Source organism: Proteus mirabilis ATCC 29906, from assembly GCF_000160755.1.
Taxonomy (GTDB): domain Bacteria; phylum Pseudomonadota; class Gammaproteobacteria; order Enterobacterales; family Enterobacteriaceae; genus Proteus; species Proteus mirabilis.
Genome location: NZ_GG668576.1, coordinates 1,247,322 through 1,304,992 on the forward strand (window position 1 = coordinate 1,247,322; position 57,671 = coordinate 1,304,992).

The window sequence follows — 57,671 nt, forward strand, 5'->3', positions numbered from 1 at the left end:
CAGCACGGATACCACGGATCTGAGCAAGCCATAATCCGGTATGATAGGAAATACGATTTTCCGTTAACACGCCACGGGAAATCGGTAAATTAACTAGGGTAGAAGATGGCGCTTGAGTCAGTAACGCATAAAGCGTATCAAGCATGACCTCAGCAACATTCGCAACAGGTGATGGCTCATCTTTTGCTTTTACCATCAATTCAGGTGAATGAATGGTAAAAGCAAAAGAGAGCTGCTTAATCACATTTTTAACGGCATGCTGTTGCCAGTAATTAAAGGTGAAGGATGAAGCAGGATTCTGTACACTCTGGCGTAAGAATAAATTATCAAAAGCGATTAATGCTTGGCTTTGACGATTTTGTGAGGAAGGTGTATCCGTTTGTGATGGATTTTCAGCATGGGCAGACACCAGCGAAGGCATACCAATACCTGCTGCTACCATCCCTAATAGCAGATGCGACCAAAAATATCGTCTGCCAAATTGTCGCCAAAAATTTATAATGCTCATTAACCTTCGTTATTTAATTTTATAATTTGTGGAGTCAAAATCTATGCGGGATAGCTACCCACAATCATTGGAAAACATCCTAAAAGAGCTTGAAGGTTCCAATAAAAGCACATTACAGCTTATACAACAGCGTGCAACAATTTTACTCAAATTAAATCGTACCGTCATGGCACTTTTACCAGCACCGTTACAAGGTAAATGCCGTGTCGCCAATTATCGCAATGCTATTTTAATTATTGAAGTCACAAACGCAAGTTGGATGACCCGATTACGTTATGAAATTCCATCATTACTTTCTGCATTAAGAAAGGAAATTTTACCATCGTTATCCTCAATAGACATCAAAATAAATCCTTCTTTAAGCATAAAAGCGGGAAAAAAGAGTGTCACTTCATCATTAAAAGATCCAACACCCGTAAAAAAACGCCATTTAAGTGTAGAGAGTGCACAATCATTGAAATATTTGGCAGAGAAAAGCCCGAAGAAATTAAGAGAAAGATTAGAACGGTTGGCTGCACTTGCCGGAGAGAGTACAAGTACAGCCAAAGATGACGCTAATTAGAGATAATTAACGTGCTTTCCAATTGAGCGATTAAGCAAAAACTGTCGATGGCGCTTTAAATGCCACTGGCATTTTCGCTTCGTCTTCAAAGGTGACGAATTCCCAAGCAGACTCTTTTGCTAAAACAGCTTGAAGCAATTTATTATTTAGTGCATGACCTGATTTAAACGCGGTAAATTCACCGATAATGTTATAGCCACACATAAATAAATCACCGATTGCATCTAACATTTTATGACGAACAAATTCGTCTTCAAAACGTAAACCATCATCGTTGAGGACACGATAGTCATCAACCACGATAGCGCAATCAAAGCTACCGCCTAAACACAATCCTTTCGATTGTAAATATTCAATATCACGCATAAATCCAAATGTACGAGCACGACTTATTTGACTCATAAAGGATTCTGCAGAGAAATCTAATTTATAACGTTGAGTACTTGCATCGATAGCAGGATGGTTAAAATCGATAGTAAAATCTAATTTAAAACCATTATAAGGACGCATTTCCGCCCATTTATCGCCATCTTCAACACGTACTGTTTCCTTGATACGGATGAATTTTTTCGCAGTGCGAAGCTCTTCAATACCTGCATCAAGCAATAAGAAAACAAAAGGTGCTGCACTGCCATCCATAATAGGAATTTCAGGTGCATCCACTTCAATTACGATATTATCAATGCCTAAACCAGCCAGTGCTGCATTTAAATGCTCAACGGTTGATATACGCACATCATCTTCATTCACTAAGCAAGTACATAACATAGTGTCACGAACTGATTTTGCGTCTGCTGGAAAATCCACCGGTGGATTTAAGTCAGTACGACGGTAGATGACCCCAGTATTAGCTGGCGCCGGACGCATTGTAAGCGTAACTTTTTTACCCGTGTGGAGCCCCACACCAGTTGCTTGTACAATTCGTTTTAATGTCCGTTGTTTGATCATCATTTTATCTCGCAATATTATCCGTCCTACCAATTATTATACTTATAATTGGCAGGACAGTTTAGCACAAAAAGCGGAGATGCCAATCTTTTTGACGATTAATCAGCCTGTTTTCTTAAGAAAGCAGGGATATCTAAATAATCTGGCTCTTTGTTAGCTTGAGTAGATTGTTCATTAACCGCTTTAGCTGCAGGCTTGCTCTCTTCTACTGTAGAGAAAGAGGACATGCTATTTTGCATTTGCTGATAACGATTTTCCATAGCGTTTTGTTGATTTTGCTTATTAGTTACCAGCGTAATTTCTGGACGTTTATCCATGCCGATACCTGTAGCAACCACAGTAACACGCAGTTCATCGTTCATTTCAGGGTCAAGAGAAGTACCAATCACCACTGTGGCGTTATCTGATGCAAATGCACGAATGGTGTTACCGACGGTTTCAAACTCATCAAGACGTAAATCAAAGCCTGCTGTAATATTAACTAACACACCACGTGCGCCAGACAGGTCGATATCTTCCAGTAATGGACTTGAAATCGCCATTTCAGCGGCTTCTTCAGCACGATCTTCGCCTTTAGCTGCACCAGATCCCATCATGGCATAACCCATCTCTGACATCACCGTTCTCACGTCAGCAAAGTCGACGTTCATCAAACCTGGGCGAGTGATCAGTTCTGCGATACCTTGAACAGCACCTTTTAATACATCATTTGCCGCACCAAATGCGTCAAGTAACGAAATACCACGGCCGAGTACTTTTAGCAACTTGTCATTTGGAATAGTGATTAATGAGTCAACATGCTTAGATAACTCAGTAATTCCCTGCTCAGCAAATGCCATACGCTTTTTGCCTTCAAAATTAAAAGGCTTAGTCACAACAGCAACCGTTAAAATACCTAACTCTTTCGCAACTTCAGCAACGACTGGCGCAGCACCTGTACCTGTACCACCGCCCATACCCGCAGCGATAAATACCATATCCGCACCTTCTAGTGCAGCGCGTAACGCTTCACGATCTTCTTCGGCAGCATTACGGCCTACCTCAGGGTTTGCACCTGCACCTAAGCCTTTCGTAATGGCATTACCGATTTGGATAGTTTGTCCAACTGCTGTTTTACGTAATGCTTGAGCATCAGTATTGACCGCGAAGAAATCAACGCCTTCAATACGTTCACGAACCATGTGCTCAACCGCATTACCGCCGCCGCCACCAACGCCGATGACTTTGATCACCGCATCGTTGGTTAATTCCATAGGTTCAAACATAATTTCTCTCCGTTTTGTGCCTTTTAGGGTCGCTTGCTCAAACGACCTCTTTTTAAATTTGTCTGATGATTAAAACTCTCTTTTTAACCAGCCAGTGAGTTTTTTTAGCCAACCACTAACTGCAGAGCGTTTTTCGGTTTCAGTTTCCTCACCAAAGTGAGATTCTTTACCGTAATGCAAAAGCCCGACTGCCGTAGAATAGAAGGGATCCTGCGCATAATCTGTTAGCCCGGTAATATTTAACGGTTTACCGATCCGTACTTGCGTGTGGAAAACACGTTGAGCACATTCAACAAGTCCATCTATCTGTGCAGCACCACCTGTTAAAACAATACCTGCCGCTAAATGGTGCTTTATTCCTTGCTGACGTAATTGTTCCTGAACACTCAAAATCTCTTCATTAACAAGATTTAGAAGCTCGGTATAACGCGGTTCAATCACCTCAGCAAGTGTTTGCCGTTGTAGACTTCTTGGTGGTCTACCTCCGACACTTGGAACTTCGACATTTTCATCTTTGCCAACTAAAGAGCCTAATGCACAGCCATGACGCACTTTTATTGCTTCGGCATCATTTGGTGGTGTACCAAAAGCGTAAGCAATATCGCTAGTCACAACGTTGCCTGCATAAGGAATGACACGAGTATGTCTTAATGCACCACCGGTATATATGGCGATATCCATGGTTCCGCCACCCATATCAACGACACAAACACCTAATTCGCGCTCATCTTCTGTTAGCACAGCAAAACTTGAAGCCAGTCCTGCAAAAATCAGTTGATCCACTTTTAAACCACAGCGCTCAACTGCTTTTACTATATTCTTCGCCATATCGTTATGGCAGGTAATCAGATGCACTTTAGCCTGCATACGTACACCAGATAACCCAACAGGGTTTTTGATCCCTTCTTGGTAATCAATGGCGTACTCTTGCGGTATTACGTGTAAAACACGGTGTTCATCTTTTACTTTGACGGATTTCGCAGTATGCACCACGCTATCAACATCATCTTGTGTTACTTCTTCTTCTGAAATTGGCACCATACCAATTTCATTTTGACAGCTAATATGTTTGCCTGATAACGCCAAATATACTGACGATATTTGGCAATCTGCCATCAATTCAGCCTGATCTACAGCCCGTTGTACACATTTTACGACGGATTCGAGATCGTTCACGCCACCTTTGTCCATACCCCGAGATGGGCAACTTCCCACCCCGATAATATTCACTACGCCATCAGGCAGGATCTCACCGACAAGGGTGGCTACTTTGGCCGTACCAATCTCAAGACCAACTACTAATTTTCTGTCCGTCGCTTTGATCATTATTGTTCTGCCTTCGCCTTCATCGTGTCATCTGCCACGTCTTGTTTATTCATTCACATCAAGTAATAAAGGAGCCCATCCAACTGCACCACCACTGTCATAACGTAAATCGACATAATCAACCCGTTTGTCAGTCTGTTGTTGCAAGATAGGATACAGCTCAATAAAGCGAGCAATCCGTTTTTCGGTATCCTTACGCCCTAACTCCAATCGGACATCATTGTCTAAGACTAATTGCCATCCTTGACGAGCTGACATTGATGCTGCTTTTAATTTCAGATTACTGGCAAGAAGCTGATCTCTCATTGCTAAATAACCTGCTAATACCATTTTCTCACTTCCTTGCGGCCCATATAATAGTGGGTAATTTCCTTGTGTTTCCAATCGCGTTGGCAGACTGAAAATTCGGCCTTCTCTATCAAGAAAATGTGTGTCATTCCAACGGGTAAATGGCACATACTCCACCAGATGGATTTTTAATTCGTCTGGCCATTGTTTACGTACGGTCACTTGCCTGATCCATGGCATACGTTCAATTTGTTGCTGAATGATATTGACATCCTGTGTCATAAAAGTGCCTGGTTGGCCTAAAGATAAAATGGCCTGACGCACATCATCATTCGTTGTGTAATGCCGCTCACCAGTAAGTACAAGCTTTGATATCGGTAGACGATTAGCATCTTTCATCCAATTCACAACTTGTATTCCGCCCCAAATAATGGTGGCAATCACACATAAGAAGAAGATTAATCCTGATAAATAGCTACCATTACTCGGTCTATCAGAATGACGTTTCTCTTTTATCTCTTTATTATTTAGCGCTGCTTGTGACATAGTAAATTCATTCACCCCTGCGCAACATTCAAATAAGAGAATCGGCTATTCTTTTGTACGATATTCCTACGATTAATACTTCCACTAGATATATATACTCTATAAATACCTTTAGCTTTGATAATTAAATCACTAAATTGTTCAATCTGTTGAGAATTATTTACCTTAAAAGTCAAAATAGCGAGTTTTTCTTTAAATTTCGCTACTTTTAACTGATAAATTTTTCCCACATCTCTTTGAGCAAGCAAATTACCGATCGTATTTTTCGCAAATAAGATCTCTTTTTGACTAAAATCTCCCACCATTACAGTCATTTTCTTAACCATTTCACCATAAATGATGTTCACTTGCTCAAACATCCGTCTTAATCCTCGCTTAAAGATGGTTGTAATTTTGTTTCTGCTAAGCGACGCGCTATTTTACCAATATTTCCAGCACCTTGAACTAAAACAAGATCATTATCTGTTAATACACCCGCTAATATTGAGGAGATGTTCTCAACATCAGAAACCCAAATCGGATCTAGTTTGCCACGTTGACGAATAGTACGACACAGTGAACGACTATCTGCACCGGGAATAGGCGCCTCTCCTGCTGCATAAACATCGGTTAATAATAAAATATCAACTTGATTAAGCACCGTTGCAAAATCTTCATATAAATCACGAGTACGTGTATAACGATGTGGTTGAAATAACATCACTAAACGTTTATCAGGCCAACCTGCTCGTGCCGCTTTTATCGTTGCATCAACTTCTGTTGGGTGATGTCCATAGTCATCCACCAGCATGACTTCCCCTTCTTGGCCATTCACATGCTCAAGACTGAAATTTCCCAAGAAATCGAAACGACGCCCAGTGCCTTGGAAATTAAGTAGTGCGGCTAAAATATGCTCATCCGCAATCCCTTCTTCTGTAGCAACAGCCACAGCTGCGGTTGCATTTAAGGCGTTATGACGTCCCGGCGCATTTAATACCACATCTAAATCAGGCATATCTTCACGAGAAATAGTGAAAAATCCTTGCGCACCTTTTTGTTCGTAATGAGTAATGCGTACATCAGCATCTTCACTAAAACCATAGGTAGTAATATAACGCCCTACTTTAGGAATAATTGACCGAATAACATCGTCATCAATACACATCACTGCGCGACCATAAAACGGTAAGTTGTGTAAAAAAGTAATAAAAGTCTCTTTTAAATTATCAAAATTACCGTGATAAGTGTCCATATGGTCAGCTTCAATATTCGTTACCACCGCAACCATAGGTTGAAGATGTAAGAAAGAAGCATCACTCTCATCCGCTTCTGCAATTAAATAGCGGCTACAACCTAAACGAGCATGGGTACCGGCTGATTTCACTAAACCGCCATTAACAAAGGTTGGATCTAATCCTGCTTGTGCATAAATGTTCGAAATCATCGCCGTTGTTGTTGTTTTACCGTGGGTTCCTGCAATCGCAACCCCGTGACGATAACGCATTAACTCCGCTAACATTTCTGCACGACGTATCACAGGAATACGCGCTTCTCTTGCTGCAATAATTTCTGGATTATCTGCACTAATTGCGGTAGAAACCACCACAACACTAGCATCACGAATATTTTCAGGGCGATGATTAAAATAGATTGTCGCCCCTAATGCAACGAGTTGTTGTGTGACTACGTTAGGTGCTAAATCAGAACCACTGATTGCATAGCCTTCATTAGCCAACACTTCAGCGATCCCGCCCATGCCAGCACCACCAATGCCAACAAAGTGGATATGCCTAACTTTTCTCATCTCAGGCACAAAAGATCTTAATTTCGCCAGCTGTTGTGTATTCACTATTTACTTCTTCACTCTAAGTTAATGGTTACAAGTTACGTTTATTTTTTAGCCACTTCGATAATTACATTAGCGACTCGCTCAGTAGCATCCGTAATCGCAACACTTTGTGCTTTTTCTGCCATTAGCATTAGCTGATGTCTATCCCAATTTTCTAGGGTGTCAGCTATCGCTTCTGGCGTTAAATCATTCTGTTCAATAATACGCGCCGCACCGGCATTTTCTAATGGCAATGCATTCCAATATTGCTGTCTATCTTTATGTTGAAAAGGAACAAAAATAGCGGGTAACCCCGCAGCGGCAATCTCGCTAACTGTTAATGCACCTGAACGACATACAACAACATCAGCCCATTGATAAGCTTGCGCTATATCATCAATAAATTCAGTAACTTTATACTCAGATTTAACTGAATTTTTAGAAAGTTCATTTTGATAGCGTAATTTGGTATCACTTTCGCTCCCTTTGCCGGCCTGATGCCAAATTGTAACTCGCTCTCCTAATAATCCAGCCACCACTGGCATTGTATGATTTAAGATACGCGCACCTTGGCTACCACCAATAACCAGCACTCGGACAGCACCTTCTCTGCCTTTTAATCTCTCTGCTGGGGCTTCAAGTGCTAAGACATCGTCACGAACCGGATTACCAACAACAGGCGCATTAGCAAACGCACCGGGGAATGCTTGTAACACACGTTTGGCTATTTTTGACAACCAACGGTTAGTTAAGCCTGCAATACCATTTTGTTCATGTAAAACAACGGGAATACCACAGCTCCATGCTGCAACACCGCCTGGTCCAGAAACATAGCCTCCCATGCCTAATACGGCATCAGGCTGATAGCGCTTCATAATCCGACGGGCTTGAAAAATCGCTTTTATAATACGAATAGGTGCCGCAATTAACGCTTTTACCCCTTTACCTCGCAGACCCGAAATACGGATATACTCGATTTCAATGCCATGCTTAGGCACTAATTGTGCTTCCATTCTATCCGCGGTTCCTAACCAACGAATATCCCAGCCTTGGGATTGCAGATAATGAGCAACTGCTAATCCAGGAAAGACGTGCCCTCCTGTTCCGCCGGCCATCACCATTAATCGGCGTTTACGTTCGCTCATTTAGGACTCCTTACAAACGCCTGAGCCTGTGCTAGGCGTGATTCATAATCAATTCGTAACAACATCACGATAGCCGTTGACATAATAATCAAACTCGAACCACCGTAACTAATAAGAGGTAACGTTAACCCTTTTGTTGGCAACATACCGGCTGCCGCACCAACGTTGACTAACGTCTGGAAGGTAAACCAGATCCCAATCGAACAGGCTAAAAAACCTGAAAAACGTTGATCGAGCAGCAAAGCACGGCGTCCAATTTGCATCGCACGAAAAGCGATGAAGAATACCATTAAAAGCACTAAAACCACACCGATATAACCAAGTTCTTCTGCTAAAATGGAGAAAATAAAGTCAGTATGAGCTTCAGGTAGATACTCCAACTTTTGTACTGAATTTCCTAACCCTTGCCCCAGTAGATCACCGCGTCCAAAAGCCATCAAGGATTGTGTTAACTGATAACCACTACCAAAAGGATCTTCCCAAGGTTCTAAGAACGAAGTGATACGTCGTACACGGTAAGGCTCAACAATAATTAACATCACAACAGCGGCAATACCTGTACCAATAATGGCGAGGAATTGCCAAATTTTTGCACCGGCTAAAAAAAGCAACGCTAATGTGGTCACAAACAACACGACCACCGTACCTAAGTCGGGTTGTAATAGCAGTAACACGGCTAATATTAACATCACCCCCATAGGTTTACAGAATCCCCAAAAATTGTTTCTCACTTCTTCTACTTTTCTCACCAAATAACTGGAGAGATAACAAAACAGTGCCAATTTAGAAAGTTCTGCCGGCTGAATACGTAAAGGCCCAAATGCAATCCAACGTGATGCGCCATTTACTGAACTGCCCACTGCCAATACCACGAGTAATAGCAAGATAGAACCAAACAGCATTAAGCTACTGTAGCGTTGCCATACCGCCATTGGCACTCGCATTGTCACTAATGCAAGGCAAAGGGCAACAATCATATAAATGCCGTCACGTTTAGCAAATAGAAAAGGATCTTCTGCTAAACGTTGTCCAACAGGCATTGACGCCGAAGTTACCATCACAAACCCGACAACCGCTAATCCGAATGTAAACCAGAGCAAAGTGCGATCATAAGGCACGAACGCGCTGTTATCTGTTTGATAACTTCCCACCAGCCACTGTTTTAATCTTCGCATTGCGTATACACTCATCAGCCAAGCTCCTGCGCTAAACGGGCAAACTCATCACCACGTTGTTCGAAACTTTTAAACTGATCTAGACTTGCACAAGCGGGTGAAAGTAGCACCATATCGCCAGTTTGCACTGTTGGTGCAAGTAATCGCATCGCCTCTTCCATAGTCGCGGTTAATTGTGAGACTTGTGGTCGTAAATTTGCCAATGCTTGACCATCTTGTCCGAAGCAATATAAGCGAATATTATCGCCACTGAGATAAGGTAATAGCGCGCTAAAATCAGCAGACTTACCGTCCCCACCTAACAACAGGTGCAAAGTCCCTTCTACTTCAAGCCCTCTTAAAGCTGCTTCTGTGCTACCTACATTAGTCGCTTTAGAATCATTGATCCAACGTACCCCATTATGGGAGTAAACTAATTGGAAACGATGAGCAAGGCCATGATAGGTGTTTAAAACAGCCAGTGATGCTTTACGAGAAATTCCCACCGCATCAGCTAACGCTAATGCGGCTAATGCATTGGTGTAATTGTGTTGACCAGAAAGGAACATCTGTGAAGTGGCAAGAATATTTTCACCATTTACGTTCAAGTAACGATTGGTATTATCAAGTTGATAATCCCCTTGTCCGATACCAAAACTCACACAACGTGCATCTTTGCCAGCTAAAGGCAATGTCAGAACATCATCTGCGTTATAGACACAGGTTTTAGCATTATCATAAATACGTAATTTAGCTTCACGGTATTGTTCTAATCCTAACGGATAGCGATTCATATGATCTTCGCTAATATTTAATACCGTGGCAGCCGCCGCTGTTAAGCTATAGGTTGTCTCTAATTGAAAGCTCGATAGCTCTAAGACATATAAGTCATAAGGCTGTGTTAATAACGTTAAAGCAGGTACACCAATATTGCCACCGACACCGACAGGGATCCCGTCAGCTTTAGCCATTTCCCCCACCAACGTCGTTACGGTACTTTTGCCATTAGAGCCTGTTATCGCAACAATAGGTGCTTTTGCCTCACGGCAAAATAGCTCAATATCACCGACAATTTCCACTCCATGATCTCGCGCTTCAACTAACTCAGGCGTTGATAACGCAATACCCGGACTTGAGACAATTAAATCAGCATCATTAAGCCATACTTGATGAAAACTCCCCGTATGATACTCAACATCAGCAGGTAGCTTATCTAAACCCGCGGGATGCTGGCGAGTATCTATCACTTTAGGTGTTACACCTTGGCGGATAAAAAAGTCAACGCAGGATAGACCAGTAATGCCTAGTCCCACGATAACAACTTTTTTCCCCTGATAATTTGCCATGTTAACGTACCTTTAATGTCGCTAAACCAATAAGGACTAACATAAGAGAGATGATCCAAAAGCGGACAATCACACGAGGCTCTGGCCAACCTTTTAATTCATAGTGATGATGGATTGGCGCCATACGGAAAATACGTTGGCCGCGCAGTTTAAATGAACCTACTTGTAAAATAACCGAGAGCGTTTCAACAACGAACACGCCCCCCATAATCACTAATAAAAATTCTTGGCGTAATAAGACGGCGATAGTACCTAATGCGCCACCTAATGCTAAAGAGCCAACATCACCCATAAAGACTTGGGCAGGATAAGTATTAAACCAAAGGAAGCCTAATCCCGCGCCGACAATGGCGGTACAAACAATCACCAATTCGCCTGCATGCATTAAATAAGGAATTTTTAGGTAGCTGGCAAAATTGACATTACCTGTAGCCCATGCAACTAATGCAAATCCAGCCGCTACAAACACCGTAGGCATAATGGCTAAGCCATCTAAACCATCGGTTAAATTTACCGCGTTACTGGTGCCAACAATGACAAAATAAGCCAGTAAGATATACAACATGCCAAGTTGTGGCATGACATCTTTAAAGAAAGGCACGACAAGTTGCGTTGCTGGGGTATCTTTACCAATCGCGTACATACTAAATGCAGCCGCTAAAGCTAATACCGATTGCCAGAAATATTTCCAACGCGCTATTAAGCCTCGAGTATCTTTACGCACTACTTTGCGATAATCATCGATAAAACCGATGATTCCATAACCAATTAGCACCAAGAGTACACACCATACATAAGGATTATCTAATCGCGCCCACAATAAGGTTGATACAGCGATAGAAAATAGGATCATGATCCCACCCATGGTCGGCGTACCACGTTTGCTAAAGTGTGACTCAGGGCCTTCGTTACGCACCACTTGCCCGATTTGCATTTTTTGTAACCATGCAATTAAATGGGGTCCCATCCATAACGCAATAATTAATGCCGTCAATAAACCAACAATCGCTCTGAATGTCAGATAAGAAAACACATTAAAAAATGTATGATATTTAACCAAATATTCGGCTAGCCAAACTAACATTCAAAGCACTCCTTTAATGCGTTCACGATATCCTCCATTGCTGAGCTTCGTGAACCTTTTACTAAAACTGAAACAACATCATGCTGCTGTAATAATGGAATTAATTGGGTAAGCAAATCAGCTTTAAATGAAAAATGCTCACCGCCTTCATTTTCTTGACTAATAAACTGGCTGTAATGACCCACGGTTAATACCCGATCGATACCGACTTGATGAGCAAAACGTCCCACATCACGGTGACATTTTTCTGAATCCTCGCCTAGTTCAGCCATATCTCCAGCAACAAAGATTTTATATCCTGGTAATTGAGATAAAACTTGCAGCCCTGCCATCATCGACCCATCATTAGCATTATAGGTATCATCTAACACTATTTTTCCTGTTGTTAACTCAACAGGATAGAGTCTGCCAGGTACGGCTTTCAGTACCGCTAAACCTTGCTGAATATCCGTTAATGTCGCCCCTACCGACAAGGCTAACGCACTTGCGGCTAACGCATTGGCAATATTATGGCGACCAGGTAAAGGTAGGGTGATTGCTACACACCCTTCTGGCGTATGCAATGTAAAATCGGTGGTGAGTTGATTAACAACGATATCCGTTGGGTAGAAATCGGCCTGAGTGTCTGCAGATAAAGAGAAAGACCACTGAGTTTGACGTGAGTTAAAATGCTGTTGCCATAGCGCAACATCATTACTTTGCTGATTAATAATGGCTGTGCCTTGCTCTTTTAAGCCAGTGAATATTTCACCTTTAGCTTGAGCAATCCCTTGTAAGGAACCAAAACCTTCAATATGTGCAGAAAAAAGATTATTGACCAATGCACTATCTGGTTTAACCATATCCACGGTATAGGCTATTTCACCAATATGGTTAGCACCAAGTTCAATCACGGCAAAACGATGTTCAGGGGTTAGACGAAAGAGTGTCAGGGGAACACCAATATCATTATTTAAATTGCCATGTGTATATAAGGTTTCACCACAGTGACGCAGTATCGAAGCCGTCATCTCTTTAACGGACGTTTTACCCGAAGAGCCCGTTAACGCCACAATTTTAGCATTGCTAAGCGAACGGATATAAGCGGCAATATGCCCCATTGCTAAACGGGTATCTTTTACGATGATTTGTGGACATTCAACATCGATTTTCCGATTAACTAAAACCGCAACGGCACCCTTTTGTTTGACATCAGCAATAAAGTCATGAGCATCAAAACGATCACCTGCTAAAGCAATAAACAGACATGCATCATCAATTTTACGGCTATCGGTAGAAATTGATTTGATCATTAATTGATTGGCTTGGCTTTGAGTAATAGTACTCAACGTGCCTTGAGTGACTTGTGCAATAGTTTCGAGAGAAAGCGCTATCATGCGATCACCCCCAATAACCGTGCAACAGTTAATCGGTCAGAATAATCAAGACGGCGAGTGCCAACGATTTGATAATCTTCGTGCCCTTTTCCTGCCACTAAGATCATATCAGCGGGAGAGGCTTGCATTACTACATTCGTCACGGCTTCTGCTCGACCTTCAATCGCTAATGCACGACCAGGATCCATTAACCCAGAAAGGATATCTTGAATAATGGCTTGAGGCTCTTCACTACGTGGATTGTCATCGGTGATAACCACTTTATCGGCAAACTGCTCTGCTACAGCTCCCATTAGTGGGCGCTTACCTTTATCTCTATCACCACCACAACCAAAGATACACCACAGTTTGCCAGTACAGTGTAAGCGTGCCGCTTGTAACGCTTTTTCTAAGGCATCTGGCGTGTGGGCATAATCAACGATCACCGTAGGACGATTATCCGCACTAAATACTTCCATACGACCACAAACGGGCGTTAATGCACTGGAAGCTTTAATCACTGCATCAAGAGGGTATTCAAGTGCCAAAAGTGTAGCTAAAGCACAGAGTAAGTTACTGACATTAAAAGCCCCCATTAATGGGCTTTCAATTTCACCTTCTCCCCAACTTGAATTAAAATGGATAGTGGCACCCGCATCATGGTAATTGATTTGTGTCGCTTGCACATAGCGTCCTTGCCAATTTGCCGGCAATTTATCCGCCATAGTCACCGCCACTGCATCGGGTAGATGCGTCAACCATTTATGCCCTACCGCATCATCAGCATTAATGATTTTTTCGCCACTATGGTGGGTCGAAAATAACAACCATTTAGCCTGTTCGTAATTGGCCATATCACCATGATAATCAAGGTGATCGCGACTTAAGTTGGTAAATACGCTGGCGACAAAAGGTAGCGCACTAACGCGCCCTTGAACTAAACCGTGTGACGAAACCTCCATTGCGGTAAAGGTAGCGCCTTGATTAACTAATTGCTGTAATTCTAATTGGATATCAACCGCTGAACCGGTTGTATTCATTGCCGGAACAATATGATCTAATAACCCATTGCCTACCGTTCCCATAACGGCACTGACTTCACCTAAACCTTGCGCCCACTGTGCTAACAATTGTGTTGTTGTCGTTTTTCCGTTAGTACCAGTGACACCAATCAGCTTTAATTTATTCGCTGGCTGATGATAAAAAATTCCTGCAAGTTTTGATAATTGACAATTTAGGTTTTCAATATAAATAACGGGTATACCATGACTTTCACGAATTTCGCCATGAGTAGCAATACCTTCAGCTTCCGCTAAAACAGCGCAAACACCTTGTGCAATTGCCTGAGGAATATAGCGTCTACCATCCGTTTCATGGCCTTTAATTGCCACAAACAGATCACCACTCGCGGCTTTTCGGCTATCGAGTGTCATGTCTTTAAGCGTTAAAGACGGTGCTTGTATCCCGAGTGCCCCTAATAGGTCACTTAAATTAGGATCTGCCACTTGTATCCTCTTTTTTATTAATCACTATTTCACTTTTATCGTCTGGCGTTAATGCATCAGGCTCTACATTCATCGTACGTAGAACCGCGCCCATAATTGTGCCAAACACTGGTGCAGAAACTGCACCCCCATAATATTTGCCCGCTTTTGGCTCGTTAATGATCACTACTAAGGCAAAGCGTGGACGGCTTGCCGGTGCAACACCGGCTGCATAAGAAATGTAGGCATTAATATACTTTCCATCTGGGCCGACTTTTTTCGCGGTCCCGGTCTTAATCGCAACACGATACCCTTTGATCGCAGCACGAACGCCACCACCGCCCGGTAAGGCGACACTTTCCATCATATGAACCACTGTTCTCATGACTTTTTCAGGAAAAACGCGAGTACCCGGTACAGGAGGGTCAACTTTAGTAATAGAAAGCGGTCGATAAATACCAAAACTACCGATAGTTGCATAGACACGCGCTAACTGTAATGGCGTTACCATTAGCCCATATCCGAATGAGAAGGTGGCCCTTTCAAGATCGGACCACCGTTGTTTTTTTATTGGAAATATGCCACTACTTTCACCAACTAGCCCCAAGTTAGTTGGTTTTCCGAGGCCAAAACGGGAATAAACATCTACCAGTTCAGACGCCGGCATCGCTAACGCAAGGCGAGATACCCCTACGTTACTCGATTTCTGTAAAATTCCAGTTATCGAAAGCTCACGATAAAGCGCAACATCTTTTATCTGATGACCACTAATTCGATAAGGAACAGTATTAATAACGGTATTTTCTTTAATAATATTATTGTTTAGCGCACTCATAACCACCATCGGCTTTACCGTAGAGCCTGGCTCAAAAATATCGGTGATAGCTCGATTACGCATCGCATCTTTCGGCGTTCCCGCTAAATTATTCGGGTTATAGGATGGGCTATTTGCCATCGCTAACACTTCGCCTGTATTGACATCAACCAAAACCGCCGTACCTGATTCGGCTTTATTTTCAATGACTGCATTGGTTAACTCTCTATACACAACAGATTGTAAACGCTCATCAATGCTTAACATTAAGTTGTGAGCAGCTTGGCTATCTGTTTGAGCGATATTTTCAATCACACGGTTAAAGCCATCTTTGCGTACAACTCGCTCTCCGGGGGCACCGGTAAGCCATTGGTTAAAGCTTTTTTCAATCCCTTCAATACCATCGCCATCAATGTTTGTAACACCAATGATGTGAGCGGTCACTTCTCCTGAAGGATAATAGCGTTTGGACTCTTGGCGCATGTTTATCCCTTTGATTTTCAGCTTACTTATGTAATCACTAATTTCAGGATTAACTTGGCGCGCAAGATAAATAAAACGAGCGGAAGGTGTTGCAGAAATTTTTTGAGAAATTTGATTAACGGGAAGTTTTAATGCGTCAGCAAGTGCTAACCAACGTGAATCGGTCATATCAGGGTTAGCTTCTAACACAACTTTAGGATCAGCCCAAATAGCATATACAGGGACACTCACCGCCAATGGTCTTCCCATACGATCGCTTATCATGCCACGAGCAGTGGGGACTTTTTGCACACGTAAAGAGCGCAGATCCCCTTCGCGGATCAGGGGATCTGGGTTAATAATCTGTAAATAGGCAACTCGTATTAATAACGCCGCTAAAGCAATACCAATACCACCGCAAAGCAACGCAAAACGCCAACTCACAAATCCTGTTTTTTCTTCAGGTTTACGGAGTTTGGCATTTGACTTTGTCTTTGTCTTCGCTTTTGCCGAACGTGAAAATTTCATACTTGCCTTAATTATTTAGTAACCACAATATTCTCTTTAGTTGGATCAACATGAACCATGCCTAACTGTTCACTTGCAAAACGTTCAACTCGGCTATGGTCCGCCAATGCATTTTCCTCAAGGATCAAGTTGCGCCATTCAATATCCAATACATTTTTTTCTAACACTAAGCGCTCTTTTTCTGCTGTCAGTAAGCGTGTTTTATGTGCTGTCGTTACCACATAGATCGCGGAGATAATAACGGCGAAAAAAAGAATAAGTGGCAATTTGCCATGACGCAGTAAATCTTGTCCTATTACTCCCGGTAATGAATGGCGTTCAGTAGACATTTATTCCTCAATACGCTGTGCGACGCGTAAAACAGAACTTCGCGCTCGTGGATTCTCCTCAACTTCAACACCGGTAGGTTTCATTTTATGAATGCTACTCAGGCGAGCACTTCCTAGTGCTTTAATTTGTTCTTCTGTTAATGGGATCCCCGCTGGAACAACAGGCCCTTTACTTTCATCTCTTATAAAGCGTTTAACTAATCGGTCTTCTAAAGAGTGGAAACTAATCACCGATAAACGCCCTGCTGGCGCTAAAATAGACACGGCGCCTTTTAATGCTTTTTCAATCTCATCTAACTCACTATTGATATAGATACGGATCGCTTGAAAGCTACGTGTTGCAGGGTGCTTATGTCGCTCTTTTACTGGACTTGCTTCACTAATCAAATCCGCTAACTGTTTAGTACGTGTTAATGGCTCTTCAGTTTTATTACGCGCCACAATGGCACGGGCAATGCGTTTCGCGAAACGCTCTTCACCGAAGGTTTTTAGCACCCAAGTAATATCATCTTCTTCGGCATTCATTAACCACTGTGCAGCTGATTGTCCTGTGGTTGGGTCCATACGCATATCGAGTGGCCCATCACGCATAAAAGAGAATCCTCGTTCAGGATCATCTAATTGCGGTGAAGAAACGCCTAAATCTAATAATACGCCATCAACTTTGCCACTTAAACCTAACTCATTGATATAGTGTTCAATATTTGAAAAAGGCCCATGAATAATAGAGAATCGTGGATCATCAATTTCATTTGCCACTGCGATAGCTTGTGGATCTCTATCAATCGCAATGAGACGGCCTTGTTCACCTAATTGCGATAAAATCAGACGAGAGTGCCCGCCACGGCCAAAAGTACCGTCAATATAAATACCTGAAGGTTTAATATTCAGGCCGTTTACTGCTTCATCCAGTAATACACTGGTATGGCTAAAATTATTCGTTGTCATTATTTAAAGTGATAAATCCAATAGTCGTGTCGATAACGGTTCCTGTGAGGTTTGCTCTGCCAAAATGTCTTCTTTGATCTGTTGATACCAGACCTGTTCATCCCACAATTCAAATTTATTGAATTGACCGACTAACATGACCTCTTTGGTTAGCCCCGCGTGCTGTCTTAGCGTGCTAGCTAACAAAAGACGTCCTGCGCTATCCATTTGGCATTCACTGGCATGCCCAAGTAATAAACGCTGCACTCTTCGTTCGGCGGGATTCATGGAAGAAAGCGCCGCCAGTTTTAACTCAATTTTTTCCCATTCAGGAAGGGTGTACAGCAATAAACATGGCTGATTGAGATCAATGGTACAGACCATTTGACCTTCAGAAGCCTCGTTCAGCGTTGTTCGATAACGGGAAGGAACTGTTATTCGCCCTTTGCTGTCGAGATTAACGAGTGTTGCACCACGAAACATCCTCATTTCCCTCAGCGTTATAATTTACACCACATTATCCCACAAATCCCCACAAATAGAGTTTACGGATGGTATGAAAACGTTGTCAAGCCAGTTGTAGGACGCTTTATTGATATTTACAGTAATTTTATAATCTCATCGAAATGAACAAATTATCAGCAGGCTAAAAAAGCAGAATATTAACACTATGATTCCTATCGGTTATTTTTTATTTTTCTTATTTGTTCTCAAATAGTGATTATTTATAGAGATGAAAAAGGGAAAAATAAGATAAAGAAGTCATAAAAAGAAAATGACCTATTTAATGAGATAATGCCTATTTATTGTCGTTCATTTACCTTTAACCAACATAACAATACAAAGCCCTCTTTAAATTAAAAAACCGGCTTAATCTACTGAAAAAATAATGTGATATCATGTAGATAATTTTTTACTGTCGAGTTTTCTTTCTGCAAAGTTAATAAATAAATTATTTTATTTAAGTAATATCACTTATAGAAATATCAAAATTTCACCCGCGAATTAAACAAAACACGATAAATTGTAAAAAAACGTTTAAGATTAATCTCAAATTTTATTTTATTTAAGTCACCCGACATTATTTAACCAAATAAACTATCCCTGCTTTAATTTAATAAAGCAGGGATAGTCATTATAAAAAATGCTGAGTCAGAAAGTGAACGCTAATTAACGAGTACGTCCTAAACTACCTCGGCGACATAAATCACGTCGAATACGCGTAATACCCGCTTGTGGTTTTTGCTCTTCTTCAAGACTTGCCAAAACCAGCTCTAATACACGTTGTGCAATATCACGATGTCGCTGAGCCACCGATAATACTGGACATTCGAGGAAATCTAATAATTCATGATCACCAAATGTAGCAATCACTAACTGCGTAGGTAAGCGTCCACTTCTTTGCAACGTTACATCCATCACACCTTGTAATAGCGCAAAAGAGGTCGTAAAGAGTGCATCAGGCATCGGGTTATTATTTAACCATTCCGAAAATACCTCCGCCGCCGCTTCTCGTTCATAACTATTCGCATAAAGATAAGTCACTTGTCGTGGATCATCTTGCCACACACTACGAAAGCCCTGTTCACGTAAAAAACTGACTGATAGTTCGGGCAATGCGCCTAGATAGAGAACCGATTGAGAAGGAAAAGCTTTAAGCTCACTCGCTAACATTTTTGCGTCTTCTAAATCATCACCGACGACGCTAATAAAATGTTCACTCTCTAACGCCCTATCTAAGGCAATGATAGGCAACGAACGATTAGCCCAACGCTGATAAAATGGGTGCTCTGGGGGTAATGCCGTTGATACAATAATGGCATCAACTTGGCGTTGTAGTAGATGTTCTACACAACGAATTTCGTTGTCAGGTTGATCTTCTGAGCAGGCAATCAGCAATTGATAACCACGTTGACGCGCTTGTCGTTCAAGATAATTGGCAATTCTGGTATAACTGGTATTTTCCAAATCAGGAATAACCAAACCTATAGAACGCGTACGACCAGCACGTAATCCCGCGGCAACAGCGTTCGGGTGGTAATTGTGCTCTCTGACCACCGCCATCACTTTTTCAACAGTCTTGTCACTTACACGGTACTGTTTAGCTTTACCATTAATGACATAACTCGCTGTTGTTCGTGAAACACCAGCCAAGCGGGCGATTTCATCCAGTTTCACTTTAGCCTCTTCTAATTATTAATAGGGTATTTATTACATTATTGCTATGGTTTTCAGTCATCATGCTGATCTGAATCTGCATTTTAACACAATTTACTGATAAAACCGTATGCGTCAACGTTTCCGTTTATACCTTTTACCAATTACTTGCATTGTTACTGCCTATGACTTACCTAAAGTGCAATAAAAAAGCACCTTTACGGTGCTTTTTTATCTGGTGATCACGACTCTTGATACATCTGCTCAATTTCATTTCGATAGCGTTCAGAAATTATTTTACGTCTTAATTTTAAGGTAGGTGTCAATTCTCCAGACTCCATCGTAAACCCTTCCGCTAATAGGGTAAATCGTTTAACTTGATGGAAACTAGCAAAATTACGTTGCATTTCACGCAAGCGTTCATCAAATAATTCTTTGATCTTAGTATGGCGTAATAACTCTATCCGATCGTGATATTTTAAATTTAATGCTCGAGCATGTTCTTCTAATGCATCAAAGCAAGGCACGATCAGTGCAGAAACAAATTTACGGGTATCTGCAATCACAGCGATATGCTCAATAAAGCGATCTTGCCCTAATGTACCTTCAATCATTTGCGGTGCAATATATTTTCCATTTGAGGTTTTCATAAGATCTTTCAAACGTTCGGTAATATATAACATCCCTTCTTCATCTAATGCACCCGCATCACCGGTACGTAACCAACCATCTTCAGTAAACGCAGCAACTGTCTCTTCAGGCTTATTAAAATAACCTTTCATCACGATACTACCGCGCACTTGGATCTCGTTTTCTTCGCCTATACGTACCTCAACCCCCGGTAACGGAGTACCAATAGAGCCTAGTTTATAATGGTTCTCTTCCCAACAAGATACCGTGGCACAAGTCTCTGTCATGCCATAACCATATTTAATATTAATACCAGCAGCTAAGAAAAAGCCGATCACCGCATCATCTAAACGAGCGCCTGCGGCAGGTAAAAAACGAACTCGCCCACCTAAAATTTGACGTAGTGGTTGAAGAACTTTTTTATCCGCAAAGCGATAACACCATTGAGATAGCATGCCTAATGAACGTCCAGCTAAGTGTGCCTGACGTTGTTTTTCACCCTGTTTAAGAGCCCATTTAAACATCCATTGGCGTAGTCGAGGTGCTTGAGAAACTTTCTCTTGAATGGCGCTATATACTTTTTCGTAAAAGCGTGGCACTGCACACATAACCGTTGGTTTTACTGCAGCCATTGCTTCCCTTACGGCATGGGTATCTGTGAGATAAACATTAATAGCCCCAGTATGCATAACATAGAAGCTCCATGCCCGTTCAAATACATGTGATAACGGTAAAAAGCATAATGAAACATCTTTATCCGATAATGAAAGGCGCTGATCATGCAGATAAAGTTGAGAAGCCAGATTGGTGTAATCAAGCATAACACCTTTAGGCTCACCTGTTGTACCCGAGGTATAAATCAGTGTAAACAAATCATCTAAACAACATTCATCAATACGTTGTTGTAGCAGAGAATCATATTGAGATTGACAGTCACTGATTAAGTTTGTCAGATGATAAGAAGGTATTGTCGGATTTAAAACGACCTGAGAATTAAACACAATAATATGTTTAAGTTGCGGGCATAATAGCGCTAACTCAGAAACAACGTCATATTCCTTTTGGTCACCAACAAAAAGAATACGAATATTCGCATCGTTGATGATATAAGCGGCTTGTTCCACACTACTTGTTGCATAAAGAGGAACTGTGACAGCACGCAACTGCAAAGTAGCAATATCGGCAATAGACCAATCAATGCTGTTTTGGGAAAAAATCCCCACATTTTCTTGAACAGCCACGCCCATATCGAGTAATGCATTTGAGAGTGCACGTGTTTTCTTTGCTACTGACGCCCATGACATGGCGATTTCAGACTTAGCATCCCACTGACGATAAGCCGTTTTTTCCCCAGAAGATGAAAATTGCATCTGCAATCTTCTAATTATATGATAATCATATAGATTATTATTATTTATCATGATTTTCCTGTTATTTATGGAAAAGCGTAGGAATAATTAAGTTGAAATAAAGAATAATGTCATCTTCTAATTTCAGCTTACACCTGTTCGCTGACTTATCTGAAAGTCTAAGTGATCCGCAAAAATAAAGGAATCTAATTTTACATAAATTTGTAAAATTGTGAGTCATGAAAAGTTTTGTCAATTTCATCATACTAATGAAAATGTAAAAATGAGCCTGAACACTTTGTGAACAAACAAAGTATTAACAAGAAAAATATAATAAAATCAAAAGCTAATTATAAAAATTTATTCATTTACAAGATTAATAACAGAGAAAATAAAGAAAAAAATCGATTAGATGACAATAGTTGCAACTGATAGGGATAGGATAACAATTAGGGCAAAAATAGTGACAGCTACCCAAGAGACTTATCTTTACTATTTACTATTAAAGAATATCTTTTATTGGTTATTAGCAGTAAGCTAACGTTATCTGCCACTATTTCTGCATAATTAGCATAGAGTGCTAATTATGAGTGAATCACTCTTAGTTTTGACAAACCTCACTAAGTAAATTTTTCATCCATAAATGGCCTTTATCTCGTGCCGTTGACTCATGCCAAATTAAATAGCATGGACGTTCTACCTTCTCCCAAGGTAATGATATCGCCTTAATGTTCAATTGTTCTGAATAGCTTTCAACTAACCATCTAGGCGCAATAGCGACCGAATAAGTTTTTGAGACTAGATTTAATACACTATTTAAATCAGTACCTTCATAAGTAATTAAATCTTCTAACTCTGTATTCTTATAATAAGCCGCACTAAAAGACCCCACATCTTCTAAAGAAACAATAGAATGATGCTCATTTAATAACATCTCTTCAGTAACGCTTTCTTTAATTCGTGGGTGTTGGTTAGAGACAGCCAAAACCACTTCATCATTGAATAAAGGGTGTGAATGAAACTCTGGTTTATCAAATTGTTTATAATTAATAAAGAACTCAACTTCCTGATATTTTAATTGGTGTTCAATATTACTATTCAAATAAGACTTAATATTTACATTAATATTAGGGGTTTTATTTTTTATTCTCTCTACAATTTTTGGCGCTAACTTGATATCTAATGGACTGCAAATAGATAAGCTAAACACACGATCACTTTGTTCCGGTTCAAATCCCGCCCCTGGCAATTCATTATGGACTAATTGTAATGCTTGTCGAACAGGGCCAAATAACTGTTTGGCTCTTAATGTTGGTTGAATACCTCGGCCATACCGAACAAATAACTCGTCATTAAACATGATCTTAAGACGAGAAACTGCATTACTGACTGCCGGTTGAGACATACCTAACACCTGTGCTGCTCGTGTGACATTTTGCATTTGCATAACAGCATCAAACACCGTTAATAAATTAAGATCAACATTACGTAAATGCATATCTGCTGACTCTTTATTGGTCGTTGTTGCTGATGTGTAATCCGTCATTTTTTACTCCACTATGTTATTATAATTGGCGAATTAAAACTTATTAATAATATAAAAGCATATTAATAAATTATATATCTAACCATGACTGTAACTTTTATAAAAATATTACTACTTATTATTCATCATCCATGTACATCACAAAATGTATAACACAAACACCAAAAAATAATTCATCTTTATATTAAAGAGAATAAATTGACATTTAAATTACATATTAATGAAATGATTATACCGATATATATTACAACCTGTTTTACCTTATGCCTTGCAAATAATAAAACAAAATATGATAAAAATCATAATAAAATAATAAAATCTATCACCTTACAGGACACTTTCAGAACTATTACAGTCACCACGGTAATAATTTTTATTCTTATATTCAAAATGTTGCTCAAATTTATTGATATTGTTGTTAACTACAACCGCTCATCCCCCTGATAGTTAGTTGTTCAAAAAAAAAGCAAACAATTGTTTAATTTTTTATTTCACTCCCCGAGAGCGATTATGTGAAACATTAACCTAATCAATGATTGTTTGATAGATATAATCATTACTAAAAATTTAGATATTAGTCAGAATTACTAAGAATAAAATATAATTCACACATCAAAACAAATTAAAAAATTCCAATGCTTGACATGATGATTGGTATCCGGTATCAATAAATAAACATTATTAAGAACAAATGTAAGGATGTTTCATGTTAAACGCAATTTTACTATCAAGCCTACTACTATTCGCAACATTGATGCGCGGTCGGCTGATGGGTAAAAAATGAAACATACCTACCCTTAGAGAAAAACCCGCGCTAATCGCGGGTTTTTTTATACCTGGGAGAGCGCAAAAAACGAAATAAAAAAGTATAAGGAACAGATTATGAGCAACAATGTGATTATTTTTGACACCACATTAAGAGATGGCGAACAAGCATTGCAAGCTAGCTTAAGCGTAAAAGAGAAGTTACAAATTGCTTATGCCTTAGAACGTTTAGGTGTAGATATCATTGAAGCGGGTTTTCCTGTCTCTTCCCCTGGGGATTTTGAATCTGTACAAACCATCGCTCGAGAAATTAAAAATAGTCGCATTTGTGCGTTAGCTCGCTGTGTTGATAATGATATTGACGTTGCCGCAGAGTCATTAAACATTGCCGAGGCATTTCGTATTCATGTTTTTTTAGCCACCTCCGCTTTGCATGCTGAACATAAGTTAAAAAAATCCTTTGATGACATTATTGAAATGGGAACACGCTCAATTAAACGCGCCCGACGCTATACTGATGATGTTGAGTTTTCTTGCGAAGATGCGGGGCGTACCCATATTGATAATTTATGTCGCATTGTGGAAAGTGCCATCAACGCGGGCGCAACAACCATTAATATTCCAGACACCGTAGGTTATACCACGCCTTATCAATTCGGTGGCATTATCACTAATTTATTTGAACGTGTACCTAATATTGATAAAGCGGTGATCTCCGTTCATTGCCATGATGATTTAGGTATGGCTGTTGCAAACTCTATTACCGCAGTACAAGCAGGTGCAAGACAAGTTGAAGGGACTATCAACGGCTTAGGTGAACGAGCCGGTAACTGCGCTTTAGAAGAAGTGATTATGGCGATAAAAGTACGTGAACAAATGATGAATGTACAAACGCGTATTAATCACAAAGAGATCTACCGTACCAGCCAGTTAGTCAGTCAATTATGTAATACCCCTATTCATGCCAATAAATCCATCGTTGGATCGAATGCCTTTGCCCACTCCTCTGGTATTCACCAAGATGGCGTACTGAAAAATCGTGAAACTTACGAAATTATGACACCTGAATCAATTGGTTTAAAAGAGGTGCAATTGAACTTAACGTCTCGCTCTGGTCGAGCTGCGGTAAAACACCGTATGGAAGAGATGGGCTATCGCGAAACAGATTATAACTTAGATTCTTTATATGCCGCTTTCTTACGTTTAGCTGATAAAAAAGGCCAAGTTTTTGACTATGACTTAGAAGCATTGGCTTTTATGGGGCAACAGCAACAAGAGCCTGATGAGTTTGTAATGAACTATTTTAATACTCAATCCGGCTCCTCAACAGTTGCCACGGCCAGTGTCAGCATTAGTCGTAAAAATGAAGAAATCACTGAAGCAGCAACAGGAAATGGTCCCGTTGATGCTGTCTATCAAGCTATTTCTCGTGCTACAGGTTATCCCTTAAAACTGGTGACTTATCAATTAACAGCCAAAGGTGAAGGACGAGATGCATTAGGACAAGTTGATATCGTGGTTGAATACCAAGGACGTAAATTTCATGGCATGGGATTAGAAACTGATATCGTCGGTTCATCCGCCAACGCCATGATGCATGTTATCAACAGTATTTGGCGTTCAGAGCAAGTCGAAATAGAAAAACGCAAACACCATACAACACAAGAAGCGGTTTAATCATTATGTCTAAACATTATCATATTGCAGTATTGCCCGGAGATGGCATTGGCCCTGAAGTTATGGCGCAAGCACAAAAAGTGATCGATGCGGTAAATAAACGATTTTCACTGAATATCACGACCAAAGAGTACGATATTGGTGGTATTGCTATCGATAATCATGGCACACCATTACCGGCAACCACCTTGGCTGGATGTGAGCAAGCTGATGCGATTTTATTCGGCTCTGTGGGGGGGCCTAAATGGGAGCATTTACCGGCAGATCAACAACCGGAACGTGGCGCATTATTACCTTTACGTAAACACTTTAAATTATTCTGCAATCTGCGCCCAGCTCGTTTATATAAAGGTTTAGAAGCTTATTGTCCATTGCGTGCTGATATTGCACAACGCGGTTTTGATATTTTATGTGTTCGTGAATTAACTGGGGGGATCTATTTCGGTCAACCTAAAGGCCGTGATGGTGAAGGTCGCGAAGAGCGTGCTTTTGATACCGAGGTTTACCATCGCTATGAAATCGAACGTATTGCTCATTTTGCTTTCAAATCAGCGCAAAAACGTCGTTATAAAGTCACGTCGATTGATAAAGCCAACGTTTTACAAAGCTCTATTTTATGGCGTGAAGTCGTCACTGAGGTCGCTAAGCAATACCCTGATGTGACCTTGCAACATATGTATATCGATAATGCGACAATGCAATTAATTAAAGATCCAGCGCAATTTGATGTATTGCTGTGCTCCAATATCTTTGGCGATATTTTATCAGACGAATGCGCCATGATCACCGGTTCAATGGGCATGTTGCCCTCTGCAAGCGTAAATGAAGCACATTTTGGTTTATATGAACCCGCAGGTGGCTCCGCACCAGATATTGCCGGTAAAAATATCGCCAATCCAATAGCACAAATTTTATCAACCGCCCTATTACTGCGTTATAGCTTTAATGAAGATAAAGCAGCCCAAGCCATTGAAGAAGCAATTACAAGAGTACTAGCAACAGGCTATCGCACCGCAGATTTAGCGGGAGAAGGAAACGCAATAACAACCGCAGAAATGGGTGATCATATCGCTCAGTTTATTCAAGAAGGGGCATAACATGGGTAAAACATTATATCAAAAAATTTACGATGCACATGTTGTCAGAGAAGTAGCGAATGAAACACCTATTATATATATCGATAGACATTTAGTGCATGAAGTGACTTCACCTCAAGCTTTTGATGGTTTAAGAACCAAAGGTCGTGCTGTTCGTCAACCCAACAAAACCTTTGCCACAATGGATCACAACGTTTCAACTCAAACCAAAGATATCAACGCCTGTGGTGATATGGCGCGTATTCAAATGCAAGAGTTAATGAAAAACTGTCAAGAATTTGGTGTGACCTTGTATGACTTAAATCACCCATATCAAGGAATTGTTCATGTTATGGGGCCTGAACAAGGCTTAACTTTACCAGGCATGACAATTGTTTGTGGCGACTCACATACAGCAACACATGGTGCCTTTGGCGCATTAGCTTTCGGTATTGGCACTTCTGAGGTTGAGCACGTATTAGCGACACAAACCTTAAAACAATCACGTGCTAAAACCTTAAAAATCGAAGTACAAGGCAAAACAGCCAATGGCATCACGGCAAAAGATATCGTATTGGCGATTATCGGAAAATTGGGTAGTGCGGGAGGTACGGGGTATATCATTGAATTTACGGGAGAAGCTATTGAAGCTTTGAGTATGGAAGGGCGAATGACGTTATGCAATATGGCGATAGAGATGGGGGCAAAAGCAGGCTTAGTTGCTCCTGATGAGACTACATTTGCTTACTTAAAAGGACGTCAATTTGCCCCTCAAGCCCCATTGTGGGATGAAGCTGTCGCCTATTGGAAAACGTTAAAGTCGGACGAAGATGCTATTTTTGATGCTACTGTGACGATTAATGCCGCAGAGATTGCACCACAAGTGACTTGGGGGACGAATCCGGGACAAGTGATTGCTATTGACCAAATTGTTCCGCGATTGAACAGTTTTAACGATCCTGTTGAACGAGCTAGCGCCGAAAAAGCCTTAGCTTATATGGGATTAACTGAAGGTGTTAACTTAACTGATATTACAATAGATAAAGTTTTTATAGGCTCTTGCACTAACTCTCGTATTGAAGATTTACGCGCAGCAGCAAAGATAGCTAAAGGGCATAAAGTCGCCTCCCATGTACAAGCAATTGTTGTTCCCGGCTCAGGCCCTGTTAAAGCCCAAGCAGAAGCAGAAGGTTTAGATAAAATTTTTATTGAAGCCGGTTTTGAATGGCGTTTACCCGGTTGCTCAATGTGCTTGGCAATGAACAATGACCGATTAAATCCCGGAGAGCGTTGCGCATCGACCAGCAATCGTAATTTTGAAGGTCGCCAAGGTCGTGGTGGCAGAACTCATTTAGTCAGTCCGGCAATGGCCGCTGCCGCCGCCATTCATGGACATTTTGCTGATATTCGCACTTTTGCAACAGTATCATAAAGGAGACCCTAATGAATAAATTCACACAACACACTGGAATTCCAGTACCTTTAGATGCTGCTAACGTGGATACTGATGCGATTATTCCCAAACAATTTTTACAAAAAGTCACTCGCACAGGATTTGGTAAACACTTATTTCATGATTGGCGATTTTTAGATGATGAAGGCACCCAGCCTAACCCATCATTTATTTTAAATCAGTCCATCTATCAAGGTGCTTCTATTTTATTGGCGCGCGAGAATTTTGGTTGTGGATCTTCTCGCGAACATGCGCCTTGGGCGCTCACAGATTATGGCTTTCATGCGGTGATCGCGCCGAGTTTTGCTGATATTTTTTACGGCAATTCCTTTAATAACCAGTTATTGCCAATCAAATTAAGCGATGAGCAAGTTACACAGTTATTTAATTGGGTAACAGAGCATGCTGGTATGCCTATTACCGTTGATTTAGTTGCCCAACAAGTGATCGCCGGTGAATTATGCTTCTCATTTGAAATCGATGCATTTCGCCGTCATTGCATGATTGAAGGATTAGACAGTATCGGATTAACGTTACAACACCAAGCAGAAATAAGTGCTTATGAAGCTAAACAACCTGCTTTTATGCGTTAATCACTGACTCAATTACCTTATTTCACTGTTTGTTATCTGTAAAAATTTAAACTTTGTCATTCTCGCCGCTATTTACCTCGCGGCATTTTTTTTCAGTAAAACGAACAAAAAAGCCAGTGAACTATTATCACTGGCCGGTAATCACCGCATGCTCAAAGGGGGAGTCTGTTAGTATTCATAATTTGTGATAACTAACATAAGAGCTAACTTTAAACACAAACATTATCGGTCTAATATAAGGAAATTAAAATTGATCACTTTAATAAGGTATTTCCTCTTTTATGACATCACCCCGCTTAGAGTTGCAATTTATTCGCTTATGGCAAGCTTTTGAGGGAAAAGAGACTGAAACCACATTACAAGAGCTTGCTGAAACATTACATTGCACTCGTCGCCATGTGCGTTCGTTACTAAACAAAATGCATCAAACTGGTTGGATAGATTGGCAAGCAGAAGTAGGAAGAGGAAAAAAATCCACCCTGACTTTTCATTCTAACGCCTTTGACATCCAACAAAGCCGAGCAGAGCGATTACTGGAAGAAAATGATATAGAAAAGCTCGTTGCACTGATGGGCGATAAAGACTCGTTACGGCAAATGGTGCTTTCACAGATTGAAAAAAGCTTTCACCCTAGCCAACAACGTCTACGAATAATTTACTATCGCCCTTTTCGTAATTTATTACCCGGTACGCCGCTTCGGCGCTCTGAATTACATTTAATGAGCCAAATATTTAATTCATTACTTCACTTAAAAGAGGAAAATGGGGAAGTCGAAGCGGAATTAGCCCATCACTGGCAGATGCTCAGCGAGCAACATTGGCGCTTTTATTTACGCCCTGCTATCTATTTTCACCATGGACGAGAATTAACCATAGAGGATATCAGCACCTCTTTAATGAGAATGAAAGTCTGCAATCCACTTTATGCACATATTGAGAAAATAACCTCACCGCAACCTTATGTTATTGATATTTATTTAACCGTACCGGATAAACAATTTGCCACCCTATTAGGTAGCCCACAAGCAGCGATCTTGCCCCAAGAATGGCGAACTCTCGCTAATTTTTCTCAGCACCCCATTGGCACAGGGGCATACCAAGTGATGAGCAATGATCAACATAAACTGCAAATCAAAGCGTTTGATAGCTATTTTGGTTTACGCGCACTATTAGATAACATCGATATTTGGGTGGTTCCTGAATTAAAAGACAAAATGGTTTGCTCTACCCTTCATTTAACCGATGATGATACTCATAACAACTCACTGGAAAGCCGCAAAGAGGAAGGCTGTTATTTTTTACTTTACGATAGTCGTTCAACACAATGCCAACAACCTGAGATCCGCGAATGGCTTAGTAGTGTATTAACACCGGTGAATATGTTGGCCCATTGTGCGCCCTCTTATCAACGCCATTGGTCACCTGCTTATGGTTTATTGTTACACTGGCACCATAGCAAACTGATCCCACCGCATACTAAACCCGCTTCACTCACAAAACTGACCATTACACTGTATAAAGAGCACCACGAATACAGCACTATTGCTGAACTGATCAAAAAAATCTTATCTGACTATGATATCGAATTATCCATTCAAGTGCTTGATTATGAACAGTGGTATTATGGTGATGCAAAGAGTGATATCTGGTTAGCTACCGTCAATTTCTATAAACCGCTCGAGTTTTCTATTTTTGCAGCACTTTATGAACTGCCCCTATTTCACCAGTGCATGGGTGAACGTTATGAAGATGCCCTAGCCTTATGGCGTCAAAAAGTATTACCGCTTGAAGAGTGGTGTCGCCAATTAACACAAAATAATTGGCTTTTCCCGTTATTTCACCATTTACTTGAATTACAAGGGCAACGTACGATACGCGGTGTAAAAATGAATACCTTTGGTTGGTTTGATTTTAAATCGGCATGGTTTATACCTGATTTAGAAACGCCCCCATTAAAATAGCGTTTTCACTTATAATTATGTTAATTCACAGAAACCCGCAAAGTTATAAACACCAACAGTAAGGCCTAGGGGATTTATTCACTTTTTCTGTGGATATCTATGTGAAAAAGAGTGAGATAATCAGGGTATAGTTTTTATATTAGCCTACAGACTGTTGAAACATTTTTTAAAATATCACTTATAATTCAAATTAGTAGATAAGTTTTTATCCCTATTTCAACGATTGGATAAACCAATGAATAAAGTCCAATGGTTAAATTGTACGAAAAACAACCACAGTCGGTTTTATCCACAGGTTGTGCCGATTAGTTAATCGAAATAGGCAGATTTTGGGGAATATCGGCAAAAGTCAAGGCTGTAAATCAGAACAGTGATCTCACTTTTGCGGAGTTATCCCACAAAGCTGTGGATAACCTAGTGCAAAAGCCTGTTTATGATCTAAGGATAACCCTGAACAACTTATATCATTTATTATTAAAACCTCGATTCACATAAAAAAATGATGATATATCATGCTATTATGTTTTAACTTAAATCAGTGAAAAAACATTTTCCATCATCCTTTTTTTCTGTTTATTTATTGTACAGGAAGACAGTTATTTATGTTTACGCCACCAGCAGCACCTGAAAATGAATCCGTTTTATTCGCACGAGCACAAGCGCTGGCTGGTTATACCTTCGGTGAACTCGCTGCTTTTGCACAGCTTCCTATTCCTGAAAATTTAAAGCGTGATAAAGGTTGGGTCGGTATGCTATTGGAATACTATTTAGGTGCCAGTGCCGGCAGTAAACCTGAACAAGATTTTTCTCATATCGGTGTTGAGCTAAAAACCATCCCTATCGACCGTTTTGGTATGCCATTAGAAACGACCTTTGTTTGTGTTGCCGCACTTACAGGAAACAGTGGGATCACATGGGAGAATAGCCATGTAAAACGCAAGCTGTCAAAAGTATTATGGGTACCTGTAGAGGGAGAACGGGAGATCCCATTAGCACAGCGTAGAGTCGCTTCCCCGCTACTTTGGAGCCCCAATCATCTTGAAGAAGAGCTACTGCGTCACGATTGGGAAGAGTTAATGGATATGATTGTCTTAGGAAAAGTAGAAAGCATTACTGCGCGTCACGGACAAGTATTACAAATTCGCCCTAAGGCTGCTAACAGTAAGGCATTAACCGAAGCCATTGGTGAAAATGGACAACGCATCATGACACTTCCCCGTGGTTTTTATTTAAAAAAGAACTTTACAGCGCCACTGATTGCTCGTTATTTCCAACTTTAATGCGTTACAGTAAACAAAATGCCCCGAGTTATCTTAGTGAATAACTCGGGGCACATCGTATTTTTTGCTGGTAAATTATTAAACACAGTGAGTTGATGCTAATCGAACGCCTACTGCTCTGGTGATTTCTGTCAATGTTGTCAGTGTTGGATTACCATTTTCAGATAATGCTCGATAAATATGTTGTCGAGATAATCCTGATTTTTTCGCAATCACGCCCACTCCACCATGAGCCTCAATAATTTGCCGTAATGCAATTAAAAATGCACCTATTCCCCCAGGCTCATAAATACCTTCTAACGCCGTTTGCAAATACACCTCAGCATAATCAGGATCTTCTCGTAGTTCATTTATCATCTCTAAATCATGGTCAAGATATGCAGGAACAGTTTTTCTTTTTACTACATCTATTTTATTGGTCATTTTTCATCCTTACATGATAATCTTCAAGATAGTTCACTGCTTTATCAATATCTGCTTGTTGAGTACTTTTATTCCCTCCAACAAGTAAAAGAATAATAAATTCATTTTCTATTGAATAATAAACCCGATATCCCTGCCCGAAGTTTATTCGTAAAGCCCAGACTCCATCACGAACAAATTTATGATCGGCGAAGTTACCATAACATGCTCGAGTTACTTGTACTTCAATTTTAGCAGCCGCTTGAGGATCTCGTTTCCTAAGCTTTTGTATCCACTCTCGATAGGGTACTTTTTGGTTTCTGTCCTGATAACGCACTATTTTATATGGCATTTGCTTTCCTTATTGCCAAAGTCCTAATTGTTGCTTATAAATCACACTAAAAATGTAACTTATAACAGACAAAAATCAAAGAGGAAATATTTTTCGTACACATATCATAAAAAAATGCCCCGAGTTATCTTAGTGAATAACTCGGGGCACAAATAACAATTATGATTAAGTAATCAATAATTAACGATAGACAATACCGCCATCGGTTAAGATAGCTTGGCCCGTAATATAGTCGGAATCATCACTTGCCAAGAAGGAAACTAACGCAGCTACGTCATCAGGAGTTTGAGCACGACCTAGAGCAATACCGTCCACATATTTTTTATAGGTCTCACCTTTTGGTGCTCCAGTAATTTCAGCAAAACGCTCGTCAATCTCAACCCACATATCAGTGCCAACAATGCCCGGGCAATAAGCATTAACAGTGATGCCTGCGCTTGCATACTCTTTAGCTGCCGCTTGTGTTAATGCACGTACTGCAAATTTAGTGGCAGAATAAACCCCTAACATGGCAAAACCATCGTGCCCAGCAATAGAAGATGCATTAATAATCTTCCCTTTATGGCCTAATGCTTTAAATTTCTCAGAAGCGGCCTGAATACCCCACATCACACCATTAACGTTAATTTTGAAGATCCGATCCATATCTTCCGGGGTCACATCTGCAAGAGGTTTCACCTGTGCAATACCTGCGTTATTGATCATAACATCAAAACCGCCTAAGGTTTTTTCAGCATGTTCAACTGCCGCAAAGACTTCATCACGGTTGCTAATATCTGCAGCAAAGGTCGTTACTTTACGCCCTAACGCTTCAATTTCTTTTGCTACATCGGATAATTTATCTGCTTTTAAGTCAACCAGAGCAATATCGGCACCCTCTTTAGCAAGACGTAATGCGATACCACGACCAATTCCCTGAGCAGCACCTGTAACTAAAATTACTTTACCATTCAAAGCCATTGTCTTTCTCCTGAATATTTACAGATGAAAAAGCTCTTCCAAAAAAGAACTTTATTAATAATTTAACAGTAGCAATTAAAGTGCGATGTGACAAAGAAATGATCATTCACTAGTAAACACAATAAGTAGAATAGAATATAGTGAAAATAATTATCATTTAGAATAACAAGTTACCAAAAGGCCATCATCTGTTGCAAAAGAGCAGATGATCTTTTTTACTCATTAACTTTATAGTTAGCAAAAAATGCTTAACTCATTCATTTAATGGATAAAAATAAGGCAATATCTAAATAGATATTGCCTTGACATTATTTATGACAAAAAAGTAATTATTTTTTAGCCGCTTGCAGATATAGCATATCAAGTGCAATGGTTGCTCCGGCAAGGGCAGTAATATCTGATTGATCATACGCTGGCGATACTTCAACTAAATCCATGCCTACAATATTTAACGGCTGTAGAGCACGCAGCATTTTCAGCGCCTTATCCGTGGTTAATCCACCCACAACCGGTGTTCCTGTACCCGGTGCAAATGCGGGATCAAGGCAATCAATATCAAAAGTCAAATAAACAGGAAGTGAACCCACAATCTCTTTAATTTGCGCGACTAAATCATCAACCCCACGATCATTAACTTGTGCAGCATCCAAGACAGTAAAGCCGTTATTAGTGTCATGCTCGGTACGAATACCAATTTGCACTGAATGCTGTGGATCAATCAAACCTTCATTAGGAGCATGATAGAACATCGTACCGTGATCAAACTTACTGCCATTAGCATAAGTATCGGTATGAGCATCAAAATGCACCAAAGCCATTTTGCCAAAGTGTTTAGCGTGAGCACGTAATAGAGGTAATGTCACAAAGTGATCACCACCAAAGGTTAAACATCTTTTACCTGCTGCTAGCAATTTTTCCGTATGAGCTTGTAGCTTATCACTCATATCTTGCGCATCACCGAAGTTAAATACTAAATCACCACAATCAACAACTTTGAGGCGTTCACGCATATCGAAGTGCCAAGGCCAGCGATGTCCTTCCCACGCTAAGTTAGTCGAAATCTGGCGAATAGCGCCGGGCCCATGGCGAGTACCTGCACGACCTGAAGTTGCCATATCAAAAGGCACCCCAGTGATCACCCAATCAGCATCACTGCTATAAGGTTGAAAATTCAGTGGAAAACGTAAAAAACCAAATGCATTTGAGATCAAAGAATTATCAGTCTCATTACCTAACGTACAATTTTTCATGCCATTACCTCTGTTACTTATTTTAACAAGCAACATATAAATCAATATGATAGATAAAGAGTGATGTATCAACACCACTCTGCATTAGGAAGTAAGCATTACTCCTCTTCTTCCAGATAGGTATAACCGTATAAGCCACTTTCAAATTCAGTTAGGAACTGCTCTTGGAGTGCTTTATCTAACTGTGCATTTTTCACTTGAGTACGGAAGCGCTCCAACAATACCGCAGGATTAAGTTTTACATATTGAAGCATATCCGCAACGGTATCACCCTCTTCACTCAACTGATAAGTAAGATTGCCTTTCTCATCAAGATAAACATCAACAGCAGCTGTATCACCAAATAAGTTATGCATATTTCCAAGGATTTCCTGATACGCCCCCACCATAAAGAAGCCAATCATTGGTGGATATTCAGGATCATAAGCTGGCATTGGCATCGTGGTTTCGACCCCATCACCATCGACATAATGATCGATAATACCATCTGAATCACAAGTGATATCTAGCAATACTGCACGCCGATCGAGCGGTTTATCTAAACCTTCAATTGGTAATACAGGGAATAATTGATCAATTCCCCAAGCATCAGGCAATGACTGGAACAGTGAAAAGTTGACATAGAACTTATCTGACATACGCTCTTGCAGTTCATCAATAATCGGGCGATGGGCTCGATTACTTGGATCTAAATCATATTGAATATGACGACAGATATTCAGATATAACTCTTCCGCCCATGCACGCTCTGTCAGACTTAACATACCGTGTACATATTGAGTATGGACATCATGTAAATCTAATTGGCTATCATGTAGCCATTCACGTAATGAACGGCTATTCCCTTTGGTTTGCATCTCTTCCCATGTTTCCCAAAGGCTTGCGATAGGTCTTGGAGCATCTTCGGCCGGTGGCGTGATTGCAGTAAATTCGTTACGTTCAACACCAATAACATTGGAAATAAGCACCGTATGATGCGCAGTTAATGCTCGACCTGATTCTGTAATAACGGTTGGATGAGGTAATTCATTTTCATCACAAGCATCACCAATCGCCCAAATCACGTTATTAGCGTATTCATTAAGGCCATAGTTAACAGAGCAATCAGATTGTGAGCGCGTACCTTCATAATCAACGCCCAAGCCACCACCAACATCAAAATACTGAATATTGACCCCTAACTTATGTAGCTCAACATAAAAACGGGCTGATTCACGCACACCTGTCGCAATATCACGGATATTAGCCATCTGTGATCCAAGGTGAAAATGCAATAACTGCAAACTATCTAAACGACCAGCTTGGCGTAGCGTATCAATCAGTTGTAGTACTTGTGTTGCAGCAAGGCCGAATTTTGATTTTTCACCCCCACTGGCTTGCCATTTACCGGAGCCTTGAGAAGCAAGGCGAGCACGAACCCCTAAGCGGGGGATCACTTCTAAACGTTCGGCTTCTTCAAGTACCATTTTTATCTCAGACATTTTTTCAATGACCAAGAACACTTTATGACCGAGCTTTTCCCCTGTAAGGGCTAAACGAATATATTCGCGATCTTTGTAACCATTACAAACAATCACCGAACTGGTCATGTTGGCATGAGCAAGCACTGCCATTAATTCAGCTTTAGAGCCAGCTTCTAATCCTAATGGCTCTCCAGCATTAATTAGCGATTCAATCACACGACGCTGTTGATTGACTTTAATTGGATAAACTAAAAAGTAATCCCCTTTGTAGCCATAAGACTCACGTGCACGATGAAAAGCGGCATTAATTGAGCGCAAACGGTGCTGTAAAATTTGTGGAAAACAAAACAGCGCAGGAAGGCGTAAATGTGAATGCTCTTCTTGTACTTGCTTAACTAATTCTGTTAAATCCAGCGTTGCTTCAGGCACATCAGGATTTGGGCAAACACTAATATTGCCGCGATTATTCGCGCAGTAGTATCCTCCCCCCCAATATGTGATGTTATAAGTCTGTTGCATCTTACGAGCGATGTTATCATTCATGACATTCTCCTTAGGGAGTATGAGTTTATACCTTGCCTGTCACTATAGTAGTCAATAATTTCATGGCTAGCTGAAATGACCGATAAATAACAGTTAGAAGTAATGACTCACTATATATTTTTGTATGATTATCCAGCCTAACGCAGGATATAGTAGTAGAAAGCGATGAAGTTAACCGACTAATAGTTAACACAATCACCTATTGGCAAGTAACAGACAACTTCGCTCTAAAGAAAAAGAGCTCAAAGAGGAAATCACTCTAGACATACTACGGGTATAGTATTGGCGAGTACTGTTTTGGTTTTTGAAAAGAATAACCAGTAGACAATGGATCATTACCCATTCACTCCACACATGGCTTAACCTTATAAGCCATTTCCCTAACAGAGAAACAGGATCAGCAATCCTGCGGTTTACACTGTGATTCAGTTTTCACAGTAACGGCGAGGTTATACCTGTAGTTGAATCAAAATGCAAAAACAAAATAGATAAATCGCTTTTTTTTATTATTTTTCTTTTTGCTCACTTGAAAAATTGTGTCACACAAAAAATGATATCAACTATTGGATGCGAGTTTATCCCTATATTTGATTAAAAAAAGCTGGAATTAAAGAGAAAACAGTCCTAAAATGGACGTCTAGATGTTAAAACATCCATCCTTAGACCATCTGTATTAAGGTAACGAGATATAATGACTACACACCTTTTTACTTCTGAATCAGTATCAGAAGGTCATCCAGACAAAATTGCGGATCAAATTTCTGATGCCGTATTGGATGCAATTTTAGAACAAGATCCAAAAGCACGTGTTGCCTGTGAAACTTACGTTAAAACAGGCATGGTGATGGTAGGCGGAGAAATTACCACCAAAGCTTGGGTTGATATCGAAGAGATCACACGTAAAACAGTACGTGAAATCGGTTATACCAGTTCAGATATGGGCTTTGATGCTAATTCCTGCGCCGTTATCAGTGCGATTGGTAAACAATCCCCAGATATCAACCAAGGTGTTGACCGCGCAGATCCTCTTGAACAAGGTGCCGGTGACCAAGGCTTAATGTTTGGTTATGCCACTAATGAAACTGACGTTCTGATGCCAGCGCCTATTACTTATGCTCACCGCTTAGTCCAGCGCCAAGCTCAAGTACGTAAAAATGGCACACTACCATGGTTACGTCCAGATGCTAAAAGCCAGATCACTTTCCAATACGACAATAACAACATTGTTGGTATTGATGCCGTGGTTTTATCAACTCAGCATGCTGAAGATATTTCACAAAAAGACTTACATGAAGCGGTAATGGAAGAGATCATTAAACCTATTCTGCCAACAGAATGGTTAAATGAACAAACCAAATATTTCATTAACCCAACAGGTCGTTTTGTTATCGGTGGCCCAATGGGCGACTGTGGATTAACAGGTCGTAAGATCATTGTTGATACTTATGGTGGTATGGCACGCCACGGCGGTGGGGCATTCTCTGGTAAAGATCCTTCCAAAGTTGACCGTTCTGCGGCTTATGCTGCACGTTATGTTGCAAAAAATATTGTTGCTGCGGGCTTAGCAGATCGCTGTGAAATTCAAGTGTCTTACGCTATTGGTGTTGCAGAGCCAACATCTATTATGGTCGAAACATTTGGTACTGAAAAAATCCCTACCTCACAACTGATCTTATTAGTACGTGAGTTCTTTGATTTACGCCCTTATGGCTTAATTCAAATGCTGGATTTACTGCATCCGATCTACCAAAAAACAGCAGCATACGGTCATTTTGGTCGTGCTGAATTCCCTTGGGAAGCAACAGATAAAGCTGAGATTTTACGTGAAGCTGCGGGTTTAAAATAAATTTCCCTTGTTTCATAGCAAACTCATTAAACCACATCTTTTAGGTGTGGTTTTTTTATTCCTGAAATTTATCTGTTTGTTAACCATAAAAAAACCCCGCAATATTAACGGGGAACTCAAAGTCAGTAAGAGAACAGGGAGTGATGATGAAATAAACAAATCAATCAGGGTAGTCTATCCACTCTCCTTCATTTAATTTGATATAAGATTTCCCTTGATAATCAACCACAATGGTATTTTGATTTTCTGATACTGTCGCGGTTTGTGGTAATTCACGGGTTAAAGCATTCCAATCTATGGTGGATTGATTAAAGATATCGCCATTCACATTACGGAGAATAAAATCGGATAACGCTAAATAACTGCTTGGTTTATCGATCATCATAGGCGTATGAGGTAAACGTTGATTTTTAAGTCCAGTAAAACGAATACCGACAGGAACCGTAGTAATACTTTGGCTTGGAATATCTCGCAAACCAGACATCTGAGTTATATCACCTTGTAATGCGGCTCCATGTTCAGGAACAATCACTACCATCACTCTTCTGCCACGTTTATCAAGGGTATTAATAAAAGCATTTAAGTTATCAAGTAGTGCTGAGGCTCTTTTGCCATAATCAGCCGTTGTATTTTCGCCAACGAACCTATTACCATCATGAAGTGACACTAAATTGACAAAGGTCACCGTCCGTTTTTCATCTGATTTTTCTCGTGCTTTTAACCAACGCTCTAAGGTCTCTTTATCGTTATAGATTTTAGAGCCATCAAAAGCGGTAATTTGATGAGAGAGTCCGCTTTGATCTTGCAACGGCACATTAAGATTACCTAACTCCCTAATTTCTTGAAGATAATGACCAAACTCGCCATTATGATCGAGCACCAATTTCTTCTCAAAACCTAAAGCAGCCAGATTATCCATCAATAAGCATTGCATATCGGCAGGATCATACAAATCAGCGTGTTGTGTTTGCCCACAACTGGCTCTTAATAAACGTAATGAAGCGGGACCACTATAAGAAGCAACACTATTAAAGCGATTAAATAACACATCAAAGTTACCCCAAATAGGATGTTGCTGTAATCCGACGGCTGCCGCATCAGCGGTAGAGAGTGAACAAATATTAATAATTAAAATATCAAAGGGTTGTGCATGAGAAGAGAGCTGAGCGGGAGCCGGTGTGCTGCGTTTATTTTCGTAACGATAAAACTGAGCAAGCCATTCATCTAACACTTTGTTATTAGCTGGCTGTTTTTGTGGCGGGTAAGGTGAACTCAGTACGTTATTATTTTGCGCTCTAGTCTGCGCTGTCGATAATATTTCTGTATTTTGCGGTTGTGGCTGATCGATAGATGTGTTGGTTTGCTGAGTAAAGCTATTGGCAGAAACAGCAGAAACCATAGCGCCTGAAAAATGGGTAAAACCACTAATATTAAGCCACACTACACCCGCGATAATAAACACCGACACTCTTACCCACTGTTCAATAAAGAGATACCCTACCAGTAAAATAAATGCCACCCCGATCATCTTTAAGTTAATAAAATTAACAGCTAATTCAATGAGGTAAGAGAATGAAAAATTTTTTAACTGCCCTCCTTGTTCTAATACCGTTGAAAAACTAGGTAGCCAAGTGTCGTGGTAGAAAAGCATAACCCCTATAGGGATCGCTATCCAATTACGTAATTTATGCCAAAATGTTTTCGGTAATGGAAATAATAAAAATGCTAGAAAGAGTAAATTGCTAAATGCATCAAATTTTAAATAACCATACCAAAGCAAAACAAACTTTAGCAAAAAATAAAAATTCCAGGCGCCCAACCCATGCCAGTAATGTAAAAAACTGAACCGAGTTGTTTTAGTCTTGTTCATTTTAATTACCTACTTATTCGTATCTATATAATATCCGACATTGATATGAATATTCATATTTGCCTTTTTATACTTCTTATTTTTATAAATAACTATAAAGTTAATTCTTAATAGAATATTCCCCCATTAATTAGTAAAACTACTTATATGCAAAAAGAAAGAGTACATAAAAATAAATTACTGACAAATAAATATAAGCAATCAACTTAAAAATAATTAAGTTGATTAATAAACAAAACGCCACTTTATATTTATATAATAGACATAAATTTTATAGTTGTGTTGTTATTTTAAAAAATAAATAGCAACACAGAGTTATCTTATTTTCTTATATCCAAAACCAAACAAAATAATCACAAATAGAACGGTTAAATTAACAAATACATTACAAAACAAACACTACAAGAACATAAAGCTAAAAAACAAAATAAAAACAATAACAAACAGATGATTTAACTAATTTAATGGTATTTTACTTGATAAAAATCAAATCTTTTTTGATCATCTAAAAAAGACTATCTTAGAATTTGTTATAAATAGGTAATTTACAATTATCTTATATTTAGTTTTTTTGACTAATAATGGTTTATTTATTATTTAAATGAATTTATTGAGAATATTATCATTGTCAAAGAGGGTTATTATTTATTCCCAATGGAATTTAAATTCGCATATTTAATTTATGTATTTATACGTAATTGAAATAACTATTTTTAAGGCATATCCTTAAATAAAGAATATTAATATTTTATTTAACACTTACCCCTTCTTTGACTAAGAAAAATAAAATTACAGGTTAAGAACTTATTTTTATATGAGGGTTCAAAAATGGAAAATAAAAAATTTATTCGCTCGGAGATAAAAAGAGAAAAAGAGAGTACAAACCAAGACATAAATAAATTAAAGAAATTATTTTCAATAAACAACTATCACTATAGAGATATTAATAACGAAGAAAATCAACATAGCCTTATTTATCGTTGGCCATTACTCAACACATTTAATTCAATAACTAAATGAGAAAAACTATGCCACTAATTGTATTAAAAGGGCTCAGAGGTGGAGTAGGAACCACCTCAATAACCGTTGCACTGGCTCGCCAATTTCATCACCATAAATACAATGTCATTGTTATCGATAACTGTGTGAATAATATCTTACATTTCTATTTTCCAGAAAAATCACAAGTCACCACATTAGGACAAGCACTACTCGCGCATACCCCAATAGAACAAGCGATTTGTGATTATCAAAACGGTTATCAAATTTTACCTTTTGGAGTCGTTAATTCAGAAGATAAATTGCACTTGCAAGCATCTGCCACTGCCAACCAACATCTACAGCATTTTTTTACCGCTTTTACTCAACAATACCCAGACACTTTAATTTTTCTCGATTTACAACCAGAGCACGATACCCTTTTTAAATCATGGGTTGCGAAAGCCAATATCGTATTAACCGTTACCACACCTGAAAGTAACTGTCATATTCGGCTTAACCAACATACCTTTGCTGCCAATGAGTATATTCTGGTGAATCAATTTTGTGCCACTAGCCAAATCCATCAAGATTTTTATCAATTTTGGCAAACCAGTCAGTTTCCTTTCTGCCCAATAAAACTTCATCGCGATGAAGCATTATTAGAAGCCTGTGCTTCACGCTTACCTTTATATGATTACCGCGCTAATTGCATGTTAGTTGAAGAAATTAATCAACTTCTACAATGGTGTTTGCCTTTATTGTTAAGCAAAAAAGGATAGCCACAATGTCAACCATCGATTATCCAGAGAAAAAAGCGTCCCGCTCGATAAGGCAACAGGCTACTGTGCAGCCGCATATCTTAACCCGTTATTACAAATTTTATCGTCATAATGGGGCTTCATTCAGTGCGGCTATCGTGAATGAGCTTTTCTGGGTATTAATGTGGCTCTTTTTGCGTATGGAATCCCCTTTTTGGCAGAAAATAGCACAAAAACAACAACAACTATTTCCTCATATTAATCCGCGTCGCCCTAAATTATGCGATCCGATCCGATACTTATTACAAAGTATTTGGCTTATTTGCCATTATTTGATGCTCACCTTGGTGAAAAAACCGATTCAATTTATTGTCTATATTAGACAGTATTATCAAAATCTCTTTGCTCGCTTATCTCCTGTTGCGCGAGATATGATCCATCATAAGAAAACAAACACGCCACTATGGCAATACGCTCTATTATCGCTCGTTGCTGTTTTTGCCATTTTTATTATCTTATTAAGTATTACTCAACCTTTTGATTTAAAACTACAATTTGTTTTTGTTCTCGTGATTTGGCTGATAGCCTTAGCTATCCGCGATATCCCTGGCCGACTGTCTTCTATTACCATTATTATTTTATCGCTGACTATTGCTTGCCGATATATTTGGTGGCGCTATCAATACACACTCTACTGGGTGGATAATCTGAGCCTTTTCTTTGGGATCTTACTATTACTGGCTGAAACCTATGCATGGATTGTGTTATTTCTTAGTTTTATGCAATGTATTTGGCCACTCCATCGACAACCTATTTCAATGCCTCAAGATACAACACAATGGCCTACTGTCGATATTTTTATTCCCACATATAACGAAGCGCTACAAGTTGTAAAACCAACACTTTATGCCTGTTTAAACATTGATTGGCCTAAAGATAAATTAACTATCTATTTATTAGATGATGGCTCTCGCCCTGAGTTTGCGGCTTTTGCTAAAGAAATTGGTATTCGGTATATCACTCGCGAAAAACATGATTTTGCCAAAGCCGGTAATATCAACCATGCATTGAGCAAAGCCTGCGGAGAATATGTGGCTATTTTTGACTGTGACCATATTCCGACACGCTCATTCTTACAATTTACTATGGGCTGGTTCCTAAAAGACGAAAAAATGGCATTGGTACAAACACCACACCATTTTTTCTCTCCTGATCCCTTTGAACGTAATTTAGGCAATTTCCGCGAAACACCGAATGAAGGCACGCTTTTTTATGGATTAGTGCAAGATGGTAATGATACTTGGAATGCGGCTTTTTTCTGTGGCTCCTGTGCTGTATTACGTCGTTGTGCTTTGGATGAAATTGGCGGGCTGGCAGTTGAAACTGTGACCGAAGACGCACATACCTCATTACGCTTACATCGCCATGGTTGGACTTCTGCTTATATTCGTATCCCTCTTGCCGCAGGATTAGCAACAGGATCACTTTCAGCACATATTGGCCAACGCATACGTTGGGCAAAAGGAATGATACAAATATTTCGTTTAGATAATCCACTCTTTGGCAAAGGGCTGACACTGCCACAGCGCTTTTGTTACCTCAATGCCATGTTGCACTTTTTATCAGGCATACCAAGGATGATCTTCTTATTAGCACCACTAACGTTCCTTATCTTTCATGCCTATATTATTTACGCACCCGCCATCGCTATCGCTTTGTATGTCGTGCCTTATTTATTACACATTTGGTTAGCCGCGACCAAATTACAAGGTCCTTATCGCCACTCATTTTGGGGAGAAATTTATGAAACGATTTTAGCTTGGTACACCACTCGTCCCGTATTAAGCACCCTATTCTCACCTTATAAAGGTAAATTTAATGTCACAGAGAAAGGGGCAATCATGAAGAAAAGTTTTGTCGATTGGCAAATTAATCGCCCCTATATTCTGTTTCTTAATCTTAATTTGCTAGGAATTCTATTTGCTTTCTGGCGTATCGCAACAGGCGATCCCGATGAAAGGTTAGCCGTACTCATGTGCTTAGTTTGGGTATGCTATAACTTAGTATTACTAGGTGTTGCCATTGCTGTTTCTGTAGAAGCAAAGCAAGAGCGACAGTTCCCACGGGTACGTCTAAGAGTACCCGCAATGCTATTACTCCAAGACGGTTCGCTTTATTCTTGTCAGCTCAATGACTTCTCTGATAATGGCTGTGCCATTGTATTACCAGATAATTTTACAGTTCCCTTATCTTGTCACCAAGAGATCACCGTTATTCTCAAACAAAATCAACGTGAATATGCTTTTGAAGCACGTATTTTACGGATTGATAATCGCATTATTGGCTTACAACTGCTTAATATGGATACACAAAAATCCATTGATTTTACCGCCTGTACTTTTGAACGAGCCGACACTTGGGCTAATTGGCAACACGCTCTCCCTGCCGATAATCCACTGAATAGTTTAAGAAATATCATTTATATCAGTATGCGGGGCTATAACACCTTACTTAAACGCGCCCCGTATCTTGTTTACCTCTTATTTCGTTTATTAGGGCAGTGTTTATTGTGGCTATTATCGCTACTTCCACGACGTGTCAATGTTTCACAAATATTTCATTAATCTTAACGGTAAAACTCAGCTTTTTGGGAATTTATTAATGAACAATAAGATCTATGGGTAATAATAATGAAAAAATATTTTCTACTATTCGCCTTACTTATGCTTTCCGGTTTAGCTTATAGTGATGACGAAAAAGAAGTGCCAGCGGTTATAACGGAACAACCTTTCATAAAGGTTGAAGAAGAGAAAGTCACTTTAACATCACCGGATCAGATAATCCCATCTCGCCAAGAAACACGACTATTTGCAACAACAGCACCTACTTATGGTGCTCTAAAATTACAAGGCGCTAGCCCTGATGGTTATCTAGAATTTGGTGTTCGTAGTGATGAATATGTTTCACAGGCAATATTAGATCTAGAGTTTACCCCCTCGCCTTCATTACTGCCTATAGAATCACATCTTAATATCTATTTAAATGATGAAATCATGGGCGTGATCCCCCTGAAAAAAGAAGATCTCGGCCATAAAAACCACATTACATTACCGCTCGATCCACGGTTTATTCAAGATTTTAATCATTTAAAATTTACTTTTATCGGCCATTACCGAGAAATTTGTGAAAACCAAGCCAATACCACCTTATGGCTTGATATCAGCAAAAATAGCCAACTGCATCTCACCTATCAATCATTGAAATTGAGTAACGAATTAGCCAATTTCCCCGAGCCTTTCTTTGATAGTCGCGATTTTGGTACTTTTACCTTACCTATGGTGTTTAGCCAATCCCCTAATCTTACCCAACAAAAAGCGGCGGGAATACTCGCTTCTTGGTTTGGTACACAAGTCGATTGGCGCCAGCAACACTATCCTGTGTATTACAATCAGTTGCCCAATCAACACAGCATTGTATTTGCCACTAATAAACAGCGCCCCGACTTTCTTAATACACATGCCAATGTCAATGCTCCCACCATTGAATTAGTCTCACACCCAACGGATCCTTATGTAAAACTGCTGTTAGTAATGGGTCGCGATGACAATGACTTAATTACCGCCGTCAATGGTATTGCCCGGGGACAAGTTATTTTTAGAGGGGATACCGTCACCATTAATGATGTCAATCTATTGGCACCACGTGAGCCTTATGATGCACCTAAGTGGGTACAATTAAATAAACCAATCTACTTTAATACCTTGCAAGATTATCAAGGTCAGTTGCAATCTCGTGGACTAGAGCCTGCTCCCATCACACTCAATATGACCTTACCTCCTGATTTATTTATGTTTAATAATACAGGACTACAGATGCAATTGCGTTATCGTTATACCGCTCCGGCATTTCAAGATGATTCTCGTATGTCGATTTCAGTCAACGATCACTTTATCAAAGCCTACCCTTTAGAGAGAGATAAAAAAGAGAACTTTATTGTGGCTTATCTACCGTTAATTCAAGGTTGGATCGAAAACAAAAATCTCCTCAATATCCCCGCGGTAAAATTAGGTGAACGTAATCAGATCCGTTTCTCTTTTGACTATACAAATCCGATCCCCGGAGGCTCCGTTGATCAATGTATTACTTATCACCCAGTCCCTAACACGGTAGCATTAGATGAATTATCAAGCTTTAATTTTACTGGTAACTATCGCCACTATATTGCTCTACCTGATTTGCGTGTTTATAGTCATGCTGGGTTCCCATTTAGCCGTTATGCCGATTTGTCAGAAACCCTTATTTATGTCAACCAATCCCCTTCACCTGAGCAATTAACAACGTTATTGATATCATTAGGTAATATTGGTGCACAAACTGGCTATCCCGCGTTAAATGTCTCTTTAACTGCATCATTAGAGGAATTATCAAAACAAGAAGCTGATTTATTATTAATCGGGACAATTCCCCCAGCACTCAATAATGATAAACAGATGAATGTCTTGATTGATAAAGCACGTAGCGAAATTACACTGCCATCACGTGAAATCACCATTTTTAGTCATACCAATTATCAAGATCTAGATAAGCGTCCAGATAGCAGAACATCTTTAACATCAACCGGATCACTCGGCACTATTATTGGTTTTCAATCTCCGTTCTTTTCACAGCGTAGTGTCGTGGCGCTATTAGCCGATAGTCCCCAAGGTTATCGATTATTAAATGAAGCGATAAGTGATAGTGGTAAACGTGATGCAATGCATGGCTCTGTGGTATTAGTCAGAGAATCTGGTGTCCATAGTTTACGTGTTGGTGATACCTATTTCGTCGGTTATTTACCTTGGTGGGAAGAGGTTTGGTATGTTTTTGCTTCACACCCTATTTGGCTGGGGTTAGCTGCCATTGTCGGTATTGTGCTTATTTCTCTTCTTATTTGGCGAGCAATGAAAATAAGAAGCCAACGTCGTCTTGCGGATAAGGAGTAAGTTATGATGTGGCGCATTTGTTATCAATATCGCCAATATCTCCTTGCTCTTGGTTTGCTGGCAGGCATATTGCCTGTCACGCAAGCCGCAGATGATCCGACTGAAACTTTTTTATATGAGCAAGTTAGACTAGGTAACTCGAAAAGTAACGATGTTTTAGTTTCTCAATCACTGTATCGTTTATCACTTATAAAACCGAACGATCCTAGTGTGTTGTTAATGCGTATCCAATTTGCTGTAAAACAAAAAGAAACAGCAAAAGCACAACAACTGATTGAGCAATTACGTATGCATGGCGAAAATACTGAACAATATCAACGTGCGATTAAGCTACTATCATTAACCCATGAAGATAACCGCCAAATCCTACAAAAAGCCTACCTTTATCAGACTGCGGGGCGTTATGATGAAGCCTTGCAATTATATGATGATATTTACCAAGGCACGCCCCCCGATGAAGGGTTAGCCCTTGAGTATCTCAATGTATTAATTGCTACAAACCATGCCAACAAAATGGCGCGTATTAAGCAAATTTATCACACTTATCCCAATAACCAACAGATAGCTAATATCTATCAGCAATATCATCTTACCCCAGCATTATCTACTGCCTCAGCGACCTCTGCCCCCAATAACACAATATCTATTCGTGCATTAAAACAGCAGTTACGCCAGCAGCCTGATAATGCAGATATAATCGGAACATTAGGCGTGCGCTATTCGCGCGCAAATCAACGAGCACCCGCGATTTATTATCTTTCTCAAGCACTCACATTGGCTCCCAAACACAACGATAGTGATTTGTGGCGTACGTTGTTGCAATCAAATCAATATTGGCATTTACTTGCCAAGGCTGATGAAGCGTTATTAAATCAAGAGTACTCTGTCGCTAAGCGCTATTTTACCCAAGTACGTCAACTCAGCCCCTATAAAAGTGAAGCTTATATTGGTTTAGGGGATATCGAGTTGGCGCAACATCAATTAGAACAAGCTGAACGTTATTATCAACAAGCGCTACAATATCAGCCTAATGATGCGGCGACTTTGCATAGCCTGACCAAGCTCTATCGTCAACAATCGCATCAAAAAGCCGCCCAATTTATGGCTAACTTAACATCACAGCAATACAAAAATTTAGCCCAAGACTATGGGTATATCATTTCAGGTATACAACAAGACTTAGCTGCTGATGATGAACAGCAACAACACTATCTCAGTGCGATTGAGAAACGTAAGGCTATCGCTAAAGCGTATCCTGATGAAGTCTGGAATATTTATCGTCTGGCGGATGATTTACTTATCACTCAACAACCCCAACTTGCTGAGGATTACTTTAATCAACTTAATCAACGACGACCTAATGATCCCTCTCGACGATATGCCTATGCGTTATATCTCAATAAAACAGGGCGAGCACAACAAGCACTTAACACCTTAAAGACGATCCCTTTATCGCAGCGCAGTGAAAGTATGAACGCCTTAGATAGCCAATTACGTTTTGGTCAAATTATGGCGCATGCACAATCACTAAGAGAACATAACCAACAACAGCAAGCTGTCGAATATCTTTTCACCCATATTCCTCCTGAGCAAAAAATAGAAAGCTATCTGTTATTAGCGCAATGGGCCGAAGAAGATGACCAACTCAATCAAGCATTAAATTATTATCATACAGTATTAAATTTAGCGCCTAATAATGAAACAGCACTATTAGGTGCAACAGAGATATCTTTAGCGCAACATCAAATAGATCAAGCTCGTTATTACTTAGCTCAGATAGAACAATTATCTCCTGAAAAATTTAACCACTATTCACTAAGACGTTTAGCAAACGCTGAAAAAACGGCGGGAAATATTGATAAAGCCAAACACTATTTTATCTATTTAGCTCGCCAAGTTGACAAGGAGCCAGATAGTGCTGATGGATTAATTTTACGTGATATTGGTCGTTTTTATCGTGATAGCCAACAAGTTCAATCCGCTCATCACTATTATCAACAAGCGATGCTAAAAGAGGGTATCACGCATACACTGCCAAAAAACAATATTGAATACACCACACTTATGCGTAACAACCCAAATGATAATTGGCTATCACGTAGTGTACGTGATGATGCAAGTACCCTTTATCGTCAACAAGAGTGGCGTTTTACCCTAGAGCATGATTATTGGGGATCAAATGGCAGTGAGGGGTACTCTAAATTACGCGCTCATACCACCATGTTACAACTGGATCATCCTATTTATCATGGCCGTTTCTTTTGGCGTACTGATTTTGTGCACTTAAATAGTGGCACATTAGGTACAGCGCCATACGATGCTAAATTTGGTAGTTGTTATCGCACAGGTTGTTTCCCTCTAAAGCAAAAAGCCTTTGGTGTTAGTCCTGCTATCGGTTGGGAAAATGAGCAATGGCAATGGGATTTAGGTACCACGCCACTCGGTTTTAATGTGACTGATTGGGTAGGTAAAATTGCTTATAACGATAGTTTTTATCATCTCGGTTGGAGTGTAGATCTTCACCGTCGCCCGGTAAATAGCTCATTACTTGCCTTTGCAGGCCAACGTGATAGTTGGACCAATCAAGTTTGGGGGGGAGTAAGAAAAACGGGGCTTCGTTTAAGTGGCAGTTATGATCTGGGAGGCAAGGATGGGTATTGGGGAGAAATATCGTTTGATAGATTAACAGGAAAAAATGTTAAAAATAACAGCAGTGTAAAAGCCATGGGTGGTTATTACTATAAGTTAATCAATGAAAATGATCGCCACATTTCTGTTGGCTTAAATAGCATGCTTTGGCATTACAATAAAGATCTTAGTGGCTATACCTTGGGGCAAGGGGGTTATTATAGCCCACAACAATATCTCTCATTCTCACTGCCCGTTAATTACCGTCAACGTACTGAAAATTGGTCATGGGAAGTATCTGGCTCTCTCTCTTGGTCTTATTCAAAAACCGATGATAGCAGACGTTATCCATTACAAAATCTCGTTTCAAGCGATAAATTTAATTCTGATCCCATAAAAGAAATATTTAAGCATGAGAGAAATATCATTGATAAGGGGGATTCGGGTCATGGTTTTGGTTATACAGCAAGAGCATTAATTGAACATCGAATAACACCACATTGGTTTATAGGTGCCGCTATCGATATTCAGCAAGCGAAAAACTATACGCCAAGCCATGCACTAATGTATTTACGCTATTCATTTGATGGATGGAATGGTGATTTAGATCTTCCGCCTAACCCGCTTATTCCTTACGCAGATTTTAAATAATCCCGTAACAAGATTAAACAACAAACAGACAGCTAATGCGGTCCGTTTGTTGTTTTTTATCGCGTGTGATTAAAATAGTGATGATTATTGTGGTTTGCGAATTAACCCAATAAATAGCCACCCAACAATCATAGCTGACACAAATAATACACCTTGGGTAAAACCACCCCCCGCTAATACCAAACCGGGTCCAGGGCAAATACCCGCAAGCCCCCATCCTAAACCAAATAAGATACTGCCGAAGACGAGAGGTTTATCAATCACTGTTTTAGTTGGAATGGCCAGAGGACAGGCTAATAAACTTTGTTGACGATGACGTGCAATTTGGTAACTAATAGCACTGACGATAAGACCCGCCCCCATAATAAATAACAATGACGGATCCCAATCTCCACGAATATCTAAAAATGCCAAGATCTTTTGTGGGTTGCTCATACCACCGATGATCAATCCAGCACTAAATAATAGGCCACTAATAAAAGCAATTAATTTGGTCATTATCTTAGCCTCCGATGACATGGCGTTGAATATACACAGTCACAAATGCCGTCACCATAAAGACAAGAACTGCAACAATAGAACGACGCGATAATCGTGCTAATCCGCAAATTCCATGCCCACTGGTACAGCCATTCCCCAGACGTGTACCTGCTCCCACCAGTACACCGGCAATGATCAACTGCCAAGGTGAAACGTCGATAATAGGTGTTAACGGTTTATCAAATAGATAAAATAGTGTCGGTGTAATCAACATACCGAGTAAAAATGCCCATCGCCACCCATTACCTTGTTGGTTAGTGGTTAATACTCCTCCTAAAATCCCACTAATACCTGCAATACGACCATTAAACAGTAATAAAATAGCCGCTGCTAAACCTATTAATAGCCCACCCAATGCCGAGCTCCAAGGCGTAAAGTGAACCCAATCTATATTCATAAGTTAACCTGCTATAGGACAATATAGCTGATAAAGTGTATTTAATAGCACCAATACTTTTTCATCAGCAATAGAATAAAAAATACGTTTTCCATCACGACGAGTATTCACAAGCCCTTCATTTCTTAACACAGTAAGTTGTTGAGAAAGCGTAGGCTGGCGGATCCCTAAACTTTCTTCCAATTCACTGACACTTTTTTCGCCCTGACTTAATTGGCACAGTAAGAGTAGTCGATCACCATTACCTAGCGTTTTCAGCATACTAGAGGCTTCATTAGCCGCTAATTTCATGGCTTCCAATAAATCAGGTTGAACTCGTTGTGTCATGGTAAACTCCATAATCAATATACTTTTTAATAATATGTTAATTTATATATTGTGCAAGTTTTCTTTTATTGCGTGTTTTAATAAGGCGCTATATGCTCTCTAATATGAAAACAGTAAGAGTCCCTATCGCCTTAGTGCAAAGTGTTATGCGTACACTGCGTGAAAAACTGCAACAGGCCAATAAATATCTTAATACAGATTACCCAGAACCCACTCTACAATATAACCAGAGAGGAACTATTGCAGGCAGTGCCTATTATGCAAATTGGGAAATCCGTCTTAATCCTACATTATTGATTGAAAATAAACAGAATTTTATTGAAGAAGTTATTCCTCATGAATTAGCACATCTGCTAGTTAGTCGCCATTTTGGTCGTGTGGCACCTCATGGCAAGGAGTGGAAATGGATGATGGAAACTGTGTTACAGGTTAATGCGAAACGGACCCACCATTTTGATATCAGCAATGTAACAGCAAAAACGTTTAGCTATGCTTGTCGCTGCCAAGAAATACACCAGTTAACTCTTCGCCGACACAATAAAGTACAACGAGGAGAAACCCAGTATCGTTGTCGTCATTGTCAGGCGATTTTACAATTAATTAAAGAGTAAAAAAAAGTAAGCTTGGTCTTTAAGACTAAACGTCAGCCGAGGTTCTGAGTGACACTGAGCAGGGATGTTAGTATAAACACTGGCAATAAAACTGCGGGAAGTCATTTCAAATTTTGATGAATTCAAATGATCAATTAAGTAAAAGTATATCAGGCAAAAAGATAGAGAAATTTATTGAATTTTATGCAAACTATATTCAAATACTTCACAAAATTACAGTGAATTTATCAAGCGTTGCATCATTGCAAGTAAGGAAGTTTATGATGAAAATAGAAAGGCAAATGCAATATCGCATGTAATTCAAGTAAAGCCTGAAGAGCCAAAGAAAAATATTCCTCCTAAAAAAGATCAAGAGTAATTTCTCACTGAGTCATATAGCCAAGATCAAATCATCTAGCCCATCCTTGAGATGGGTGATGGTATATATCCTTTAGCTTTAAATGATGTATACTTTGTATGCGTATCTATTTCAGCGAAGGTAATAAACTATGATTTCTGAGGCTATTATGATGGCAATGCTATCAAATCCAATGGATAAAAAAGATGTGGATTCAGGCTTGGCTAATTTAGCCATGTCGATAGCTACCATTGTTGATAAAAAGGCAAAAGGTGATGTATCACCAGATGAAATTATGGATTTAATTGTTGGTGGTAAGACCGTGCTAACGACCCTTGTTACATCAATCGATGAAATAGTGGCTTTACTTGATGACCCAACAAAAGATGACATAAAAAAATATGCAGGTAATAACCCTGATGAGGTTATGCGTGAATTGGAACGAGTGATTAACCATGGTAATAATGTAATTATGATGATTGAGGCAATGTATAGCATTGCTAAAACTACCAAGGCTTTTCATCCATTTGAAAGCATAGCTGATGGTTACTTCAAAGAAGTTATTCTTAAAATGGCTGCACTAAGAAACCATACACAAGCACTTTATAGACAATTTAATCAGCATATTAACCCGTTACCCGCAATGGAGGTTGAAGATGGATTCGGTGAAGAGGATATAGCATTGTTTAATTCCTCAATAGCTGAATTTAATCAAGATCTGCTTGCAGGTAACTTGCAATGCCGATAGTCACAATCACGCCCAGATATAAAGATAACGATGTTTATCGGAAGTATGCGGCTAAGCTATCAGCTGCTCTTAATGGCTCATCCCTCTCTGGGTATATAGGTAAATTTGCTGATTTTAGGAATAGCGCCATAGCGCGTCAGTCATTTATTGAAAAGGTTCATATAAGAACGCCAAATGAAAAACCTTGGGATGGCGAAACTCGACAGGCTGTTAGAGTGAGCGATAACTTTTTAGTGTTTTGTAAGCACTGTATGTACGATGATTATTACCAAATTCTGGCAATCATAACTCCTGATGCACATGCTCGTTCAGATGCGTTGCTTCCAATATTGGCAGATATGGCAGAAACTTATTTTCATTCTTTATCGCTTAAAGAGTTAGCTGGATTAGATCAGTTCTAGCCACACATAGCTCAAGGACGACTTGCTTGAGATCACATAGCGGGTGGTTTTATATTTAAGACGCTGACGCGACTTAAACAGGCTAAAGCCCATAACAAAAAATAAAGCCGATAACTTGTTAGTTTATCGGCTTTATTCGGTATAAATAAGGGAGGATTGATATATTAAGCAAACACACTCATAGTATGAGATGCTATTTCAAAGTAGATAATAAGCCCAGTACCATCAATAAATGTTGCAATAAAAGGTGCAGACACCACCGCTGGATCAACACCAATACGCTTTAATACCATTGGAATAATAGAAGAGACAATAGCACTCCAAACCGTAATTGAAATTAGCGTTAATCCCACCACTATCATCACTTCCATGCCAACCCCTAAGGTCCAAGCACGAATAAATCCTGCTATTCCCATGGTTAAAGCCACCATTATCGAGGTCGTGATCTCTTTTCTTAATACTGACCATACATTACGCAAGCTCACCTCACCTAATGCCATGGCACGTACTAATGTTGAGGTAATTTGTGTACCGCTATTGCCACCAGTACCAATTAATAATGGAATAAAGAAAGCTAAAGAGATAGCAGCTTCAAGTCTGTCTTCAAAAGCATGTAACACCGTACTGGTATAAGCTTCAGCAATAAACAGCATTAATAGCCAGACAACACGTTTACGCCACAAAGTAACCGGACTTGTCTCTAAATAAGGTTGTTCTAATGGCGACGTTGCCCCCTGCATTTGTGCATCTAGCGTATTTTCATCTTCAATTAAATCAGCAATATCTTGAGGCCGTAATACACCAACTAACTTACCAAAATGCATCACAGGTACACTGTCTAAACCACTTTGGCTAATTAACTGATAAACATCATGTCGGCTTTGCTCCGGTGAAACTGAGAAAAATGTTTGGCGCATAATATCCGAAACAAAAAGCCCATTATCAGCAAGTAGTAATGATTTAACCGGCAAAATACCGTTAAGATAATTATCTTTATCTACGACATACAGATAAGTTGGAATTAATTCATCTTTTAAATCATTAACCAGCTGTGCTTTTACATGTTCAACCGAATCTGCGACAGAAACAGAAATATAATTCTGGCTCATATAAGCACTAACGGTAGCATCATCTTTTAAACGATGATGTTGCTCTTGTATTGAATGATTATTGGGTGTGTTTAAGGATGCGCCTGCCATTAATGCAGCATCCATTTTATGTTGAGGAGTAAATTTCATTTTTTTGGTTCCCTATGACTGTTTGTGTTTAGCAAATCAGTTCTCAATAGGGGCGAAACCAGATGCGAGAATGCAAAAGCTATCTACACGTCTCGGTTTTAGCACTATACAACGTATCCGATGAATACTGGAAGTTACATGGAGATATACCTTCGGTCGATATATCTTGTCCTAATCTTGGGCGTCTCTCGACGTCGTCAGATCAGTAACCTGTGTTTGTATAGGAGCCTCGCCTAACGAGATACTGCACTTTTCTTGCGAATGCGGCGCGCATTATAACCACTCACATTATAATGAAAAGTCTCATCGTAGTTTTGTTTAAGTTCTATTGATAAATCTTAAATCGCTTATTTTTTACATCATTAATTAAATACTCACCTCAAATAGAGATGAATAAAATAGTTTTAAATAAATTGGTTATTAATTGATTATTTTAATGCTAATTTTTGTACTTTTATTTCTTCAGCTTGTGAGAAGATCTCATTGACTGTTTTACCATCTAACGATTGACACATTTTTCGCGTGATCATATCAGCATTTTTATTGCGCCCAGCAATGACTAAATCATTAAAATTAATATCATTTAGCATGGCTAATTCTATTGCTTCATCAAAGCGTTGCTGCTCTTCAAGCGGTAATGAATTGCGCATTTCTACAATCGATATTCGTAATGACTCAACATTAGAGCCATCTAGGGTTTGATTTTTTTCGCAACCAGAAAGTATGACAGTAAATAAACAAATAAATAACAATTTTCTCATATATCCCCCCTTTCCCTATCATAAATTAAATAATAGCAGAATGTGTATCAGTAAACTGCTAATTAAGTAAAATAAATATTTAATTCATTATAGCTTTACGTGTTATATATTATATTGAATAAATAAACTCTCTTTTTAAAAATAATAACAAAAAACCCCGCTAATAAATTAGCGGGGTAAAATAGAAGGATAGATAAAGAATAGATAATAAAATGAATGATTAGGCTAGTTCAACATCACCTGTTAATCGACAACTACAGGCTAAAACATAACCTTGTGCTATCTCATCAGCAGTTAAAGTACTGGTGCTGGTGACCTCATAATCACCTTTCACAATGCGTGTTTTACAGCTACCACACACTCCAGCACGACAAGCAGCCAAAACAGGAACACTATTTTCTTCCATCGCTGTTAATAATGTCATCCCCACCGGTACGTTAATTTGCTTTAACGGATGACGAATAGTCATAGTAAGTTGTTGTGCTTCATCAACACACATTGGCTCATCACCAAAACGTTCCATAAAAATATTCTCTGCACAAACACCAAGATTTTTGGCAAAACGCGCAGTATCTTCCATATAACTATTAGGCCCACAACACATAACAGTACGATTGGCAATATCAGGCACTAAAGCGGCTAGTTTTTCTTGTGAAATACGTCCACTAAAAATTCCCTTATCATCCGGCAACTTAGGCATCATAATAAAATTGAGATTATAAGGATAAGCATTAGCTAACTCTAACCACTCTTTTTCAAAAATAAATTGGCTCTGTTCGCGAATATTAAAAATGACCGTGATATCCGCTTTAGGTTGATTATTTAACAACCAACGCGTCATCGACATAATAGGGGTCACACCGCACCCCGCAGCGAGCATTAAATAACGCGTTCCTTCTCTATCTGCACAGGTGAACTCCCCTTGTGCATCTGATAACCAGAGATAATCACCCGGCTTAACTTGAGATGTTAACCACGTTGACCCCACCCCATTGTCGATACGACGAACCGTTAAAGAGACAAAAGGACTTAATCCCGGAGAAGACGAGAGCGTATAAGCTCGCATTGTTTCATCGCTATTATTAATACTGACTAGTGCAAATTGGCCGGGTTTATAACGATAAAAATCATGGTTAATTAAATTCAGTGTCCACACTTCCGGGGTTTCCTGATGGATAGAGTGAACTTGCATACGATTAGGACAAAGAGCTGTTGGCATCGTCATGGATATTGCTTCCTTACCGAAGCCTTTAGGCTTCG

At 39.7% G+C, this 57,671-nt stretch carries 48 protein-coding genes and 1 riboswitch (1 of these 49 only partly in view); of the genes, 16 read left to right on the plus strand and 32 right to left on the minus strand.

Translation table 11 applies throughout. The features are described from left to right. Window positions 1-508 carry the 5' portion of a secA translation cis-regulator SecM gene (gene secM, locus HMPREF0693_RS05650; RefSeq protein WP_004244104.1) on the minus strand. 20 nt of this gene lie to the left of the window's left edge, so 508 of the gene's 528 nt are visible here — the first part of the coding sequence; the start codon lies at window positions 506-508; its stop codon lies off the left edge, out of view. Window positions 509-551: 43 nt separating this feature from the next. Here secM and HMPREF0693_RS05655 point away from each other — a divergent pair, with 43 nt between their 5' ends. After that, complete coding sequence (locus HMPREF0693_RS05655; protein ID WP_004244106.1) at window positions 552-1,070, plus strand: DUF721 domain-containing protein; 519 nt, start codon at window positions 552-554, stop codon at window positions 1,068-1,070. A 30-nt stretch (window positions 1,071-1,100) separates the two neighbouring features. On the opposite strand, the gene lpxC is transcribed toward HMPREF0693_RS05655, so the two are convergent. The 19 genes from lpxC to leuO form a co-directional block, all read right to left on the minus strand. Next, the gene (gene lpxC / locus HMPREF0693_RS05660; protein WP_012368233.1) at window positions 1,101-2,018 is read right to left on the minus strand and encodes a UDP-3-O-acyl-N-acetylglucosamine deacetylase; all 918 of its coding nucleotides are present in this window, start codon (window positions 2,016-2,018) and stop codon (window positions 1,101-1,103) included. Between the two features lie 98 nt (window positions 2,019-2,116). Next, window positions 2,117-3,283 carry a cell division protein FtsZ gene (gene ftsZ / locus HMPREF0693_RS05665; RefSeq protein WP_004244108.1) on the minus strand — a complete coding sequence of 389 codons (1,167 nt, stop codon included), beginning with the start codon at window positions 3,281-3,283 and terminating at the stop codon, window positions 2,117-2,119. 69 nt (window positions 3,284-3,352) lie between these two features. Then, complete coding sequence (ftsA, locus tag HMPREF0693_RS05670; RefSeq protein ID WP_004244110.1) at window positions 3,353-4,609, minus strand: cell division protein FtsA; 1,257 nt, start codon at window positions 4,607-4,609, stop codon at window positions 3,353-3,355. Between the two features lie 45 nt (window positions 4,610-4,654). Then, entirely contained in the window at window positions 4,655-5,443 is a 789-nt protein-coding gene (gene ftsQ / locus HMPREF0693_RS05675) for a cell division protein FtsQ (protein WP_012368234.1), read from the minus strand. A gap of 11 nt (window positions 5,444-5,454) precedes the next feature. After that, window positions 5,455-5,802: a hypothetical protein gene (locus tag HMPREF0693_RS05680; RefSeq protein WP_004244114.1), complete on the minus strand. Its 348-nt coding sequence runs from the start codon at window positions 5,800-5,802 to the stop codon at window positions 5,455-5,457. Window positions 5,803-5,807: 5 nt separating this feature from the next. Next, window positions 5,808-7,271: a UDP-N-acetylmuramate--L-alanine ligase gene (murC, locus tag HMPREF0693_RS05685; RefSeq protein WP_004244115.1), complete on the minus strand. Its 1,464-nt coding sequence runs from the start codon at window positions 7,269-7,271 to the stop codon at window positions 5,808-5,810. A gap of 41 nt (window positions 7,272-7,312) precedes the next feature. Then, window positions 7,313-8,395: an undecaprenyldiphospho-muramoylpentapeptide beta-N-acetylglucosaminyltransferase gene (gene murG / locus HMPREF0693_RS05690; RefSeq protein WP_004244116.1), complete on the minus strand. Its 1,083-nt coding sequence runs from the start codon at window positions 8,393-8,395 to the stop codon at window positions 7,313-7,315. Beyond that, window positions 8,392-9,585 (minus strand): cell division protein FtsW, encoded by a 1,194-nt coding sequence (ftsW, locus tag HMPREF0693_RS05695; protein WP_004244117.1) that lies wholly within the window; start codon window positions 9,583-9,585, stop codon window positions 8,392-8,394. The genes murG and ftsW overlap by 4 nt, the downstream gene beginning before the upstream one ends. Further along, window positions 9,585-10,895: a UDP-N-acetylmuramoyl-L-alanine--D-glutamate ligase gene (murD, locus tag HMPREF0693_RS05700; protein WP_004244118.1), complete on the minus strand. Its 1,311-nt coding sequence runs from the start codon at window positions 10,893-10,895 to the stop codon at window positions 9,585-9,587. Before murD ends, ftsW begins: the two co-directional genes overlap by 1 nt. Before the next feature lies 1 nt (window position 10,896). Continuing rightward, window positions 10,897-11,979: a phospho-N-acetylmuramoyl-pentapeptide-transferase gene (mraY, locus tag HMPREF0693_RS05705; protein WP_004244119.1), complete on the minus strand. Its 1,083-nt coding sequence runs from the start codon at window positions 11,977-11,979 to the stop codon at window positions 10,897-10,899. Further along, window positions 11,973-13,355 (minus strand): UDP-N-acetylmuramoyl-tripeptide--D-alanyl-D-alanine ligase, encoded by a 1,383-nt coding sequence (gene murF, locus HMPREF0693_RS05710; protein WP_004244120.1) that lies wholly within the window; start codon window positions 13,353-13,355, stop codon window positions 11,973-11,975. The genes mraY and murF overlap by 7 nt, the downstream gene beginning before the upstream one ends. Next, on the minus strand, window positions 13,352-14,839 hold the full coding sequence (gene murE, locus HMPREF0693_RS05715) for a UDP-N-acetylmuramoyl-L-alanyl-D-glutamate--2,6-diaminopimelate ligase (RefSeq protein WP_004244121.1): 1,488 nt from the start codon (window positions 14,837-14,839) through the stop codon (window positions 13,352-13,354). The genes murF and murE overlap by 4 nt, the downstream gene beginning before the upstream one ends. Beyond that, entirely contained in the window at window positions 14,826-16,622 is a 1,797-nt protein-coding gene (gene ftsI, locus HMPREF0693_RS05720) for a peptidoglycan glycosyltransferase FtsI (protein ID WP_004244122.1), read from the minus strand. Before ftsI ends, murE begins: the two co-directional genes overlap by 14 nt. Before the next feature lie 11 nt (window positions 16,623-16,633). Beyond that, complete coding sequence (ftsL, locus tag HMPREF0693_RS18760; RefSeq protein ID WP_004244124.1) at window positions 16,634-16,951, minus strand: cell division protein FtsL; 318 nt, start codon at window positions 16,949-16,951, stop codon at window positions 16,634-16,636. Next, the gene (gene rsmH / locus HMPREF0693_RS05730) at window positions 16,952-17,899 is read right to left on the minus strand and encodes a 16S rRNA (cytosine(1402)-N(4))-methyltransferase RsmH (RefSeq protein ID WP_004244125.1); all 948 of its coding nucleotides are present in this window, start codon (window positions 17,897-17,899) and stop codon (window positions 16,952-16,954) included. 3 nt (window positions 17,900-17,902) lie between these two features. Beyond that, entirely contained in the window at window positions 17,903-18,361 is a 459-nt protein-coding gene (gene mraZ / locus HMPREF0693_RS05735) for a division/cell wall cluster transcriptional repressor MraZ (protein ID WP_004248567.1), read from the minus strand. A 687-nt stretch (window positions 18,362-19,048) separates the two neighbouring features. Then, window positions 19,049-20,056 carry a catabolite repressor/activator gene (gene cra, locus HMPREF0693_RS05740; protein ID WP_004244128.1) on the minus strand — a complete coding sequence of 336 codons (1,008 nt, stop codon included), beginning with the start codon at window positions 20,054-20,056 and terminating at the stop codon, window positions 19,049-19,051. A 221-nt stretch (window positions 20,057-20,277) separates the two neighbouring features. Further along, a complete protein-coding gene (locus tag HMPREF0693_RS05745; protein ID WP_004244130.1) occupies window positions 20,278-22,086 on the minus strand; it encodes an AMP-dependent synthetase/ligase in 1,809 nt (602 codons plus the stop codon). Between the two features lie 529 nt (window positions 22,087-22,615). After that, window positions 22,616-23,560 (minus strand): transcriptional regulator LeuO, encoded by a 945-nt coding sequence (gene leuO / locus HMPREF0693_RS05750; RefSeq protein WP_004244135.1) that lies wholly within the window; start codon window positions 23,558-23,560, stop codon window positions 22,616-22,618. Window positions 23,561-24,442: 882 nt separating this feature from the next. Between leuO and leuA the strand changes: the two genes are divergently transcribed. The 6 genes from leuA to mutH all read left to right on the plus strand — a co-directional run bounded on the left by leuA (window position 24,443) and on the right by mutH (window position 32,365). Next, on the plus strand, window positions 24,443-26,002 hold the full coding sequence (gene leuA / locus HMPREF0693_RS05755) for a 2-isopropylmalate synthase (RefSeq protein ID WP_004244137.1): 1,560 nt from the start codon (window positions 24,443-24,445) through the stop codon (window positions 26,000-26,002). Between the two features lie 5 nt (window positions 26,003-26,007). Beyond that, window positions 26,008-27,099 carry a 3-isopropylmalate dehydrogenase gene (leuB, locus tag HMPREF0693_RS05760; protein ID WP_004244138.1) on the plus strand — a complete coding sequence of 364 codons (1,092 nt, stop codon included), beginning with the start codon at window positions 26,008-26,010 and terminating at the stop codon, window positions 27,097-27,099. Between the two features lies 1 nt (window position 27,100). Then, complete coding sequence (leuC, locus tag HMPREF0693_RS05765) at window positions 27,101-28,510, plus strand: 3-isopropylmalate dehydratase large subunit (RefSeq protein WP_004244139.1); 1,410 nt, start codon at window positions 27,101-27,103, stop codon at window positions 28,508-28,510. A gap of 11 nt (window positions 28,511-28,521) precedes the next feature. Continuing rightward, window positions 28,522-29,124: a 3-isopropylmalate dehydratase small subunit gene (gene leuD / locus HMPREF0693_RS05770; RefSeq protein WP_004244140.1), complete on the plus strand. Its 603-nt coding sequence runs from the start codon at window positions 28,522-28,524 to the stop codon at window positions 29,122-29,124. Window positions 29,125-29,405: 281 nt separating this feature from the next. Beyond that, window positions 29,406-31,085 carry an HTH-type transcriptional regulator SgrR gene (gene sgrR, locus HMPREF0693_RS05775; protein WP_004244141.1) on the plus strand — a complete coding sequence of 560 codons (1,680 nt, stop codon included), beginning with the start codon at window positions 29,406-29,408 and terminating at the stop codon, window positions 31,083-31,085. Between the two features lie 602 nt (window positions 31,086-31,687). Continuing rightward, window positions 31,688-32,365 (plus strand): DNA mismatch repair endonuclease MutH, encoded by a 678-nt coding sequence (gene mutH, locus HMPREF0693_RS05780; RefSeq protein ID WP_004244142.1) that lies wholly within the window; start codon window positions 31,688-31,690, stop codon window positions 32,363-32,365. A gap of 78 nt (window positions 32,366-32,443) precedes the next feature. On the opposite strand, the gene HMPREF0693_RS05785 is transcribed toward mutH, so the two are convergent. The 5 genes from HMPREF0693_RS05785 to speA all read right to left on the minus strand — a co-directional run bounded on the left by HMPREF0693_RS05785 (window position 32,444) and on the right by speA (window position 37,335). Further along, complete coding sequence (locus HMPREF0693_RS05785) at window positions 32,444-32,788, minus strand: helix-turn-helix domain-containing transcriptional regulator (RefSeq protein ID WP_004244143.1); 345 nt, start codon at window positions 32,786-32,788, stop codon at window positions 32,444-32,446. After that, complete coding sequence (locus tag HMPREF0693_RS05790; RefSeq protein ID WP_004244144.1) at window positions 32,778-33,119, minus strand: type II toxin-antitoxin system RelE/ParE family toxin; 342 nt, start codon at window positions 33,117-33,119, stop codon at window positions 32,778-32,780. Before HMPREF0693_RS05790 ends, HMPREF0693_RS05785 begins: the two co-directional genes overlap by 11 nt. A gap of 180 nt (window positions 33,120-33,299) precedes the next feature. After that, entirely contained in the window at window positions 33,300-34,079 is a 780-nt protein-coding gene (locus tag HMPREF0693_RS05795; RefSeq protein ID WP_004244145.1) for an acetoin reductase, read from the minus strand. A gap of 329 nt (window positions 34,080-34,408) precedes the next feature. Continuing rightward, entirely contained in the window at window positions 34,409-35,329 is a 921-nt protein-coding gene (gene speB, locus HMPREF0693_RS05800; RefSeq protein WP_004248574.1) for an agmatinase, read from the minus strand. A 98-nt stretch (window positions 35,330-35,427) separates the two neighbouring features. Beyond that, entirely contained in the window at window positions 35,428-37,335 is a 1,908-nt protein-coding gene (gene speA / locus HMPREF0693_RS05805; protein WP_004244147.1) for a biosynthetic arginine decarboxylase, read from the minus strand. Between the two features lie 691 nt (window positions 37,336-38,026). On the opposite strand from speA, the gene metK reads away from it, so the two are divergent. Further along, a complete protein-coding gene (gene metK, locus HMPREF0693_RS05810) occupies window positions 38,027-39,181 on the plus strand; it encodes a methionine adenosyltransferase (RefSeq protein ID WP_004244148.1) in 1,155 nt (384 codons plus the stop codon). Between the two features lie 160 nt (window positions 39,182-39,341). On the opposite strand, the gene bcsG is transcribed toward metK, so the two are convergent. Further along, a complete protein-coding gene (gene bcsG, locus HMPREF0693_RS05815) occupies window positions 39,342-41,051 on the minus strand; it encodes a cellulose biosynthesis protein BcsG (RefSeq protein ID WP_004244149.1) in 1,710 nt (569 codons plus the stop codon). Between the two features lie 828 nt (window positions 41,052-41,879). Between bcsG and bcsR the strand changes: the two genes are divergently transcribed. The 5 genes from bcsR (at window position 41,880) to bcsC (ending at window position 51,051) form a co-directional block, all read left to right on the plus strand. Further along, on the plus strand, window positions 41,880-42,071 hold the full coding sequence (bcsR, locus tag HMPREF0693_RS05820) for a BcsR/BcsP family cellulose biosynthesis protein (protein ID WP_004244150.1): 192 nt from the start codon (window positions 41,880-41,882) through the stop codon (window positions 42,069-42,071). An 8-nt stretch (window positions 42,072-42,079) separates the two neighbouring features. Next, a complete protein-coding gene (locus tag HMPREF0693_RS05825; RefSeq protein WP_017627923.1) occupies window positions 42,080-42,811 on the plus strand; it encodes a cellulose synthase operon protein YhjQ/BcsQ in 732 nt (243 codons plus the stop codon). 5 nt (window positions 42,812-42,816) lie between these two features. Then, window positions 42,817-45,414 (plus strand): UDP-forming cellulose synthase catalytic subunit, encoded by a 2,598-nt coding sequence (gene bcsA / locus HMPREF0693_RS05830; protein WP_004244152.1) that lies wholly within the window; start codon window positions 42,817-42,819, stop codon window positions 45,412-45,414. A gap of 66 nt (window positions 45,415-45,480) precedes the next feature. After that, window positions 45,481-47,772: a cellulose biosynthesis cyclic di-GMP-binding regulatory protein BcsB gene (gene bcsB, locus HMPREF0693_RS05835; RefSeq protein WP_004244154.1), complete on the plus strand. Its 2,292-nt coding sequence runs from the start codon at window positions 45,481-45,483 to the stop codon at window positions 47,770-47,772. 3 nt (window positions 47,773-47,775) lie between these two features. After that, complete coding sequence (gene bcsC, locus HMPREF0693_RS05840) at window positions 47,776-51,051, plus strand: cellulose synthase complex outer membrane protein BcsC (protein ID WP_036932191.1); 3,276 nt, start codon at window positions 47,776-47,778, stop codon at window positions 51,049-51,051. An 84-nt stretch (window positions 51,052-51,135) separates the two neighbouring features. On the opposite strand, the gene HMPREF0693_RS05845 is transcribed toward bcsC, so the two are convergent. Genes HMPREF0693_RS05845 through HMPREF0693_RS05855 form a run of 3 tightly spaced genes read right to left on the minus strand, consistent with a single transcriptional unit; the run spans window position 51,136 to window position 52,315 of the window. Beyond that, complete coding sequence (locus tag HMPREF0693_RS05845; RefSeq protein WP_004250328.1) at window positions 51,136-51,549, minus strand: DUF6691 family protein; 414 nt, start codon at window positions 51,547-51,549, stop codon at window positions 51,136-51,138. A gap of 4 nt (window positions 51,550-51,553) precedes the next feature. Further along, window positions 51,554-51,988, minus strand: a complete 435-nt coding sequence (locus HMPREF0693_RS05850; RefSeq protein WP_004244158.1) for a YeeE/YedE family protein — start codon at window positions 51,986-51,988, stop codon at window positions 51,554-51,556. Between the two features lie 3 nt (window positions 51,989-51,991). Then, the gene (locus HMPREF0693_RS05855) at window positions 51,992-52,315 is read right to left on the minus strand and encodes an ArsR/SmtB family transcription factor (RefSeq protein WP_004248583.1); all 324 of its coding nucleotides are present in this window, start codon (window positions 52,313-52,315) and stop codon (window positions 51,992-51,994) included. 104 nt (window positions 52,316-52,419) lie between these two features. Between HMPREF0693_RS05855 and HMPREF0693_RS05860 the strand changes: the two genes are divergently transcribed. The 3 genes from HMPREF0693_RS05860 (at window position 52,420) to HMPREF0693_RS05870 (ending at window position 54,412) form a co-directional block, all read left to right on the plus strand. Beyond that, window positions 52,420-52,926, plus strand: a complete 507-nt coding sequence (locus tag HMPREF0693_RS05860) for a SprT family zinc-dependent metalloprotease (RefSeq protein WP_139218836.1) — start codon at window positions 52,420-52,422, stop codon at window positions 52,924-52,926. A gap of 488 nt (window positions 52,927-53,414) precedes the next feature. Further along, window positions 53,415-54,011, plus strand: coding sequence for a hypothetical protein (locus tag HMPREF0693_RS05865; RefSeq protein ID WP_004244164.1), 597 nt, complete (start codon window positions 53,415-53,417; stop codon window positions 54,009-54,011). Continuing rightward, entirely contained in the window at window positions 54,002-54,412 is a 411-nt protein-coding gene (locus tag HMPREF0693_RS05870) for a type II toxin-antitoxin system YafO family toxin (protein WP_004244167.1), read from the plus strand. The genes HMPREF0693_RS05865 and HMPREF0693_RS05870 overlap by 10 nt, the downstream gene beginning before the upstream one ends. A gap of 164 nt (window positions 54,413-54,576) precedes the next feature. Here HMPREF0693_RS05870 and HMPREF0693_RS05875 read toward each other — a convergent pair whose 3' ends face one another. From HMPREF0693_RS05875 to hcr, 3 genes are all read right to left on the minus strand, one after another. Further along, window positions 54,577-55,650: a magnesium transporter gene (locus HMPREF0693_RS05875; protein ID WP_004244168.1), complete on the minus strand. Its 1,074-nt coding sequence runs from the start codon at window positions 55,648-55,650 to the stop codon at window positions 54,577-54,579. A gap of 76 nt (window positions 55,651-55,726) precedes the next feature. Beyond that, window positions 55,727-55,898, minus strand: a riboswitch (M-box (ykoK) riboswitch). A 180-nt stretch (window positions 55,899-56,078) separates the two neighbouring features. Further along, window positions 56,079-56,411: a DUF6694 family lipoprotein gene (locus HMPREF0693_RS05880; protein ID WP_004244170.1), complete on the minus strand. Its 333-nt coding sequence runs from the start codon at window positions 56,409-56,411 to the stop codon at window positions 56,079-56,081. Between the two features lie 220 nt (window positions 56,412-56,631). Beyond that, window positions 56,632-57,636 carry an NADH oxidoreductase gene (hcr, locus tag HMPREF0693_RS05885; RefSeq protein WP_012368251.1) on the minus strand — a complete coding sequence of 335 codons (1,005 nt, stop codon included), beginning with the start codon at window positions 57,634-57,636 and terminating at the stop codon, window positions 56,632-56,634. Between the last annotated feature and the right edge of the window lie 35 nt (window positions 57,637-57,671).

What these genes read in the sequence shown, in the direction of transcription:
- HMPREF0693_RS05655 (WP_004244106.1), top strand. Translation starts at nt 552, where the DNA reads ATGCGGGATAGCTACCCACAATCATTGGAAAACATCCTAAAAGAGCTT.
- lpxC (WP_012368233.1), bottom strand. Translation starts at nt 2,018, where the DNA reads ATGATCAAACAACGGACATTAAAACGAATTGTACAAGCAACTGGTGTG.
- ftsZ (WP_004244108.1), bottom strand. Translation starts at nt 3,283, where the DNA reads ATGTTTGAACCTATGGAATTAACCAACGATGCGGTGATCAAAGTCATC.
- ftsA (WP_004244110.1), bottom strand. Translation starts at nt 4,609, where the DNA reads ATGATCAAAGCGACGGACAGAAAATTAGTAGTTGGTCTTGAGATTGGT.
- ftsQ (WP_012368234.1), bottom strand. Translation starts at nt 5,443, where the DNA reads ATGTCACAAGCAGCGCTAAATAATAAAGAGATAAAAGAGAAACGTCAT.
- HMPREF0693_RS05680 (WP_004244114.1), bottom strand. Translation starts at nt 5,802, where the DNA reads ATGTTTGAGCAAGTGAACATCATTTATGGTGAAATGGTTAAGAAAATG.
- murG (WP_004244116.1), bottom strand. Translation starts at nt 8,395, where the DNA reads ATGAGCGAACGTAAACGCCGATTAATGGTGATGGCCGGCGGAACAGGA.
- ftsW (WP_004244117.1), bottom strand. Translation starts at nt 9,585, where the DNA reads ATGAGTGTATACGCAATGCGAAGATTAAAACAGTGGCTGGTGGGAAGT.
- murD (WP_004244118.1), bottom strand. Translation starts at nt 10,895, where the DNA reads ATGGCAAATTATCAGGGGAAAAAAGTTGTTATCGTGGGACTAGGCATT.
- mraY (WP_004244119.1), bottom strand. Translation starts at nt 11,979, where the DNA reads ATGTTAGTTTGGCTAGCCGAATATTTGGTTAAATATCATACATTTTTT.
- murF (WP_004244120.1), bottom strand. Translation starts at nt 13,355, where the DNA reads ATGATAGCGCTTTCTCTCGAAACTATTGCACAAGTCACTCAAGGCACG.
- ftsI (WP_004244122.1), bottom strand. Translation starts at nt 16,622, where the DNA reads ATGAAATTTTCACGTTCGGCAAAAGCGAAGACAAAGACAAAGTCAAAT.
- ftsL (WP_004244124.1), bottom strand. Translation starts at nt 16,951, where the DNA reads ATGTCTACTGAACGCCATTCATTACCGGGAGTAATAGGACAAGATTTA.
- rsmH (WP_004244125.1), bottom strand. Translation starts at nt 17,899, where the DNA reads ATGACAACGAATAATTTTAGCCATACCAGTGTATTACTGGATGAAGCA.
- mraZ (WP_004248567.1), bottom strand. Translation starts at nt 18,361, where the DNA reads ATGTTTCGTGGTGCAACACTCGTTAATCTCGACAGCAAAGGGCGAATA.
- HMPREF0693_RS05745 (WP_004244130.1), bottom strand. Translation starts at nt 22,086, where the DNA reads ATGATAAATAATAATAATCTATATGATTATCATATAATTAGAAGATTG.
- leuO (WP_004244135.1), bottom strand. Translation starts at nt 23,560, where the DNA reads ATGACGGATTACACATCAGCAACAACGACCAATAAAGAGTCAGCAGAT.
- leuA (WP_004244137.1), top strand. Translation starts at nt 24,443, where the DNA reads ATGAGCAACAATGTGATTATTTTTGACACCACATTAAGAGATGGCGAA.
- leuB (WP_004244138.1), top strand. Translation starts at nt 26,008, where the DNA reads ATGTCTAAACATTATCATATTGCAGTATTGCCCGGAGATGGCATTGGC.
- leuC (WP_004244139.1), top strand. Translation starts at nt 27,101, where the DNA reads ATGGGTAAAACATTATATCAAAAAATTTACGATGCACATGTTGTCAGA.
- leuD (WP_004244140.1), top strand. Translation starts at nt 28,522, where the DNA reads ATGAATAAATTCACACAACACACTGGAATTCCAGTACCTTTAGATGCT.
- sgrR (WP_004244141.1), top strand. Translation starts at nt 29,406, where the DNA reads ATGACATCACCCCGCTTAGAGTTGCAATTTATTCGCTTATGGCAAGCT.
- mutH (WP_004244142.1), top strand. Translation starts at nt 31,688, where the DNA reads ATGTTTACGCCACCAGCAGCACCTGAAAATGAATCCGTTTTATTCGCA.
- HMPREF0693_RS05785 (WP_004244143.1), bottom strand. Translation starts at nt 32,788, where the DNA reads ATGACCAATAAAATAGATGTAGTAAAAAGAAAAACTGTTCCTGCATAT.
- HMPREF0693_RS05790 (WP_004244144.1), bottom strand. Translation starts at nt 33,119, where the DNA reads ATGCCATATAAAATAGTGCGTTATCAGGACAGAAACCAAAAAGTACCC.
- HMPREF0693_RS05795 (WP_004244145.1), bottom strand. Translation starts at nt 34,079, where the DNA reads ATGGCTTTGAATGGTAAAGTAATTTTAGTTACAGGTGCTGCTCAGGGA.
- speB (WP_004248574.1), bottom strand. Translation starts at nt 35,329, where the DNA reads ATGAAAAATTGTACGTTAGGTAATGAGACTGATAATTCTTTGATCTCA.
- speA (WP_004244147.1), bottom strand. Translation starts at nt 37,335, where the DNA reads ATGAATGATAACATCGCTCGTAAGATGCAACAGACTTATAACATCACA.
- metK (WP_004244148.1), top strand. Translation starts at nt 38,027, where the DNA reads ATGACTACACACCTTTTTACTTCTGAATCAGTATCAGAAGGTCATCCA.
- bcsG (WP_004244149.1), bottom strand. Translation starts at nt 41,051, where the DNA reads ATGAACAAGACTAAAACAACTCGGTTCAGTTTTTTACATTACTGGCAT.
- bcsR (WP_004244150.1), top strand. Translation starts at nt 41,880, where the DNA reads ATGGAAAATAAAAAATTTATTCGCTCGGAGATAAAAAGAGAAAAAGAG.
- HMPREF0693_RS05825 (WP_017627923.1), top strand. Translation starts at nt 42,080, where the DNA reads ATGCCACTAATTGTATTAAAAGGGCTCAGAGGTGGAGTAGGAACCACC.
- bcsA (WP_004244152.1), top strand. Translation starts at nt 42,817, where the DNA reads ATGTCAACCATCGATTATCCAGAGAAAAAAGCGTCCCGCTCGATAAGG.
- bcsB (WP_004244154.1), top strand. Translation starts at nt 45,481, where the DNA reads ATGAAAAAATATTTTCTACTATTCGCCTTACTTATGCTTTCCGGTTTA.
- bcsC (WP_036932191.1), top strand. Translation starts at nt 47,776, where the DNA reads ATGATGTGGCGCATTTGTTATCAATATCGCCAATATCTCCTTGCTCTT.
- HMPREF0693_RS05845 (WP_004250328.1), bottom strand. Translation starts at nt 51,549, where the DNA reads ATGACCAAATTAATTGCTTTTATTAGTGGCCTATTATTTAGTGCTGGA.
- HMPREF0693_RS05850 (WP_004244158.1), bottom strand. Translation starts at nt 51,988, where the DNA reads ATGAATATAGATTGGGTTCACTTTACGCCTTGGAGCTCGGCATTGGGT.
- HMPREF0693_RS05855 (WP_004248583.1), bottom strand. Translation starts at nt 52,315, where the DNA reads ATGACACAACGAGTTCAACCTGATTTATTGGAAGCCATGAAATTAGCG.
- HMPREF0693_RS05860 (WP_139218836.1), top strand. Translation starts at nt 52,420, where the DNA reads ATGAAAACAGTAAGAGTCCCTATCGCCTTAGTGCAAAGTGTTATGCGT.
- HMPREF0693_RS05865 (WP_004244164.1), top strand. Translation starts at nt 53,415, where the DNA reads ATGATTTCTGAGGCTATTATGATGGCAATGCTATCAAATCCAATGGAT.
- HMPREF0693_RS05870 (WP_004244167.1), top strand. Translation starts at nt 54,002, where the DNA reads ATGCCGATAGTCACAATCACGCCCAGATATAAAGATAACGATGTTTAT.
- HMPREF0693_RS05875 (WP_004244168.1), bottom strand. Translation starts at nt 55,650, where the DNA reads ATGAAATTTACTCCTCAACATAAAATGGATGCTGCATTAATGGCAGGC.
- HMPREF0693_RS05880 (WP_004244170.1), bottom strand. Translation starts at nt 56,411, where the DNA reads ATGAGAAAATTGTTATTTATTTGTTTATTTACTGTCATACTTTCTGGT.
- hcr (WP_012368251.1), bottom strand. Translation starts at nt 57,636, where the DNA reads ATGACGATGCCAACAGCTCTTTGTCCTAATCGTATGCAAGTTCACTCT.